We start from the raw sequence: 56,856 nt of genomic DNA on the forward strand, positions 1-56,856 counted from the left end.
TGGGGCTGGTCCCCACGTAACCGCGCTCCCAGAGCAGCTCCCGGGTGGACTCGATCAGCCGCTCCGAAGTGCTCATGACCCGACTGTACATACTGGTAGTTACAGAAGTCGAGCCCCACGGAACAGCCCTCAGGGAGCAGCCGCAACACGCGCGCCTACTCCCGGCGAGGTACGCGCACTGCCGCTGGCCGTACGACGACCCGGACCCCCTCCCGGCGGGACTCTCGAGGCATCACGCAGACCCACTGAGGAGATGACCCGAGATGAACACCCTGGCGAACTGGGACGGTGGCGGACCCGGCCCGTGGATCCTGTTCTTCCCGCTGATCTGGGCGGCCGTCGTCGTGGGCGTCGTCACGCTCCTGCGCCGCACGGTGTGGCGGGGCCGCCGCGGTCCGTGGAGTGCGGCCGCCGCCCCTCGGCCCGCCGGCGACTCGCCCCTCGCCGTCCTCGGCCGTCGCTTCGCCTCCGGTGAGATCGACGAGGACGAGTACTGGCGTCGGCTGTCCGTCCTGGACGAGCAGTTCGGCCGCACGGGCAAGGGCGGTGCGGCATGAGCACCGCGACGGCCACCACGGCCACGCGCAACGCCGCGCGGGTCGTCGACGCCGTGAAGGTCTACGGCGTCGGCGACACCGCCGTGCGGGCCCTGGACGGGGTGAACGTGGCCTTTCCGGCCGGTCGGTTCACCGCGATCATGGGCCCGTCGGGCTCGGGCAAGTCCACCCTGATGCACTGCGCCGCCGGGCTGGACACCCTCACCTCGGGCACCGCGTACATCGGCGACACCGAACTGCGCACGCTCGACGACCGTCGCCTCACCCTTCTGCGCCGCGACCGGGTCGGGTTCGTCTTCCAGGCGTACAACCTGGTGCCGACCCTGACCGTCGAGGAGAACATCCGGCTGCCGCGGGACCTGGCGGGCCGGCGGGGCGAGTCGGAGTGGATCGACGCCCTCGTGGACGTCGTCGGGCTGCGCGACCGGCTCCACCACCGGCCCGCCGAACTCTCCGGCGGCCAGCAGCAACGCGTCGCCGTGGCACGGGCGTTCGCCGGGAGACCGGACGTCGTCTTCGCCGACGAGCCCACCGGCAACCTCGACTCCCGCGCCGGGGGAGAGGTGCTCGGGCTCCTCGCCCGCACCGTACGCCGGACCGGTCGCACGGTCGTCATGGTCACCCACGACCCGGTCGCGGCGGCCCACGCCGACGAGGTCGTCTTCCTCGCCGACGGACGGCTCGTGGACCGGATGGAGTCCCCGACCGCCGACCGCGTCCTGGACCGCATGAAAGCCTTCGAGGTGCCGTCATGAACGCGTCCCTGCGCCTCAGCCTCTCGTCCCTGCGCGCCCACCGGCGCCGCTTCGCCGGAACCTTCCTCGCCGTCTTCCTCGGCGTGGCCTTCCTGGCCGGAACGCTGGTCATGGGGGACACCCTGCGCGCCGGCTTCGACTCGATGTTCGGCAACGCGACCGCGGGCACCGACGCCGTCGTGCGCGGCGCCGACACCATCACCACCCCCGGCGAGAGCCAGGGCGTGCGACAGCCCGTCCCCACGGACCTGGCCGGCACCGTCGAGGCCGTCCCCGGCGTCGCGGCCGTCGCCCCCGACATCCAGGGCGCGGGACAACTCGTCGGCAGTGACGGCAAACCGATCGGCGGCCAGGGCCCGCCCACCCTCGCCGGCAACTGGATCCCGGACACGCAGCTCAACCCCTACCGGCTCGCGGAGGGCCGCGCACCGGCCCGGTCCGGCGAGGTCGTCGTCAACCGGGGCACCGCCGACAAGGGCGGCCTGAGGGTCGGCGACACCACCACGCTGCGCACCCCAGACCCCGTGCGCGTGACGATCGTCGGACTCGCGACCTTCGGCGGCGAGGACGGCATGGCCCAGGTGACCTTCACCGGTATGACCCGCGCCGACGCCGAGAAGTACCTCACCGCCAGGCCCGGCCGGGCGACGAGCATCGTCGTGCGCGCCGACCCGGGAGTGAGCCAGGCGGAACTCGTCGACCGGCTGACTCCCGTACTGCCCGAGGGCGTCGAGGCCATCACCGGTCAGGAGTCCGCGCAGGAGAACACCGACATGATCGCCAGCCAGTTCCTGACGATCTTCACCACGTTCCTGCTGGTGTTCTCCGGTGTGGCCCTGCTGGTCGCGACCTTCTCCATCCACAACACGTTCGCGATCGTCGTGGCCCAACGCGCGCGGGAGAACGCCCTGTTGCGCGCCCTCGGCGCCTCCCGCCGCCAGGTCACCGAGGCCACGCTCGTCGAGGCCGCCGCGGTCGCCGTGACCGCTTCGGCCGCCGGACTCGCCGGCGGCATCGGTATCGCCGCCGGTCTCCAGGCCCTGTTCCCGGCCATCGGATTCCCCTTCCCCGAGGGCGACCTGGTGATCGGCGCCCTGTCGCTGACCGTCCCCCTCGTGGTCGGCGTCCTGGTCTGCCTGGGGTCCGCGTTGCTGCCCGCCGTGCGCGCCGGCCGCACCGCCCCACTGGCCGCGCTGCGCGAGACGGCCGTGGACTCCTCGGGCGCCTCCCGTCCGCGCGCCGTCACCGGCGCGGGCCTGCTCGCCCTCGCCGTCGCGGCGACCCTCACCGGCGTCCTGGTCACGCCGTCCGTGTGGCTGGCGGGAGGCGGGGCCGTCCTGGCCCTGATCGCCTTCGTCGTGCTCGGTCCGGTCGCAGCCGGCACGGCCGTACGCGTCCTCGGCAGCCCTCTGGACCGGCTGCGGGGCGTCACCGGGGGCCTCGCCCGCCGCAACGCCCTGCGCAGCCCGAAGCGGACGGCGGCCACCGCCGGCGCCCTGATGATCGGCGTCGCCGTGGTCTCCCTCTTCACCGTGTTCGGGGCCTCCCTCAAGGCGACCATGGACCAGACCGTCTCCCGTTCCTTCGCGGGCGACCTAGCCGTCAGCACCCCTTCGTTCGGCGCGGGCGGCAGCGGACTCAGCCCCCGGCTCGCACCGGCCCTCGGCAAGCTGCCCGAGGTGGACACGGCCGTCGGACTCGGCCGCGGAGTCGCGGAAGTCGACGGGAAGGGGCGGGCGTTGACCGTCACCGACCCGGTGGCACTGCGCCGCACCTTCGACCTCGGCACCGTCCGGGGCGACCTGGGGGCCCTCGGGACCGACGGCATCGCGATCACCCGGCAGGAGGCCGACCGCAGGCATCTGACCACCGGTGACACCACCCGGCTCGCCTTCGCCGACGGCGACGAGAGGACGTTCACCGTGCGTGCCGTCTACGGCCGCTCCGAACTCGCCGGCGACTACGTCATCACCCGCGCGGCCTGGGCCCCGCACCGCACCCAGGACGCCGACACGCTGCTCGCGGTCTCCTTCGCGGACGGCGTGAGCGCGGCCGAGGGCAAGGCCGCCGTGGAGAAGGTCGCGGCCCTCTACGGCAACCCCGAGGTGCAGACCCGCGACGAGTACGCGCAGTCCTCGGCCGGCGGCATCGACATGATGCTCACCCTGGTCTACGCCCTGCTCGCCCTCGCGGTCCTCATCGCCCTGCTGGGTATCGCCAACACGCTGACCCTGGCGATCCACGAACGCACCCGCGAGCTCGGCCTGCTCCGCGCCGTCGGTCAGACCCGGAACCAGCTGCGGGCCATGGTCCGCTGGGAGTCGGTCCTGGTCGCCGCGTTCGGCACGGTGGGCGGCCTGGCCCTCGGCGCCTTCCTCGGCTGGGTGCTCGTCCGGGCCTCCGACGGGTCGAGCGACAGCGCCTTCGCCTTCGCGCTGCCGCCCGCGCGACTCGCCGTGGTGGCCCTGGTGGGCATCGCCGCCGGAGTCCTCGCCGGGCTGCGTCCGGCCCGGCGCGCGGCACACCTGGACGTGCTGCGGGCCATCGCCACCCAGTGACGTACACCCGGACGGCGTACGCCTCAGGGACCGGTCACCGTGGCCCGGGGCGACGGACGCCCCCAAGGTGACGTCACCGCCCGGTCAGCCGACGACGGCCGACCGGGCGGGGGCATGTGCGGGCCGCAGGTCGTCGACGGAGACGACCTCCGTGAACCGCGGCGGGACCTGCTCCCTGGGCGTACGACGCGGCGGCCGCGCCGACAGCTCCCGCGTGGCGACGGGGGCCGGCAGCGTGAACCACACGACCTTGCCGGACTCGCCGTCCGGCCGGGCACCCCAGCTCTCGCTCACCGCCGCCACCATGGCCAGGCCGCGCCCGCAGGTGGCGAGCTTCTCGTCGTCGACGACCCCCACGACCGGCAGGCGCGGGTCGTGGTCACGCACGGAGACGGTGAGCCGGTCGAGCAGCAGCTCCATCTCCACGACGCACATCTTGTCGGGCTGCGCGTGCAGGTGGACGTTGGTCAACAGCTCCGTCACACCGAGCGCGGCGCGGTCTATGAGTGGATCCATATGCCAGTAGCGCAACTGCGCCGATACGATTCTGCGGACCTGGCCGATCCGCGACGGCAGGGCCTGAAGCTCGACCGTGCAGTGCCTGTTCGGGTTGGTGATCACGGCTGCGACTCCCCGACTTAGGTCCGGAAGAACACGGGATTCGGATCGAGCAGGGCGTCTGCGCAAGGCGGCCGCCTGCTGTCGTGGCCGGCGGGCTGGTTCGCAGCGTTATCGCCGGTAAACCCAGAGTGACGTGAGACCAGAGTGACGCAGTGGCCGCAGGGCCGCAACTCGCGTCGGCCAGGCCACCCGTTCGGCCTCGGGCGCGGTACGTCGGGGCCGGCTCAGCCGCCGCGCCCCGCCGCCCTGCGCACGGCCTCGATGAAGCGGCGCGCCGCGGGCGGCCCCGGTTCGCCGGGCGCCGGGTCGTGGTCGCCGAGCGTCAGCAGATACCGCTTGCCGTTGAGGTCGGCCAGTGCCCGGTCCTCCGGCGCGAACCAGGGCCTGGAGGCGCGGACCGCCTGCACGGGCGCGCTGTCGATCTCGCTGCCGTAGCTGGTCAGCAACTCCAGCCTGCCGTCGCTGATCCGGACCTGGCCGGCTCGGGTGAGCGAACGCAGCCGCTTGCCGATGCGCACGCCCGTAGCCGTGAACTCCGGCTCCGCCATGCCTCCCCGCCCCCTTGTGTGCCTGGGCGAGCCGAACCGTGCACCCGCGTGGGTCGTGATCCAGCCCGCGTCGTGATCGAACCCGTCCTCGGTCCAGTGTGCGCCCCCGTCCGGGTCCCGCGTCCGGACCGGCGTCATCACCCCGCCCGGACCTTCGCCCGACCCGGTGCAGTCTGCCCGCGCACGGCGTCGAGCACCAGTGCGCACGACGCCTCGGCGCTACCCGTCCGGAGCATTCGCGGGAATGCGCCCCCGCGCCCCCAAAGCCGCCCCCCAGGGCCGCCTTTGAGGCTCTCAAAGGTGTGTTTATGCAGGTGAGAAGCGTGTGGCTGGTGCTTATGATCGGTGTGTCGGCCGCGCGGACCACCGTCGGCGCGAAGCCTGAAGGAGCCCCGCCGTGACCACCCCCCAGCACAGCAGGACCGGCGCCACCCTCGACGTCGACCGCAGCGACACCGCCTACCGCGACTGGCTGAAAGAAGCCGTCCGCAAGGTCCAGGCCGACGCCAACCGCTCGGCCGACACCCATCTGCTGCGCTTCCCGCTCCCCGAGAAGTGGGGCATCGACCTGTATCTCAAGGACGAGTCGACCCACCCCACCGGCAGCCTCAAGCACCGACTCGCCCGCTCGCTCTTCCTCTACGGCCTGTGCAACGGCTGGATCCGGCCGGGCCGCCCGGTGATCGAGGCGTCCAGCGGTTCGACGGCCGTCTCCGAGGCGTACTTCGCCAAGCTGATCGGCGTGCCCTTCATCGCGGTCATGCCGCGCACGACGAGCGCCGAGAAGATCCGCCTGATCGAGTTCCACGGCGGCCAGTGCCACTTCGTCGACGACTCCCGCACGATGTACGAGGAGTCCGCCCGCCTCGCGGCGGACAGCGGCGGTCACTACATGGACCAGTTCACCTACGCCGAACGGGCCACGGACTGGCGCGGGAACAACAACATCGCCGAATCCATCTTCCGCCAACTGGAGTGGGAGCGGTTCCCGGAGCCCGCCTGGATCGTGGCCACGGCCGGCACCGGCGGCACCTCCGCGACCCTCGCCCGGTACGTCCACTACACGCGGCGCAACACCCGCATCTGCGTCGCCGACCCGGAGAACTCGTGCTTCTTCGAGGGCTGGACCACCGGCGATCCGGACGTCACCTGCGACTGCGGCTCACGCATCGAGGGCATCGGCCGGCCGCGCATGGAACCCAGCTTCGTGCCCGGCGCCGTCGACCGGATGATGAAGGTCCCGGACGCGGCCAGCGTCGCCGCCGTACGCGCCCTGGAACGGGCCATCGGCCGCAAGGCGGGCGGCTCGACCGGCACCGGACTGTGGAGCGCGCTGAAGATCGTCGCCGAGATGGTGGCCGACGGACACCGCGGCAGCGTCGTCACCCTGCTGTGCGACCCGGGCGACCGCTACCTCGACAAGTACTACTCCGACACCTGGCTCGCCGAGCAGGGCCTGGACATCGCCCCGTACACCGCCGCGATCGAATCGCTGCTGGCCACGGGCGTGTGGCCGGCCTGACCTCCGGCACGCGCCGCCCGAGCGGACGGTCCGGAGCCCTTACGGGGTGAGCCGGCGGTCCAGTTTCGTCACCGCGTCCCGGAACGACCGCCCCAGACCGGCCCGCGCCAGCCGCAGGAACGTCCGGAACGCCGCGTTGCCGTCGGCGGCGAACGTCCACTGCACCCGCGTCCCCGCCCCGGCCGGCGCCAGCCGCCACTCCTCGACCAGCGCCCGGACGCCCGGCGCGTTGGTCACGTCCACGCGGTAGGCGTACAGCTCCGGCTCCTTCGCCACGAGCACCGTCTCGCGGAAACGCGTGCCGCCCCTGAGCCGTACGTCGCGCCCCGCACCGTCGTCCAGGGGCTGGACGGACCTCACGGCCGGGAACCACTCCGCCCAGCCGGACACGTCCTCGGCGAGAGCGCGGAAGACCAGCTCAGGGGGAGCGGACACCTCCCGAGCGAAAACCAGCCGTACCGGAGCGGTCTCGACGAACGCGAGTCCTTCGGGGCGCAATCGGTGAGCCATGCGCGCAACCTCCTCAGGGCGAGGAAACGGGTGCGTCACCCTAGCCGCAGGCCCTTCAGATGTCTGTACCCTCACCGGGCTCGCCCGCGACCACCAGCCGCCGCAGGTGCTCGGAGACCTCCGCGCGCGCCGCCTCCGGCAGCCCCGCGTCCGTCACCAGCGTGTCGACCTGCTCCAGCGCCGCGAACGAACTCAGGCCCACCACACCCCACTTGGTGTGGTCCGCGACCACCACCACCCGGCGCGCCGACTGCACCAGGCGCCGGTTGGTCTCGGCCTCCGCGAGGTTCGGCGTCGACAGACCGGCCTCGGCCGATATCCCGTGCACACCGAGGAACAGCACGTCGAAGTGGAGCGCCGCGATGGCCTGGTCGGCGACCGGACCCACCAGCGAGTCGGACGGCGTGCGCACCCCGCCGGTCAGCACGACCGTGGCCGCGCCCTGGCGGGGGCCCGAGGTGCGCTGCGCCACGTGGAAGACGTCGGCCACGCGCACCGAGTTGGTCACCACGGTCAGATCCGGCACGTCCACCAGATGATGCGCCAGCGCGTACGTCGTCGTACCGCCCGACAGCGCGATCGCGCTGCCCGGGGCGACGAGTTCCGCCGCCGCCTTCGCGATGTCCTCCTTGGCGGTCAGCTCCAGGCCCGACTTCGCCTCGAAGCCCGGCTCGTGGGTGCTCGCCTCCACGACCGGCACCGCACCGCCGTGCACCTTCTCCAGGACACCCTGCCGCGCCAGCGCGTCGAGGTCGCGGCGCACCGTCATGTCCGACACGCCGAGCTTGCGGGTCAGCTCGTTGACCCGTACGCCGCCCCGGCGGCGTACCTCGTCCAGGATCAGGGCGCGGCGCTGCTCCGCGAGGAGGTTCTGATTCTCACTCACGTACGCTCCGGTCCTTTCCCTCAGCCCGTCCGACAGGCCCGCTCACCTGCTCCGACGAGGCCATTCTCGCCGATTCCGGTGCGGGGGCGTCCCATCCTCGCACGGCTTGCTCACAGCTGGTCCACCACCCCGACGCGTGCATGCCACTCACGTGTGGCGTGGGCGTTCCCCGCCCGCTCCGGGGAGGTTCCGTGACGGGAGGTGTATCAGCCCTTCGAAGTGGCGATCCTTATGTCCGCGCGGACACATGTCGAAGGCGTGTCACGGGGGAAGTGCGAACAGTGGAACGTGCCTCAGCGGACAGAACGGCCCTGGAACTCCTGGTCCACGGCGTGGGTGGCGCCACGCCCGAGAAGATGCTCAACGATCCGCGCACGGTGCGGATCACCGGCGACGACACCGCGGCCGTGTTCCGGCGCGCCGACGACGTCACCGCGGACACCGGCCCCGCCGACGACCGCGGCCGCGACGCCCCGGTTCCCGAGGCCTATGTGTGGTCCAACCTCACCTCCGGCAACGGCACCCGCGCCCTGTGGCTCCTGCTGCTGCCGTTCATGGTCGTCAACCTCGCCCACTGGATGCGCCCCGCCGCACGGGAGGGCGTTCGCGCGGTGCGGCTGTACGGGCTGCTCGTGCGGCTCGCGGCACTGAGCCTGACGGTGCTGCTCGTCGCCGCGGCCTGCGAGGTCGCCCTCGACCTGACCGCCTGGCAGTGCGCGGGCACGACCGCGTGCGCCGAGCGTCACTCCTGGCTGGGCTTCCTCTCCCCGGCGGTCTCCGACGGCGGCTGGTGGAGCCTGCCGGGCCGCCGGCTCGCCCTCGCCGCCCTGGTCCCGACCGCCCTCGTCGGTCTCCTGTGGTACCTGTCCCACCGCACCTGGCGGGCGTACGAGTCCCAGGAGCCCCTCGACCGCGCCTTCGAACCCGAGAACGGCCCCGGTCACACCGCACTCGGCCGGCCCGGCTTCTGGTACGGGCGCCGGCTGGTGGCGCGCCTGCGCGCGGCCCACACCGCGGCGGGACTGCTGACGGTGGCCGCGGCCGTCGGCACGGCGGCCGTGCGCCAGGACCGCCGACCCGGCGGCCCCGCCCTCCTCGACTGGCTCGGCCGGTTGCTGGAGGCGTCCCTGGTGGCGGGCGCGCTCGCCACGGTGTGGGTGGTGTGCCGCCGGGGCCGCAGCGAGCACCGCCTCGACCGCCGCGTCGACGCGCACCTCGTCCACCGGCTGCCCCTGGCCGCCCTCGTCCTGCTCGCCCTCACCCTGGTGTACGCCGGGTGGCAGCGCCCCGGCTGGCACTCCGAGGGCCGGCTCCCCGGCGACGCGACCTTCGGCGCTCTCGCCCTCGCCCAGGGCGCCCTGGTGATCACCCTCGCGGTCGTCGCCCGCGTCCTGCACCACTGCCCACGCGAGCGCTCCGCGCCGGCGGACCCGAGCGGCGCCACTGCCGTCGAGCGGGTTCAACTCGTCCAGCAGGAGCGCTGCGCCCTGCGCGGGCTCGGGGGGCCCGCGGTCGCGATGCTGGCCTGCGCGCTCGGCGGAGTGATGTCCGGCGGGGTGTCGCAACGAGTCTCGGACTGGCTGGACGGCACGGGGACCTTCCTCGACGGACCGCCCGTGCTCCTGACCTGGCAGGCGTCCGTCATCCCCGTGCTGCTCGTCGTCCTGCTGGCGCTGTGCGCACTGCTCGGACGGCAGACCTGGCTGCTCACCCGGGCCGAGCAGGACGCGGTGGGCCGCGCGTACGGGGTCGGACCCGGCGACCCGGCCCGCACCCGTCGCATCGCCCGAGCCCGCGCGATGGCCACGCTCACCGACCGTGGCCCGCTCCTCGTCGCCGTCGTCTCCACCGCGACGCTGCTCCTGGGCGCGGGCGCGCTCGTCGGCGCCTTCGGCACCGGGAAGACCCCGGTCCGTGCCACGGACGGTGCCCAGGCCTTCGTCCACGGCGCCGCCCAGACCGCTCAGGCCATGGGCTCCTGGCTCATAGGGCTCGGCTTCGTCCTCTTCGTCACCTGGGGCCGCCGCGCCTACAAGGACGCCTCCGCGCGGCGCACGATCGGCATCCTCTGGGACGTCGGCACCTTCTGGCCGCGGGCCGCGCACCCCTTCGCCCCGCCCTGCTACGCGGAACGCGCGGTCCCCGACCTGACCTGGCGGATGGCCGGTTGGACGCGCGCCACGGGCGGACGTCTGGTGATCTCCGGTCACTCCCAGGGCAGCGTCCTCGCGGCCGCCGCGGCCTGGCAGCTGAAACCCTCCGACCGCAAGCGGGTCGCCCTGCTCACCTACGGCTCCCCGATCGAGCGCCTCTACGGCCGCTGGTTCCCGGCCCACTTCGGCCCGGCCGCGCTCGCCGCCCTGCACGAGGACATCGCCTGCTGGCGCAACCTGTACCGGCTCACCGACCCCATCGGCGGCCCGGTCCGGCTGTCCGGGGACGACTGCGGCCCCCAGGTGGACCGCGAGCCCCTCGCGGACCCGCTGGCGTACGGCCGCACCGAGGAACACCCGCTGCCCGCGCCCGTCCTTGGCCACTCCGAATACCAGGCCGACCCGGCGTTCGCAGAGGAACGCGAGATGCTGCTGGGACGGCTGCGACCGGAGCTGCCCCAGCAGCGCACCTGAGCGGATCAGGGCAGCTCGGGCAGGTCCTCCGCGTACAGCAAGGTCAGGTCGTCGGTGCTCGGCTCGGCCACCTGGGCGACCCGGCTGGCATGCCGCTCCACCATCGCCTCGAACGTCTGGCGCGCGGTACGCCCGTTGCCGAAGGCGGGTCCCTTGGGGAGCTCCGTGAAGTACTTCAGCAGGGCGTCCGCGGTGCCCGGAGCGGGCCGGTACTCGTGCTCCTCGGCCTGCTGTTCCACGATCCGCAGCAGCTCTTCGGGGCCGTAGTCGCCGAAGGTGATGGTCCGTGAGAAGCGGGACGCCACCCCGGGGTTGACCGAGAGGAAGCGCTCCATCTCCGCCGTGTAGCCCGCCACGATCACCACTACGGAGTCCCGGTGGTCCTCCATCAGCTTCACCAGGGTGTCGATGGCCTCCTTGCCGAAGTCGCGGCCCGCGTCCTCCGGCGACAGCGCGTACGCCTCGTCGATGAACAGCACGCCGCCGTGGGCCCGTTGGAAGGCCTCCTGGGTGCGGATCGCCGTCGAGCCGATGTGCTCGCCGACCAGGTCGACGCGGGACACCTCGACGAGATGGCCCTTCTCCAGCACGTCCAGGGCGGCGAGGATCTCGCCGTAGAGACGGGCGACGGTGGTCTTACCGGTGCCGGGGGAGCCGGTGAAGACCAGATGGCGCTTGACGGACGCCGCCTTGAGCCCGGCCTGCTGACGGCGCCGCCCCACCTCGATCATGTCGATGAGGGCCCGCACCTCGCGTTTGACGCTCTCCAGGCCCACCAGCGTGTCCAACTCGCCGAGCACGTCCTTCGAGGTCCGTACCGACGTCTCCATCTCACCGGCCGCCCGCTGCGGCTCCGGTGCGGTGACCCGCTGCTCGGGGACCGTACCCAGCAGACCCGGCGACTGGGCGGTGGTCTGCACCACCGTCGCCGGCGCCGCCGCGGCCCCGGGTGTCCGCGCGCCCGCGCTCTCGTCGCTGGTGCAGTCCTCGACCAGGGGACCGGAGCCCGAGCCCGCGTCGCCCCCGGCGTCGGCGAACTCGTAACCGCCGCGCGCGCAGCGCTCCGTACGGCATTTGCGCAGCGTCGTGCGGCTGCCGTCTATCACGTGGAAGCCGTAGCCGCCGCTGTTCGTCACCCGGCAGTTGAGGAAGGTGCCGCGGCCACCGGCCGACACATAGAACCCGGCCTCGGCGGGGGAGTCGACGGTGCAGCGCTCGACGGTGGGGTCGGCGCCCTTGGTGACGATCACGCCGGTCTGGGTGCTGTCCACGGTGCAGTTGTTGAGGGTGCCACCGCTGCCGTGGTCGCGGAACCACGCGCCGGTCGCCGCGTCCCGGATCCGGCAGTCGTCGAGCTGGGCGGTCGCCCCGTCGCTCACCGACACGGCCGTGTTGCGCACCTGGGACAGGTCGCTGTCCACGACGTCCGCGCGGGAGCCCCGGTCGAGGACGAACAGGGCGTCGGGCACGTCGTGCACCCGGCAGGAGTCGAGGACCGCGGTGGCGCCGTCGCTGACCCAGACGGCCGGGTAGTCGCCGGTGCTGTCGAAGATCTCGCACTGGTTGGCGTCCACGCGCGTGCCCGGGTCCCACACCGACAGCCCGTTGCGGCCGAACTGACGCACCGTCGTGCGGGTCAGGGTCAGTACGGAACGGGAGCGCAGGTCGACCGCGTTCTCCGGGATGTCGTGGATACGGCAGTCGGCCAGGGTGAGCACGGCGTCCGTGTCGAGCGTGACGCCGTCGGAGGTGGTGCGGTGCACATCGCAGTCGGTGAGGTGCGCGGTGGCCCGGGCGGTGATCTGGACGCCGCTGCCCCTGACCTCGTAGATCTCGCAGCCCACCGCCTCCAGGGAGGAGTTGTCACCGGTCGCGCTCAGACCCGCGCCCGACGTGTGGTGCACCCGGCAGCGCTCCAGCCGGGGGTGGGCCCCGCCGCGCACCGAGACGCCGGCCTGCCCCGCCGCGACGACCTCGCACTCCTCGAAGACGCCACCGCCGCCGTCGACCACGGCGATGCCGATGCCCGCCGGGTTGTCGACGGTGCACCGCCGCACCGTCGGGCGGGCACTGCCCCGCACCTCGATGCCCGCCGCCGACCGCGTGACGATCCGTACGTCCAGCAGCTCCGGTGTGCCGTCCTCGACGAGCACCGCGGGCGCGGCCGCGTCCTGGCCCTCCACGTGCAGGTCCTGTACCACCGCCGAGGCGCGCACGGTCAACGGCACCCCGTCCAGGGGCGCGAGGCGCACGGAACCGGGGGAGCCCTCGGGTCCGCGCAGCGTCACCGACCGCTCAACGACCAGGTTCTCCCGATAGGTTCCGGGAGCGATGGTGAGCACGTCACCCTCGGCCGCGGCCTCCAGGGCGGCGGCGAGCGATGCGTACTCACCCGTGCGGCGCCGCCACCTCGATGTGCCGGTGTGCGTCACCTGGACCGTGCCCTGTGCCATGGCGTTGATGTGCCCCCACCTCGTGGTACGCGGGTTGATGCCGAATGGTTCGGCCGGACCACCGTAGCGTGCGCGCGGGTGGTGGGTTGACCAGAGACGGAAGGCCGTCAGCTGCCGGTGCCGGTGCGGCCCCAGTCCGGGCCCGCGCGGTCCCAGGCCTGGTCCCAACGGGCGTACCGGCGACGGACCAGGCGCCAGACGATCAGCCGCCGAACGCCCTCGACGGTGCCCGCGGTGAGCAGGGCCGCGCCGAAGCCGGCGAGCACGGCGTGCGTCGTCGCCGTGGCGGAGTCCAGCGGGCGGGCCACCAGCGCGCCGTGTTCGTCCGTCCATATCCCGAAGTGGTCGCCGCCGTGCGGGGCCTTGAGGCCCGCGAGGACCGTCCCGTGCCGTGCCGTGCCGTCAGGCGCCGTCCAGTCCGCGACGACCCGGGTGCGGGCCTCCCGGCCGGTGGCCGTCTCCGGGTCGACCTCCAGCGGCGAACCGTCCACCTTCCGCACCACGGTGGCCGTGACCTCGTGGCGGGACTGCCGCTGCTCGTGGACCGACTGCTGGAGGACATCCTGTGCCACGGCGCCGACGAGGGAACCCACCACGGGCGCGACGAGGAGGATCAGCAACAAGGCCGACAAAGCCACCCACGCCTCGACCAGATCCGTCGTACGACGCAGTGGGTTGTGTCGCCAGCGCCAGATTCCGCCGATCGCTCGCACCGCCCGCACCCCCTTCCCGCTCCGTGATAACCCCCGTTGGAGCCGTTCACGCGCGAGCCCGGGGAAAGAGAGAGCGAAATCACCAGAGCCCGGGACCTCTCATGAACTTCTCACGCAATCCCAACGCTCCGGAGCCGGGCGGGGGTTCCCACGGATCGCCCGGCCTCCGACCCAGGCCGGAACTATGCGATGACGCGCACCGGATCACCGACTCTGATCGTGCCGTGACCGAGAGGCACCAGGTTCTGTCCGAAGATCAGCTTGCCCCCGAGGCGCCGATGCCGGCCCAGGGTGTGGAGGGGTTCCTTGCCTCGTGTCGCGGTGCCCTGGTCGGTGGTGGTCACGACGCAGCGGCCGCACGGCTTGGCCACCCGGAACCCGACCTCGCCGACGACGATGCGCGACCAGTCGTCCTCCGCCCACGGATCGGTGCCCGCCAGAACCAGGTTCGGCCGGAAACGGTTCATCGGCAGCGGGCCCTCCGCGGCGTGCTCGCCCTGGGCGATCAGCGAGTTGAGGGCGTCCAGGGACGCGGTCGTGGCGGCCAGCAGCGGATATCCGTCGGCGAAGGTGACGGTCTCGCCGGGCTTCGCGTACCCGGGGTCCACGGGCCGACGGGTCGCGGGGTCGTCCATGTGCACCAGCCGCACGTCGGCGCCGAGGTGGGCGCTGCACCAGGCGTGCGCGGTGTCGTCGGCGAGGACCCCCTCCACCTTGTCACGGAAGATCTCCATCGACACCGTGCCCACCGGCTCGGGCACCGGCACGGTCAGCGGTTCCAGACCGGGCGCGGACAGACGCACACCGCCGCCGGGCAGAAGCTCGGCGGCGGCCAGCGCGAGGCGCGGCTGCTGACGTTGTGTGACGACCTTTCCCCCGTCGTCGATCAGCGCCCAGCGTCGGTCCCCGGCCAGCCCCCAGGGCTCCACGACGGCCTCCCGGGGTGCCTGACCCCGGAACGCCTTGACCGGATGGACGTGAATCGACAGCAGCTGCACATGCCCCATGGGGTCATCCTGCCAGGTGGCACCGACGACCCCGTGGGCTCAGTACCCCCGGTACTGCTGGTTGTACGGGTCCTGGTACTGGGGCGCGGCGGGCCGGGGAGCGGCCGGGCGCATGGCGTCGTAGCCCGTGCCGGGGCCCGCCGGACGCGGCTGCTGCTGCGCCTGGGGTCCGGGGTAGCCGCGCGGTGCGCCGGCCTGCGGCGGGATGTACGCCGCCGGAGCCTGCTGCAACGGCGCGGGCTGCTGCGCCTGCGGGTAGCCGTAGCCGTAGGACTGCGAGGGGCCCGCCGGGAGAGCGGGCAGCGCCGACGGCAACGCGGGCAGGTTGCTGCTGCCCATGTCGTACGCGGCGGGGACCCGGATCGGGGCGATCTGCGGGGTGCCCCGCTCGGCCACGAGCGAGTCGTAGATCGGAGTGTCCGGGAAGGAGGCGTAGTAGCCGCCGCCATAGGTGGAGCGGGGGGAGGTCATGGCACATAAGTTAAGCCCACGATGTGCTGGTTGGGGAGACCGATAAGAGGGTTGATTTCCGTGTCCGCAGTGACCTCGGACCCCCAATGCGAGCGAACTTGGGAAAAAAGGACGGCGCGCGTCCTTCCGATCATGTAAAGGCCGAGTTCCGAGCGGGTTACCGGCGGTTGGTCAGGGCTGATCCTGCGCTCCCGATGGGAGTTCCCCGTCCCGCGGAATAGGTTGGCCGGAAAGACAACCCGAGGGGTGCCGAGGCGTGCGGCCCGGTGCACTGACACGCGATGGGGGCGTACATGTCAATGTCGAAGGGGTCCAATGCTCCGGTGCCGACCACGGCACTGCGGGTCGAACTGGGCTGGCGCTCGGGAACAGGCGTTCCGGACGCGGACGCGTCGGCGCTGCTGCTGGTGGGCGGAAAGGTCCGTTCCGACGCGGACTTCGTCTTCTACAACCAGCCGGCCCACTCCTCCGGAGCCGTCCGGCACGAGGGCAAGCGCGACGCCGGGGGCCGGGTGACCGACAGCCTGCTCGTCGACCTCGCGCGCGTGGAGCCCGCGATCGAGACCATCGTCCTGGCGGCCTCGACGGACGGCGGCTCGTTCGGCAAGGTGCCGGACCTCTACATCGAGGTACGGGACGCGGCGCAGGGCACCGTCGTGGCACGGTTCGACAGCGCGGGCGCGACGGTGGAGACGGCCTTCGTCCTGGGGGAGTTCTACCGCCGCCAGGGCGCCTGGAAGTTCCGGGCCGTCGGCCAGGGCTACGACAGCGGTCTCGAGGGCCTGGCCACCGACTTCGGGATCGCCGTGGACGAGCCGCAGCAGGCGGCCGCCCCGGCCCCGCCGGCCCGTCAGGTCGCTCCGCCGCCGCCGTCCCAGCAGCCGACCATGCCCGCCTTTCCGGCCACGGTGCCCCCGCCCGTCCACCAGGCCCCGCCGCCCCCGCCGCCGGCACCGCCCGTCGCACCGGTCCGGCTGACCAAGGTGACGCTGACCAAGGCCGCCCCGTCGGTGTCCCTGAGCAAGCAGGGCGGCACCTCGGGCGCCCTGAGCGTGAACCTGAACTGGGAGGTGCGCAAGCAGTTCTCGGGCTGGGGCAGCAAGCGCGGCCGCGCGGTCGCCATGCACAACGACCTCGACCTCGACCTGTGCGCCCTGTTCGAGCTCGCCGACGGCCGCAAGGGCGTGGTCCAGGCCCTCGGCAACGCCTTCGGCGCCCTGCACCAACCGCCCTACATCCACCTCGACGGCGACGACCGCACCGGTGCCCTGGCGAGCGGTGAGAACCTCACCGTGAACCTCGACCACAAGAACGACTTCCGGCGCATCCTCGTCTTCGTGACCATCTACGAGGGCGCCCGTTCCTTCGCCGACCTGCACGCCACCGTCACGCTGCAACCGCAGTTCGGCGCCGCGATCGACTTCTCCCTGGACGAGTGCACGGTGCCCTCGACCGTGTGCGCGCTCGCGCTGATCACCAACAACGGGGGCGACCTCGTCGTCCAGCGCGAGGCCCGCTACCTGGTGCCCGAGCGCGGGGTGAGCCCCCAGCGGACCGTCGACTACACCTACGGGTGGGGCATGAACTGGACACCGGGCCGCAAATAGAGGCTGCCCCTAGGCCGGGGGCCCCTGTTCACAGGGGACCCCGTACGAGGCTCAGCCCTCGTCCGCGACGGCGTCCGGACGGGCGTAGGTGCGGCCCTTCCAGGCCGCACCGCGTCCCCGGTAGTGCTGGACCGCGGAGTCGACCGTCATCAGCAGATAGAGGAACGCGGTGAACGGCAGCAGGGGAGCGAGCCACAGCGGCTGGCGGTAGTAGCGCAGCATCGGGACGTACGTCCCCGCCATCACCAGCCACGCCAGACCGCCGAACACAGCGGCGGCCCCACTGCCTGCGGCGAGCCCGCCGAGCAGGGCGAGCGGAGGCACCAGGTACACCAGCGCCAGACCGAGCACCGTGCCGGTCAGCAGGAGCGGACTGTGCCGCAGCTGCGCGTAGGCGCTGCGCGAGACCATCCGCCACAGATCGTGCAGCCTCGGATACGGGCGCACGCTGTCCACCCGGTCGGCCAGGCCCAGCCAGACGTGACCGCCCGCACCCTTCACGGCCCGCGCGAGCGCCACGTCGTCGATGACGGCGTGCCGGATGGCGTCCGGGATCCGCGCCCGCTCGGCCGCGTCGGTGCGCAGCAGGACACAACCGCCCGCGGCGGCCGCCGTCCGCGCCCCACGTCGGCCGATCCGCCGGAAGGGGTAGAGCTGCGCGAAGAAGTAGACGAAGGCGGGTACCACCAGCCGCTCCCACAGGCTCTCCACCCGCAGCCGTGCCATCTGGGAGACGACGTCGAACCCTCCGGTGCGGGCCGCGGCCACCAGCTCCCGCAGGCTGTCGGGCCCGTGCGCGATGTCGGCATCCGTAAGGAGGAGGTACTCGGGCTCACGCGCGCGTGCCAGGTCGATGCCGTGACGTACCGCCCACAGCTTCCCGGTCCAGCCCGCGGGAGGTTCGCCCGGCGAGTCCACGGTCAGCGGAAGCCCGCCCCGCTGCCGGGCGAGCGCGCGCGCCAGTTCCCCCGTGCCGTCGGAACTGCCGTCGTCGACGAGGAAGATCTCCGCCCGCCCCGGGTAGTCCTGCGCGAGCAGGGAGGGCAGGCTCGCGGGCAGCACCGCCGCCTCGTCGCGCGCGGGGACGACGACGCAGACGGACGGCCACTCCCGTGGCTCCACCCGGGCCGGCAGCCTGACGTCCGTGCGCCAGAAGAAGCCCTGACAGAGCAACAGCCACACCCAGGCGGCCAGAGTCACGGCGGCGATCCACACGATGGCGCTCACGCGCGCAGTCTGCCCCACGCCACCGGGCCGCAAGAGCACATCGTCTATGGTGGCCGGGTGAAGATCGCGCTCATGGACTCCGGAATCGGTCTGCTGGCGGCCACCGTCGCGGTACGCCGCCTGCGACCCGACGCCGATCTCGTGCTCTCCCTCGACCCCGACGGCATGCCCTGGGGGCCACGCACCCCGCAGGACCTCACCGAGCGTGCCGTGGCCGTCGCCGAGGCCGCCGCCGCGCACCGGCCCGAGGCCCTCATCGTCGGCTGCAACACGGCGACCGTGCACGCCCTGCCCGCGCTGCGCTCCCTCCTCGAACCCGGCATCCCGGTCATCGGCACCGTCCCGGCGATCAAGCCGGCCGCGGCCGGCGGCGGCCCCGTCGCGATCTGGGCCACGCCCGCCACCACCGGCAGCCCCTATCAGCGCAACCTCATCCGGGACTTCGCCGGGGACGTCACGGTCGCCGAGGTGCCCTGCTGGGGACTGGCGGAGGCGGTCGAGCACGCGGACGAGGCGGCGATCGACGCCGCGGTCACCGCGGCCGCCGCCCTCACCCCCGAGGAAGTAACGACCGTCGTCCTGGGCTGCACCCATTACGAACTGGTCGCCGACCGCATCCGTGCCGCCGTACAGCGCCCCGACCGGCCGCCGCTCGTCCTGCACGGCTCGGCCGGAGCCGTGGCCGCGCAGGCACTGCGCCGTATCGGCGCGCGCCCCGCACCCGAGGCGGCGGCACTCGGCACCGTGACGGTTCTCCTCAGCGGCCGTCCCGGCGCTCTCCCCGCGCCCGCCCTGGCCTACGCGGAAGGCCGACTGCTGGAGGCCGTCAGCTCCGCCCGGTGACCGACGGGCCCGGACCGGCCCCTCGGGGTCGCCCGCCGCCCAGGCGGAGCAGTCACCCTGCGCTACGTGCTACCGGCGCAGCGAAACCTGAGTAACCTCATGAATATGAGGGACCACCCCCACGACGAGAGCATCCCGCTTCCCGACGTCCCGCATGCAGACGCCCCGCATCCCGACGTCTGGACCGGACGCGCCACCAACCGGTTCCAGTGGGTGCTGGCGCTCGTCGGCGCCGCCTGCATGGCGCTCGGCGTCGAGCTCGCCGTCGAATCCGCGTGGACGTCCGGCATCGCCCCGCTCGCCATGTCCGTCGTCGGCTGTATCGCCGCCGGGTTGCTGGTTCTCTTCGGCACCCTCGCCTTCGTCCACGTCGACCTCAAGCTCGACAAGGAGTCGCTCGAAGTGCGCTGCGGGCACATCGGGCTGCCGCGTCGGCGGATCCCGCTGGCCCATGTCGCCGGGGCCGACTTCGTACCGCTCGTCACGCCGCGCCACTGGGGCGGCTGGGGCTATCGCTGGCGGCCGGAGAAGGGCACGGCCGTCGTGGTCCGCCGCGGCGAGGGTGTGCTGCTGCGGCTCTGGGACGGTCACACGTTCACCATCACCGTGGACGACGCGGAGTCGGCGGTGCGCGTCATCAGGGACCGGCTGCGGGCGGGCGCCCCGGGCCCCACGCCCTGAGGGCCGCACCGGGAAAGCACTGAGGTCAGGCGGCCGGGCGGTCGTCGTGGCGCAGGTCCCGGTCGAACTCCGGCAGGGCCTCGGGCGCCGCCGGTTCCTCGGTGAGCGGCCGGGCCGTGGCCAGGCCGGCCAGCAGCCCTGCACCGACCGACACCGTGGTGAAGCTCAGCGCGTTGCCGATCGCGGCGACGGCGGCCAGAGCCGTGAGCGCGGCACCCGCGGTGAGGACGACCGGCGTGGGGCGCGGCGCCCGCCACAGGGCGAACAGCACCCAGCAGAAGGCCGCGGCGAGCAGCAGCACACCGACGACACCCTGCTCCGCCGCCAGTTGCAGCGGCGCCGAGTGCGGCTTGCCGTCGGACAGCGTCGACTGCGCCGCCGTGCCGCTCAGTTCCCCGAAGCGCCCGGGGCCCACGCCGAGGCCGGCCTCCCGGTGGGCCATGCCCAGGGCGTCGCGCCACAGGTCGACCCTGTGCGCAGTCAGCCAGTCCGTCACAGACGCGGCGAGGCCGCCGGACAGCACGTTCCCGGCGACCGCCCAGATCAGGCCCGTCACCAGGGCGGCGGCCACGGCCAGGGCCGCGAGCCACGGCCCCCGGCGGCGCATCCGGCCGGCCGCCAGGGAGCACAGCAGCACCGCGCAACAGGTCACCACGGCCGTGGTCGAGCCCAGGAGGGCCCCGGTGACCGTGATGCCTCCGGCGAGCAGCCACAGCCCGAGCCGCACCACCGGCACGGGGGTCGCCCAGGCGGCGCAGCACGCGGCACCGGCCGACAGGGTCAGCACCGCGGCGGTGGCGCCGGCGTGACCCAGCGGCGCGACGATCTCGGGGCCCGGAGCGAGCCGGGGCCGGGCCACCGACAGGGTCAGCCCCGCCAGCGCCCCGGCACAGGGCCCGGCGACCGGCAGCAACACCCCGAGGATCCGCCCCGCCGCGTAGCCGGCGGCCACCGCCAGCACCGCGAGCAGGACACCCTCGGGGCGTCCGTCGTGCACGGCGGCGGTGACCAGGGACCAGATGGCGCAGGCCCCGAGCACGGCCACGCCCGCCGCGTCAGAAACGTTTCGTCTTTCCCCGTCCGCGTCCGCGTCGACCGCGGACGTCATCCCCGTGGAACCCACCCGTCCCCCCGAACCCGGTCGCCCCCCGACCGTGACGGCCCTGAACCGTGACGGCCCTGAACCGTGACGGACCCCGGCCGCCCGCGCGCGACCTGGGGCACTGGCACACCGTAACGGCTGATGGGCGGTTTGTGGATGAGTTGCGCCGGGTTGTGCGGCAGGCGGAGACCGCCCCGCGGACTGCGCTGTCGGCCAAAAGGTCACTCGCCGTACACTCCCGGAGTGACCGTCACCGCAACTTCCGTGGGCCAGCCGGACCAGCTGGAGCCCCAGGCCGCGCGGGCCTCGCGCGGCGCGCGGCTCCTGCGCCTCGTCCCGGCCGCCGCAGCAGCGCTCTCCGGAGTGCTGCTCTACGTCAGTTTCCCGCCGCGCACCCTGTGGTGGCTGGCGCTGCCGGCCTTCGCCGTCCTCGGCTGGGTGCTGCGCGGGCGCAGCTGGAAGGCGGCCCTCGGTCTCGGCTACCTCTTCGGACTGGGTTTCCTGCTGCCGCTCCTGGTGTGGACCGGCGTCGAGGTCGGCCCCGGGCCCTGGCTCGCCCTGGTGGTCATCGAGGCGGTCTTCGTCGCACTGGTCGGCGTGGGCGTCGCGGCCGTGTCCAAGCTGCCGGCCTGGCCGCTGTGGGCGGCGGCGCTCTGGATCGCCGGCGAGGCGGCACGCGCGCGCGTGCCCTTCCGCGGCTTCCCCTGGGGCAAGATCGCCTTCGGCCAGGCGGACGGCGTCTTCCTGCCCCTCGCCGCGCTCGGCGGCACCCCCGTACTCGGCTTCGCCGTCGTCCTGTGCGGTTTCGGCCTGTACGAGGTCGTGCGCCTCGTCCTGGAGCGGCGGCGCTCGGGTGAGGTGCGGCGGTCGGCGGCCGCCCTGGCCCTGCTCAGCGTGGCCGTCCCGGTCGTCGGTGCCGTGGCCGCCCGCTCGCTGGTCAGCGACAAGGCGCAGGACGGCACGGCGACGGTCGCCGTCATCCAGGGCAACGTCCCCCGCCTCGGTCTGGAGTTCAACGCCCAGCGCCGGGCCGTGCTCGACTACCACGCGCGCGAGACGGAGCGCCTGGCCGCCGAGGTCAAGGCGGGCAAGGTCGCCCAGCCCGACTTCGTCCTGTGGCCCGAGAACTCCTCCGACATCGACCCCTTCGCCTACGCCGACGCCGCCGCGGTCATCGACAAGGCGGCCAAGGCGATCAACGCGCCCATCTCGGTCGGCGGCGTGGTCGAGCGGGACGGCAAGCTCTACAACGAGCAGATCCTGTGGGACCCGGTGAAGGGACCCACCCAGACGTACGACAAGCGGCAGGTCCAGCCGTTCGGCGAGTACCTCCCGCTGCGCTCGTTCATCGGGGCCATCAACGAGAACTGGACCTCCATGGTCGGCCAGGACTTCAGCCGGGGCAGCAAGCCGGGTGTGTTCGACATGGACGGGACGAAGGTCGGCCTCGCCACCTGCTACGAGGCGGCCTTCGACTGGGCCGTGCGCGACACGGTCACCCACGGCGCCCAGCTGATCTCCGTGCCCAGCAACAACGCCACCTTCGACCGCAGCGAGATGACCTACCAGCAGCTGGCCATGTCACGGGTCCGCGCCGTCGAGCACAGCCGTACCGTCACGGTCCCCGTGACCAGTGGCGTCAGCGCGATCATCATGCCGGACGGGAAGATCACCCAGAAGACCGGCATGTTCGTCGCGGACTCCCTGGTGCAGAAGGTGCCCCTGCGCTCCTCCGAGACGCCGGCGACGAAGCTCGGCATCCTGCCCGAGATCGCCCTGGTGCTCGTCGCCGTGGGCGGCCTGGGATGGGCGATCGGGGCCGGGATGCGGACCCGACGGAGCGCCACCGACTGAACAGGCGGCCCGGCTAGGGTCGCCGTATGCCGACTCCTGACTTCATCACCGAGATCCGGGCCTCTGCGGGCCACCAACTGCTCTGGCTCCCCGGCGTGAGCGCCGTCGTCTTCGACGACGAGGGGCGGGTGCTGCTCGGCCAGCGCGCTGACAACCACGAGTGGTGCGTGATCTCGGGCATCCCGGAACCGGGCGAGCAGCCCGCGGACTGCGCGGTACGGGAGGTGTACGAGGAGGCGGGCGTGCACTGCGTCCCCGAACGCGTCGTCCTGGTCCGCGCCGGCCGGCAGGTGAAGTTTCCGAACGGCGACGAATGCCAGTTCATGGACGTCACCTTCCGCTGCCGGGCCGTGGGCGGCGAGGCGCGCGTCAACGACGACGAGTCCGTCGAGGTGGGCTGGTTCGCGCTGGACGCGCTGCCGCCGATGCGGGACCGCCAGCTGTTCCGTATCAAGCAGGCGCTCACCGACGAACCCACGTGGTTCGAGACCATGCCTTCCGCGTGAAGTATGGGCGGTGACCACATGGGGCGGTGACCAGGCTCTGCCTACGCTCGTCGCATGACTTCGCCCCAGGTCGCCGCCCCCGGTCCCGCCACCCCCTCGCTCGACCTCGGCGGCCGTACCGCCCTCGTCACCGGCGCGGCCGGCGGCATCGGACGGGCCTGCGCGCTGCGGCTCGCGGCCGCCGGGGCCAAGGTCCGCGCCGTCGACCGGGACGCGGCAGGACTGGAGACGCTCGCCGGGAGCGCGGCCGGTCTGCCCGGCTCGGTCGAACCGTACGTCCTGGACCTCACCGACCTGGACGCCGCCGAACTCGCGGCCGCCGGGACCGACGTCCTGATCAACAACGCCGGGCTGCAACGGGTGGCCCCACTGGAGGAGTTCCCGCCGGACGTCTTCCACACGGTGCTGACCGTGATGCTGGAGGCACCGTTCCGGCTCATCCGCGGCGCCCTGCCCCACATGTACGGGCAGGGCTGGGGCCGCATCGTCAACGTGTCCTCCGTGCACGGACTGCGCGCCTCCGCCTACAAGTCGGCGTACGTCGCCGCCAAACACGGACTCGAGGGCCTCTCCAAGACCGCCGCCCTCGAAGGCGCGCCCCACGGTGTGACCTCCAACTGTGTCAACCCCGCCTATGTGCGCACCCCGCTCGTGCAGCGGCAGCTCGCCGACCAGGCGCGGACGCACGGAGTGCCCGAGGAACGCGTGCTGGCCGACGTGCTGCTGCGGGACAGCGCCGTCAAACGGCTCATCGAACCGGAGGAGGTCGCCGAGGCCGTGGCGTACCTGTGCGGCCCGCAGGCGTCCTTCGTGACGGGTACCTCGCTGGTCCTCGACGGCGGCTGGACCGCGCACTGAGCGCACCGAGCACGCTGCCCTCCCGTGCCGGCGGAGTTGTCCACAGGGCTGACGGGGCGGCCCGGCGATGAGGAATCCTGTGAGCATGTCCCGCGATCACCTGAAGGGCGCCACGGCAGCCCTCGGTCCCACCTACGACGCCGACGCGCCGTTCCTCGAGCTGCTCGCCCGGGGCGCGGCCGCCGAGGCGTACGACCGGCCCGTGCTGCTCGCCCGCGCCGAGGGAGGGTCCGGCGAGCGGATCGCGGCACTCGAACACGCCAAGCTGCTCGCGCTGCGGGTCCGCTCCGAGCTGGAGGGCCGCCGCCGACGGGAGGCCGAGCTGTCCGCCCTCTTCGAGACGGCCCACGACCTCGCGGGCCCACGCGACGTGGACGCCGTGCTCCAGGCGATCGTGCAACGGGCCCGCTCGCTGCTCGGCACCGACATCGCCTACCTCAGCCTGCACGACCCGGCCAGGGGCGACACGTACATGCGGGTCACCGAGGGTTCGGTCGCCGCCCGCTTCCAACAGTTGCGCCTCGGAATGGGGGAGGGGCTCGGCGGCCTGGTCGCCCAGACGGCCCGTCCCTACGTCACCGACGACTACTTCCGCGACGACCGCTTCCGGCACACGACGACCATCGACGCGGGCGTTCGCGACGAGGGACTGGTCGCGATCCTCGGGGTCCCGCTGATGCTGGGACCGCACGTCATCGGGGTGCTGTTCGCCGCCGACCGGCGCGCCCGGGTCTTCGAACGGGAGCAGATCGCCCTGCTCGGATCCTTCGCCGCGCTCGCGGCGGCCGCCATCGACACCGCCAACCTGCTCACCGAGACGCGCTCGGCCCTGGCCGGCCTGGAGCACGCCAACGAGATCATCCGGGACCGCAGCGCGGTCATCGAGCGTGCCTCCGACGTCCACGACCGGCTGGCCGAACTCGTCCTGCGCGGCGGCGGGGTGCACGACGTGGCCGCAGCGGTCTCCCAAGTGCTCGACGGCACCGTGGAGTTTGTGGAGACCGCACCGGCCGCCGCCGTGGAGGCCTCCCGCGCGGAAGGTCACGCCGTACGCCACGAGCGCGACTGGGTCGCGGCGGTCGCGGCCGGCGGCGAACTGCTCGGCGCCCTGGTGCTGCGCGGCCACCCCGGCCTCGACCCGGTCGACCAGCGCACCCTGGAGCGGGCCGCGATGGTCACCTCCCTGCTGCTCCTGGCCAGACGCTCGGCCGCCGAGGCCGAACAGCGCGTGCGCGGCGAGCTCCTGGACGACCTGCTCGAAGCCCGCGACCGTGACCCGCGGCTGCTGCGCGAGCGCGCCACGCGGTTGCACGCCGACCTCGACGCGACCCATGTCGTGCTCGCGGCCCGCCTCGACGCCGCCGCTCCCGACGCCGACCAGGAGGCGGCCGCGCGCCGCCGCCTGTGGTCCGCCGCCTCCCACCTCGCCGCCACCCGGCACGGCCTGGCCGCCGCCCGCGACGGCGGCACCGTCCTGCTGCTGCCGCTCGAACACGGCGACACCGCGACGGAGTTGGCCCGCCGTACCGCGCTGCACCTCGGCACCGCCGTGCACGAAGCGGTCACCGTCGGCGCGTCCGCCCCGGTGCGCGGCCTCGCCGCCGACCCGGACGCAGTGGTCGCCGCGTACGCGGAGGGCCGCCGCTGTCTCGACGCCCTGCGGCTGCTGGGCCGTTCCGGCGACGGGGCGGCCGCCGAGGACTTCGGCTTCCTGGGGCTCCTCCTCGCCGGCGACCGGGACGTGGCGGGCTTCGTGGAGCGCACCATAGGCCGCGTCGTCGCCTATGACGAACGACGCGGCACCGACCTGCTGCGCACCCTGGACGCCTACTTCGCGTCGGGCATGAGCCCGGCCCGCACCAAGGACGAACTCCACGTCCACGTCAACACAGTTGCCCAGCGACTCGAACGCGTCGGCCGCCTCCTGGGCGACGACTGGCAGAGCCCGGCCCGCGCACTGGAGATCCAACTTGCCCTGAGACTGCACCGGTTGGCGAGTCCGGCGCCGCACTGACCGGCCCCCGTACGCGCGCGGACGGCGTACGGGGGCGGCTGTGCGGCGGCCACGCGGACGGGATCAGACGGCGCGCGCGTCCGTCGCCGGGGTCTGCGGGTGCTCCGCGCCCACGCCCGGATCGCCGTCGGTCAGCTTGCCGTCGGCCGGACCGCCGTCGGTCAGATCGCCGTCGGTCAGGTCACGGTGACGGGTCTCCTTGGCGACTCCCACGGCGACGACCGTCAACAGGGCCGCGGCGATGACGTAGAGGGCGATCGGGGTGGAGCTGTCGTAGTCGGCCAGCAGCGCGGTGGCGATCAACGGCGCCGGCGCGCCCGCCGCGACCGAGGCGAACTGGGCGCCGATGGAAGCGCCGGAGTAGCGCATCCGGGTCGCGAACATCTCGGAGAAGAAGGCGGCCTGGGGCGCGTACATCGCCCCGTGCAGTACCAGACCCACCGTCACGGCGAGGACGAGGCTGCCGAAGGTGCCGGTGTCGACGAGCGAGAAGAACGGGAACATCCAGAGCCCGATCCCGACCGCGCCCAGCAGATACACCGGCCGTCGCCCGACCCGGTCGGACAGCGCACCCCAGGCCGGGATCACCGCGAAGTGCACGGCGGAGGCGATGAGTACGGCGTTGAGCGCGGTCTGCTTGGAGACACCGGCCGAGGTGGTCGCGTACACGAGGATGAACGCGGTGATGACGTAGTAGGAGATGTTCTCCGCCATCCGCGCACCCATCGCGACCAGCACGTCACGCCAGTGGTGCCGCAGCACCGACACCAGCGGCAGCTGTTCCGCCTCCGCCGACCGCACCGCCTTCCGGGCCTCGGCCTGCGCCAACGCCTGGCGGAACACGGGGGATTCATCGACAGACAGACGTATCCACAAACCGACGACCACGAGCACCCCGGAGAGCAGGAAGGGGATCCGCCAGCCCCAGGAGGCGAAGGCGGCGTCCGAGAGCACGGCCGTGAGCAGGGACAGCACACCGGTCGCGAGCAACTGCCCCGCGGGGGCACCCGTCTGCGGCCACGAGGCCCAGAAACCGCGCCGCCGCGCGTCCCCGTGCTCGGACACCAGCAGAACGGCTCCGCCCCACTCGCCGCCGAGCGCGAAACCCTGGACCAGCCGCAGCACGGTCAGCAGCACCGGGGCGGCGCTCCCGACGGTCGCATGCGTCGGCAGCAGCCCGATCGCGAAGGTCGCCCCGCCCATCAGCAGCAGGCTCAGCACCAGCAGCTTCTTGCGCCCGAGCCGGTCCCCGTAGTGCCCGAAGACCAGCGCGCCGAGCGGCCGCGCGGCGAATCCGACGGCGTAGGTCAGGAACGACAGGAGTGTGCCGACGAGCGGGTCGGAGTCCGGAAAGAACAGCTTGTTGAAGACGAGAGCGGCGGCCGAGCCGTAGAGGAAGAAGTCGTACCACTCGATGGTGGTGCCGATGAGACTGGCGGCGACGATGCGTTTGAGGCTGGCGGGGGTTCCCGGGGATGGCGGAGCGGTCGCGGGGGAGGACATCGGTACCACTTCCAAGCGGTTGGCGGGGACGTTCCGTGTCGCCATACCGTAGGAATGCGCAGGTCAGGGTCACATGTGGTGGGACACCATAGTTCTGCGTGCGGAGGTGCGTGCGACCACCATGACGGCGTCGCCGGGGCCTCCGCGAGAGCTCCAACCGAGCCCGCGAGACGATGTCCTGGTTGTCGGGCTGGTCCCGGCGCGACCGCTTGAATCATGGTGCTTCAAGCACCGTCCGCCGTTCGAAGCACCACGGTTGCCTGCCGTGCTGGACGGTTGGGCAATGCGGGCTGCTGGGCCCCTGCCGGGGCAGGACACCCAACATGCAGGCGAGCGTACCTGGTGGAATAGTGATAAATCGGGTGGGGCATCGGGGCGCATTCACGCCGGGCCGCAGGCAGTGCCGCGGCTTCGGATCTCCAGTCTCTTCGTCTGTCAGAAGCAGGGAGAAACCCATGCGTAAGAAGATCCTCGTGTCCGTACTGACGTCGGCGATGGCCTTCAGCGGATGGACCGCGGTCACTTTCTCGAATGCCGACGCGACGGTGAAGGCCGCGCCCAAAGCCACCTGCACGGTGTCCGAAGGACCTGGTGGTCGCTTCGGGGTGTCGGGCAAGGGATTCAAGGCGGGCGACGAAATCACCGTGCGGAATTCCAAGGGCACGGTGGTTCGCGTGACCCAGGCGATCACAGGAGGGTTCTTCGAGGTCACCGGGCTGCCGAACGACAACTACCGCGCCACCGGAAAGACCGCCACCGCGTCCTGCCTGAAGTTCGTGTCGGACGAGGATGCCGCCATCAAGTGCACGGTCACCAAGGGCCCGGGAAAGACCTACGGCGTATCCGGCAGGGGGTTCCCGGAGGCCGAGACGGTCACGTTGAAGAATTCCAAGGGCGCCGTCGTGGACACGACCGTCACGATCAAGGACGGCTTCTTCGAGTTCACCGGCGTCCCCAACGGCACGTACACCGTCACGTCGAAGTTCGCGCATGTGACCTGCCCCAAGGCCGCTTAGGGCTACGGGGCAACGCCCCGGCCGGTACGTCCAGGGCCCGTCTTCCGGATCAGCCAGTCCGGAAGACGGGCCCTGGACGTACCGGCACTCGTGCGAGGTGCGGGTGCGGGTGCGGGTGCGGGTGTGGCTGGGGTCCGGTGGTTGGAGGGCAGGTTCCGCTGCTTCACCGGGCCCCGGCCATGGGGCCTGGTGCCCGTGAAGGTGGTGGTTACACGGTTTGTCGGAAGGGATGTGGTGCGGCGGGACATGGCTGTGGCCCCCAGGGTGTCCCCGGGGGCCCACAGGTTGGCTGCTGTCGGCCGGGTTACCAGCGATACCAGCGGCCCTTACGGCCGCCGGTGTCCGCGCCGCGCATGACGAAGCCCAGCAGCCAGACGACCAGCACGATGACTGCGATCCACCACAGTGCCTTGAGCGCGAAACCCGCGCCGAAGAGGATCAGAGCCAGCAGAAGAACGAGAAGCAGGGGAACCATAGTTATCAACCTCCGTTGCTCCTGATGCCCGGCGAATCGAAGAGCACACGGCTGATCTACCTGGTTTCTTCACCGCTCTTGCGGGCACTGGACCCGGATTCTCCACCAGCGTTCACCAGATCGGACGCGGGATCCTCACCGAGGCCGACACCGGCAACTCCGCCAGGAAGCAGTAGCCGACACAGCCGACAGAAGCGATAGCCGACAGAACCTCCACCAGCGTCCTGCGCGGCACCTGGACCCGGAGGAACTCCTCCACGGTGGTAACACGCACCGCAACGTCCAACGGCTTCGTCAGGGACTGTTAGGCCGTTTGGCCGGAGGAGTGAGTGCCTTTGCAGGTGATCGGGCACCCATGTCCTGCCCGGCACCCGGGCACCTTCGAGCTACTCATCAGACCCCCGTCGGGAGCCTCGCATGGAACCAGCCGCTGTCTCGAGAAACTGTCCGTTCGACTATGCCGAGGCGCTCGAGTTCGATCCGGTGCTCAAGCACTTGATGACGGAAGAGCCCGTCTCCCGCATCCGGCTGCCCCACGGCGACGGCGAAGCCTGGCTTGTCACAGGCTACGACGATGTGCGCACGGTGACCACCGATCGGCGTTTCAGCCGAAGCGCCGTCATCGGCCGGAACTTTCCGCGCATGACCCCTGAACCCATCGTTCAGGACGAGGCCATCAACGTGATGGACCCGCCGGGCAGTAGCCGCCTGCGCAGCCTGATCTCCAAAGGCTTCGCACCCCGCCACATGGAACGCATGCGGGTCCGCACCCAGCATGTCGTGGACGAGCTGCTGGACCGGATGGAGGAGCACGGTTCTCCCGCAGACCTCACCGAGCACCTGGCGGACCCCCTGCCCCTGGCCACCATCTGCGAGGTCCTCGACATCCCCGAGGCCGATCGCGCCCAACTGCGGTCCCACGCCCGGACCATGATGGACACCGGCATCGACAACCGGGGCAACGCCGTCCAGGCCAAGGCCGATCTGCGTGCCTACTTCGAGAAGTTGACGGCACACCGGCGCGAGAACCCCGGCGAGGACCTGATCAGCACTCTGGCCACGGCTCGTGACGGAGACGAGATTCTCAACGACCGGGAACTGGCCGTCATGGCCATGGTCCTGCTCATCACCGGCCAGGACACCACCACCTACCAGATCGGGAACATCGCCTACGCCTTGCTCACCCGTCCCAAGGAGCTCGCCATGCTGCGCTCCGATCCCGGGATGCTCCCGCAGGCCATCGAGGAACTGCTGCGCTTCATCCCCTTCCGCAAAGGCGTCGGCATCCCCCGCGTCGCCACCGAGGACGTGGAACTGAGCGGGGTGACGATCCCGGCCGGGGACATCGTGCACGTCTCCTATCTGACGGCCAATCGTGACGGCCGGAAGTTCGACCGTCCTGATGAGCTGGATCTGGAACGCACCGGCCCGTCCCACATGACCTTCGGCTGGGGTGGGCATCACTGTCTCGGCGCTCCGCTCGCCACCACGGAACTGCAAGTCGCGCTCGGAACCGTTCTGAAGCGCTTCCCCGACCTGAAGCTCGCGAAGCCGGCCGAAGAAGTGCGCTGGAACAAGACGTCGATCTGGCGCTATCCGCTCGCGCTGCCCGTCGTCTGGTGACCGCGGCGCCCCAGGCAACGCGCCGAGTCCATGCGTCCGAGGCTCCCTCGTAGGCCTTTGGATGGCTGCCGCTCGCAGCACTGCGCCCCGCCGGGTCCAGCGGCGGGGCGCAGTGCTCGGCTCCGGGTGTGGATCGCCCGCCTGTCGGCGAGCAAGGGTGGTTTAAGGGTCACGTAGTTCCCCATTCCGAATTCTCCTGATCGGTGCTCGGCCGGCCACCTGCCACCTGCCGCCAGCCACCTGCCCTCGCCGGACGAAAAACCGAGCCGCCCCTCCACCGGACTGGGCCTGGGCCTGGGCCTGGGGAATTACGTGAAGTCATCCCTGGGGAAATATGCGAACGGCCGCACCGCCTCGTCGTGGCCGAGAACAAGGCCCGTCACCGACGGCGTCGGCCGGGAGGTCGGCCTGCAATGCTCCGGTCCGTCCCGTTGTGCTGCTCGCTCGACATGCGACGCTCACCCTCCCGTCGTAGCGTGAGTCGGACGGCTGATCAAGCCGTGGCGGATCACTTTCCGCCCCAACGGGGAGAGCTTGAGTCTTCGACATCTGCCCCGACCGCGCCCGTGCCAGGGGTATCGCAACCGGCGCCGGAGCCCACCACAGGTCAGTTCGCACCGTTTTCGCGCGGACTGATCCGGGTGGCTGCCGCCGGAAGACGAACAGCCCGCATCCGGCCAGGGCCCGGCTATGTGGACCACGTCCGCGGGAGGCATTCCATGGCGGTTCTCTGTAAGCCGGCAATCCAGGTACCCGAGTACGTCATCACCAACGAAGAAACCCTCGAGCTGGCGCAACGGTTGCACGGCGACCATCCGCAGCTCGATCTGATCCTCAGGCTGATCGAGCACACCGGGGTGCAGAAGCGGCATCTGATCCAGCCGATCGAGAAGGTGCTGCAGCACCCGGGCTTCGACGCCCGCAGCACCACCTACGAGGCGCACACCAAGGCCCGCGTTCCGGCCGTGGTACGCCAAGCACTCGACCACGCGGAACTGGAGCCGCAGCAGATCGACATGATCATCTATGTCTCCTGCACCGGCTTCATGATGCCCCCGCCGACCGCATGGCTCATCGGCGAGATGGGCTTCCGGCCGGAGACACGACAGATGCCGATCGCCCAACTCGGCTGCGCAGCAGGCGGCGCAGCCATCAACCGGGCGCACGACTTCTGCACGGCGTACCCCGACGCCAACGCGCTCGTCGTCGCCTGCGAGTTCTGCTCGCTGTGTTACCAGCCCACCGATCTGGGCGTGGGGTCGCTGCTGTCCAACGGCCTGTTCGGCGACGGAATCGCCGCGGCCGTGATCCGGGGCAACGGTGGCACCGGAGTCCGCCTGGAACGCAACGGCTCGTACATCATCCCGAGCACCGAGGACTGGATCTCCTACGCGGTCCGGTCCACAGGTTTCCACTTCCAGCTCGACAAGCGCGTGCCCGGGACCATGGAGCCACTCGCCCCGGCGCTGCAGGCCGTCGCGGAACAGCACCAATGGAATGCCAGCAAGATGGACTTCTACATCATCCACGCGGGCGGTCCACGCATCCTGGACGACCTGAGCCTCTTCCTCGACGTGCCGCCCGAGGCGTTCCGCTTCAGCCGCGCCACGCTCACCGAGTACGGAAACATAGCCAGCGCGGTGGTACTCGACGCCTTGGCCCGCATGTTCGCCGAAGGATCAGCCCTTGAGGGCCACCGCGGCCTGATGGCCGGCTTCGGGCCCGGCATCACGGCCGAGATCGCCCTGGGCACCTGGACTTCGGAGTTCGAATCCTGACGCTTCGCCGTGCCGTCTCAACGATCAGCTGTCCTCCGCGCGGTCGCCACCCGCGCGGAGGACAGCGTCATTGCGGCAACGCTCCGCGAGGCCCTGCCGGGCAGACGAGGGTCGAGCCCGACCCGCCACATCAAGGGCGGCGACGTCGTCCTCGAAGACGGTGAATAGGCCCGTGGGCGTCTGGCGGTGACGTGCCGTGGGTACGGTCGTTACGCAGGCCATGACGATGATCTCGCGCGTTTTCGCGGTGACCGCCGTGGGCGGCGCTCTGCTGGCGGCCACCGCACCGGCTCACGCCACCGACGTCCTCAACCTGGTCAATGCCAAGCGCATCCCGGTGTCCGTCCTGTCGGAGGGCAACACCAGCGCGGACAACATCCAGGTCTCCAGCGTCGAGCAGGACGGCGTCGGGTCATGGGTCGGTGCGGACGGTGTGGTCAGGGAGGCGAGCCGCCCGTACGAGGAGGATGCCGTCGAGGCGCTGCTTGCCACCCTGATCGGGCACGACTACGAGGAGTAGACCTCCCTCCTCCCCGAGAGGCTCGGGAACGCGCTGGTCGAGGGATCCCGAAACCGCGACCAGCGCTGATCAGCGGCTGTGGGCCTTGAGGTCGTGCTCGCGGTGCAGCGGCACGGTCACCACTCCCGGTCGCCGTGGTCAGGTGTGGGAGAGGGCGAAGGAGACGAGGAAGCCGCTGACGGTGATCAGTCCGATGGCCAGGTGGGCGTCGTCGAACGCTTCCGGGATCATCGTGTCGGCGACCATGGCGAGGATGGCCCCGGCCGCCACCGCGGTCACCGCGGCGATCACGGCGGGGGAGAAGGAACCGACCACCGTGTAACCGAGGACGGCCGACACCGTGCCGGCCGCCGCGATCGCCGCCCACACACCGAAGACGTATCCCTTGGTGCGGCCGGCCTTCTTCATCCCGGCCGAACTGGACAGCCCCTCGGGGACGTTGCTGATGAACACCGCGGCCACCGTCACCAGACCGACCGCGCCGCCGTCGAGGAGGCTGACGCCGATGACCGCGGATTCCGGCACCCCGTCGAGCAGGGCGCCGAGGGCGAGCGCCGTCCCGGACCCGCCCTGCTCGGCCTCCGAGGGCTGCGCCTGCGCTCGGGCGTGACCGGAGCGCTTGCGGTGGCGGGCGGGCACCCCGGCGGGCCAGCCACACATTGCCTCCGGTGTAGGCGATGGCGCCGATGAGGGTGCCGATGACCGCGGGAGCAAGCCCCGCCTCCTCGTACGCCTCACCGACCAGTTCGAAGGACACCGCCGAGATCAGCACCCCGGCCCCGAAGGCCATCACCGTCGCGATCACCTTCTGCGGCACCCGCAGCCCGAACCCCAGCCCGGCACCGAGCAGCAGTGCCGAGCCCGCCACGAGTCCCCACAGTCCCGCTTCCGCCACTTCAGCCATGCCGACCCCTCTACCCGCTGTGGATGTGGATCAACGGGCGGCCGGCGTGCCCTACGCCCTGAGAGATCACTGGCGGCCAAGGACATGGCTCTTTGCCGGTGTTGGTGCCGTAGGCAGGGGTGACCGAATCGCGTGAGGCGATATCCCGGCGAACGGGGGTAGCCGCCAGAGACACGGCGGTTGGACGCCCATCCTTCAAGGAGAACCATGTTCGCACTCACGTCCCGTCGTCTGCGCGGCACCGCCCGTCGGGTGTTCGGCTGGCAGCAGTTGCGTCCGGCCCAACTGAGTGCGATGAAGGCCGTGATGAAGGGGCGTGACGTACTGGCCGTCATGCCGACCGGCGCGGGCAAGTCGGCCGTGTACCAGGTGCCTGCGGTCCTGCTCGGCGGTCCGGTCGTAGTCGTCTCGCCGCTGATCGCGCTTCAGCGGGACCAGATGCAAAGCCTGCTCGGATCCGGTGCGCTGCGCGCCGCCGCCATCAACTCCGCGCAGCGCCGCAGCGACAACGAGACGGCGTGGGCCCGCATCAGCGCCTCTTCGGTCGACGTGGTCTTCCTCGCTCCGGAACAACTCGCCAAGCCGGACGTCACGGACCGGCTCGCCGCCGTCCGGCCCCGGCTGCTGGTGGTGGACGAGGCACACTGCGTGTCGTCCTGGGGGCACGATTTCCGGCCGGACTACCTGCGGCTGCGCCACGCGCGCGAGCGGCTCGGCAACCCGCCGGTGCTCGCCCTGACCGCGAACGCGGCGGCCCCGGTGCGACGGGACATCGCCGAACGTCTCGGCATGAACGACCCGGTGGAGATAGTGGCCGGCTTCGACCGTCCCAACATCCACCTGGACGTGTCGACCTTTCAGGACGCAGCCGCCAAGGAGCGGTTCGTCGTGGAGCGGGCCGCCGTCGAGGAGAAGCCGGGAATCGTGTACGCGGGAACGCGGCGGGCCGCGGACAGCTATGCCGAGCAGTTGAGCGACCTCGGACTGTCCGCCGCGAGCTACCACGCGGGCCGGCCCGCCGCCGAGCGCGGCCAGACCCAGGACCGCTTCAGCTCCGGTGAACTCGACGTGGTCGTGGCGACCTCGGCGTTCGGGATGGGCATCGACAAGGCGAACGTACGGTTCGTGCTGCACGCCTCCGTCCCCGGCTCGCTCGACGCCTACTACCAGGAGATCGGCCGGGCCGGCCGCGACGGGGCACCGGCCAGGGCGATCCTCGCCTACCGTCCGCAGGATCTGGGCCTGCAACGCTTCTTCGCCGCCGGTGCTCCCGACGCCGACGCGTTGCGCCGCGTCGCCGAGCGGCTGCGCGGCGAGGAGGGCGCCGTGGGCGCGACCAGGCTCCGGGCCGACTGCGAACTCGGCGCGACGGCGCTGTCCGCCGTGCTGAACCTGCTGGAGGAGGCCGGGGCCGTCCGTACCGGACGGGACGGCAGCCGCTTCACCGGCGCGGCCGGCGTCGTCGGCGCCTCCGCGGATGACGACGTCGACGCCGCCGTGCAGAGCGCCCTCGCCGTCCACGCCACGCACCGCAAGCTCGAACAGTCCCGGGTCGACATGATGCGCGGGTACGCCGAGACGACCGACTGCCGACGGCGGTTCCTCCTTGGGTACTTCGGCGAGTCCGTCCCCGTCCCGTGCGGGGCGTGCGGCAACTGCACGGGCCCGGTGGCCGAGCCTGCGAACGCGCTGAGGCGCGAGCGGTCCGAGGCCGCCGGACGGCCGTACAAGGCGGCCACGCGGCAGCGCCGGTGGACCCGGGCCGGTGCGCGTGCGGGCGGCTCCGCGGGTGCCGTCCGGGCGGTGGAGACCGTCGCACGGCCCGCGGCGGACGACCACCCCTACCAGCCCGGCGTCCTCGTACGCCATGACCGGTGGGGTCAGGGAGAGGTCATGAGCGAGGGCGACGGCAAGATCACCATTTTGTTCGAGTCGGTCGGCTATCGCACCCTGTCGCTGGCCGTGGTGACGGACAAGCAGCTGCTCGCCGCGTTGCCCGACTCACCACGCTGACGCCGGACCCGCATGGTGCTGCCTGATGGCGTCACCGCGTGCGTGGCGCCACCGTGAGGAGCGCCCGACGTCGGTCGACCCGTCCGCCGGGGGCGTGTCGGTCCGGTCGTGGCGCGGGTCGCTGAAGTCCAGGTCGGACCACGGTCCGAGTCGGCGTGTGACCAAGCACGCCGGTACCGCTACCGCCCGGGTGCGCCTCGCCTGGAAGCGCGATCGTCTCGCCATCACCGTCGCCGACGATGGCAGGGGCGCCCGTACGACGTCCGCCCCACCCGCGGGACCGAGCGCGTCCACGGCGGTGGACCGGCCGCCCGGTTACGGTCTGATCGGGATGCGTGAACGGGCCACCCCGGCCGGCGGAGACCTCTCGGCGGGCAGGCACCCGGAGGGCGGCTTCCTCGTCTCCGCCCAACTGCCCCTCCCGCCCGCGAAGGACACGACGCGCAGGACCGACGGAGCGACGACCGTCCAGGGGCGCACGGCCGACGGAACGACAGGCGCCGGCCGAACGGGCGGCGGAGAGGCCGGGGATGCGCCGTGACGCTCCGGGTACTGCTCGCCGACGATCAGGCCCTGCTGCGCGAGGCCTTCCGCATACTTCTCGACAGCGCCGACGACATCACCGTGGTCGGTGAGGCCGCCGACGGCCGGGAGGCGGTGAGACTCACCCGTGAGCTGCGCCCGGACGTGGTGATCATGGACATCCGTATGCCCGAGGTGGACGGTCTCACCGCCACGTCGGAGATCTGCGCGGACCCGGAACTGCGTGCCAGCCGCATCCTGGTCCTCACCACGTACGAGACCGAGGAGTACGTCGCTCAGGCGCTGCGCGCGGGGGCCGGCGGCTTCATCGGCGGCTGCACGCGGCCGGCCGGATGCACCCCGATGCGTTCCCAGCATCCGTCCAGCCGACCTCCTGGCACACTCTCGTTCGGTTCATGTCCTAGAAGGGCTCGGCCGCCTGGAGCAGCCGTTGGGGCAGGTAGGGGGACTCGACGCGGACGTTCCAGCCTCTGCGGCGGGCGTGGCAGGCCAGGGCCAGGGCGTCGAGGTCGAACCGGGCGTCCGGGTCGTCGGCACGGTCGGCGACCCGGTAGTGGTCGCGGTGGGCTTCGAGAGCGTCGGCCAGGGCCAGGTTGAAGCTTTCCTCGTCTCCCTCCACGAGCTGCGACAGGAGGGCTCCAGGCGGCGGGAAGAAGCCCCAGTCCCCGGCCTTGCCGATGTCCCGCAGCGCCCGTTCCATCGCCGGCTCCGGGTCGGCGCCCTTCAGGTAGTCGTGGAGGGCCACGCGGTACGACGCGAACGCGGAGCGGTCCTCGGAGGTGAAGGTGGGACCGGTCAGGACCAGGGGAGCGAGGTCTTCGCGTACGCCGGTGATCAGGGCGAAGGCGGTGGCGGTCTGCCAGTTGCCCGCGCTCGTGTCCTCGCCACGGGTGGCCGGGTAGCCGAGGGTACGGCCGTCGACCGTCACCCGGGCCTCGGTGCCCGGTTCGGCGAGGGCGATGCGGAACAGGGCCGCGCCCAGCTGGGAGGCCAGGCGCAGGTTCTCGAGCTGGGCGTCCGTGACGTCACCGGAGTCCGAGGCACGCCACTTGAACAGGAGCTCCTGATAGCGCAGGGCGCTCCCGAGCTGCCGGACGGCGAGGGACTGCCCGTCCACCGGCGTGAGGGCCTCCCGGGTGTACTGGTCGAACAGGGCCTCGCTCTCCGGGGCCGGGGCCCTTTCGAGCGCCGGCCGCCCTACCGTCAGCGGCCCGGCGGCCAGCGCGGCGACCGCCTCCGGGCGCCGGCGGCGGCCGAAGCCCTCGACGCGCGGGCCGCGGTTCTCGAAGCCGGTGACCAGGGCGCGCGGCAGGTAGTCGGTCTCGAGGGCCGGTGCCCAGCCCAGGGTCCGGTACGCGAGCGCGGCCAGGGCGACCGGCAGCAGCGGGAGGAGGCTGCCGGGCGAGGCGCCGGGGCCGGGCAGGGCGCTGTGGGGCAGCAGGAGGGCGGTCAGTCCGGAGTCGAAGCCCGCCCGGTCCTCGGCGGCCAGGGCGCGCAGGGTCGTGAGCGCCACACTGTGCGGCCGGCCGAGGAGGCTTTCGCCCGTCTGCTCCTGGCGGCTGCGGATACGGGACAGCGCGGCGTCGAGGGCGGCGAGCTTGTGCTGGGTGCTCGGGGGGTGGTCCGCGTCGTCGTCTCCCGTGTCGTCGAGAACCTGTGCCATGAAGCCCTTGATCAGCTCGGCGGCGGGCGTTCCGTCCGTGCCGGCGCCGAACTTCTGGCGGGCGAAGTGGAAGGCCTCTCCGTGCCATTTGGCCTTGTCCGAGAGGACGGCGAGACAGAACGCGTCGATCCATTCGCCCGGGGTGACGCTCTCCTCGGCCGCGTCCTCGTCCTCGGCGTCGTACCCCATGCCGAAGTTCACGTAGTTGAGCGTGACGTGGAAGGAGCAGTGCGGGAAGTACGCCGCGAAGGCCACCGCGCCCGCCGCGGCCTCGGTGGCATCCTTGAGCGCCGCCTTCGCCTCCGGGGTGTCGAGGTCAGGTGTCTCGACAGACAGGGCACCGAGGTAGTCGAGAAACTCCTCGGCGATCGACGTCCACTCGTACGTGGCCATACGACCGGCCTTCGACATCGACGGGACCTGCCCCCCGATCCGGTTCGCGAAGTCCTCGCGCGCCGCCGAAACCACTGCCCCGCCCACCTGGTGACGCTCTATCCGCACTACGCCGCTCCTTGATCACTTGTCTGGAGGCCAGCCTAGGCGCAGGCTCTGACACCCATGCCGAGGGTGCGGTGGACCGCAGACGCGTCCTGTCGACGGCCGGCTGCGCCTTCGTGCCCGGAGCGCTCGGCCGCGTCGGGAGCCCCTGGACGCGGCCGACGCGCGATTGTCGGTGGCCGGTGTCACGCTGAAACGACACAGGACCTGCGAAGGGAACAGCCGTGATCACGACCGACCTCACTCCCGGCTCCCCCTGCTGGCTCGACCTCGGGGCACCCGACGTCCGCGCCGCCGCGGCCTTCTACGGCTCGGTGCTCGGCTGGGACTACGAGTCCATGGGCGGGGGCGAGGGCGAGGGCGGGGACATGGAAGGCGGGATGTTCCAGAAGGACGGCAAGACCGTCGCCGGTCTGGGCAAGCTGTCCGAGGAGGGCGCTCGCTCGGCCTGGATGATCTACTACCGCGTCACCGACGCGGATGCCACCACCCAGGCGGTGGAGGGCGCGGGCGGTACGGTCCGGGTGCCCCCGAGGGATCTCGGTGAGTGGGGGCGGATGGCGCAGTACACCGACCCGTCGGGCGGCCAGTTCGCGGTCTGGCAGCCAGGGAAGAACGCGGGCTTCGAGCTGGCGGACGTGCCGGGATCGCTCTCCTGGACGGAGCTGTACACGAGCGACGCCGCGGCCGCGAAGGAGTTCTACGGCGCGGTCTTCGGCTGGCAGTTCAGCGACACGGAAATGCCGGGCGGCGGAGGCACGTACACCCTCATCACGCCGGCCGGGCTTCCCGAGGAGCGTATGCAGGGCGGCCTGATGCAGGTCCGCGAGGAGGACCTCGCCCTGGCGGGCGGGCAGGCGTACTGGCACCCGGTGTTCGCCGTCGCCGACTGTGACGCCGCCGTTGCCGCGGTCACCGGGGACGGCGGCAGCGTGCAGATGGGACCGACGGACGCGGAGGGCGTCGGCCGGCTCGCCGTCTGCCTCGACCGGTCCGACGCCGACTTCGTGGTGCTCACCCCGTCCTCCCCGAGCTGAACGCGCCCGCTCCCGTCATCCGCTCCCGCCATCCGCTCCCGCCATCCGCTCCCGCCATCCGCTCCCGCCATCCGCTCCCGCTCTCCGCGCCCGCTCGTCGCGGGTCGCGGCGGGACGGGGCACCTGTATGCCGCCGGACCCGGTGTGCTGCTCTCCGGGCGGGTGGTGAGGGCGACACCGGGTTCTGCACCGAGCGCTGCGACGGCTGCTGGACGGCTCCGCCGAAAATATTCCTTGACACGAATATTCGCCTTCAGGAATACTCGTGCTCATGGACGCCATGGACCCACTCCTCGCCGCACTGGCCGACCCGGTCCGCCGGCGGCTCGTGAGCCTGCTGGCCGAGCGGCCCCGCCCGGTGGGCGTTCTCGCTCAGCTCGCCGACGCGCGCCAACCGCAGACGACCAAGCACCTTCAGACCCTTGAGCGGGCCGGCATCGTGACCTCGCAGCGCACCGGTCAGCGCCGGATCTACGCGCTCCGGCCGGGCCCCCTGCGCGAGCTGGCGGCCGCGCTGAGTCGACTCGCCGATGCCGCGGACCAGGTCGGCGGCCCGCACACGACGTACGACCGCTACGGGCTCAGCGTCCACACGGAGCGGCTCGCCGCGCGGGAGCCGGGGTGGGCCGACGACCGCTCCTTCACGTTCCACCGGTCACTGCCGGGACGCCCCGAGCTCGTCTGGCGCCACCTGACGGAGACCGCCCTGCTCGCGCGCTGGTGGACCCCCGACGAGCTCCGCGTCTGCGAACTCGTCTTCGAGGCACGGCCCGGTGGGCGGATCGTCCAGGAGTACCGCGACGCCGAGGACACCGGAGAGTCCGACCCGGTCGCCGGGCGCGCGGAGGGCGTCGTCGTCGACGTGAGCCCTGATGAGCGCCTCGCCTACCGGCTCTCCCCGCTGCTTCCCGACGGCCGCCCGGCTTTCACCGCTCACATCGACATGGACCTGCGGCGCACCGGCGCGGGCACGGACCTCGACGTCCGCTGGCGAATGACCGACAGCACCGTCGAGTCGGCGGACTTCGTCGCGGGCATCGAGATCGGCTTCGGCCAGAGTCTCGACAAGCTCGCGGGAACCCTCACCAACAGCGCAGACCGCACGGCCCGCACCGACACGAGGAGCGCGACATGACAGAGCAGATCGCCGGCCGTCGAGTTGTCACCAACATGGCCCTCTCCCTCGACGGCCGCTACGCCGCACCGGACAACCCCGTGGACATGGGCTGGGTGATGCCGTACGCCGTGACGGACGTCGCCCGCGACCACCTGACCAGCCTCTGGGAGCCGGCCACGACGGCCCTGCTCGGGCGGGTCAACGCCGAGGGATTCCTCGGCTTCTGGCCCACCGTCATCGGTATGGAGGGCGCCGACCCGCGCGACGAGGGCTTCGCGAAGTGGCTCGTCGACTCCGACAAGGTGGTTCTCTCCTCGACCCTCGACAAGGCGCCGTGGGAGCGCACGACGCTCGTCGACAAGCCGGCCGCCGAGGTCGTCGCGGACCTCAGGGCCACCGAGGGCGGCGACATTCTCGTGCTCTCCAGCGCGAGCGTGGTCAAGGCGCTGCTGGCGGCCGACGAGGTCGACCGGCTGGCGCTCACGGTCTTTCCGGTGTTCCTCGGCGGCGGGCCACGCCTCTTCGACGACGGCCTGCCCGCGCATCGGTGGACGCTCGTCAGCCAGACGGCGGGCGAGCACGGCACGCTGGCCCTCGTCTACGACCGGGTCCGCTGAGTTCCCTCGGCGCCGGCGCCGGGGCGGACGCCCCAGTCGAGGCGGAGCACGGCGAGGTCGTCGGAGTGGCGTCCGGCGTTCAGCTCGTGGGTCTCCTTGATGAGGAGGTCGACATGAGCGGCCGGGTCTGCCGACGGCAGGGTTCCGATCAGCGTGAGCAGTCCCTCGACGCCGAGCCGTTCGTTCGTCGCCCCGTTGTGCCCCTCGGTGAGGCCGTCGGTGTAGAGGGTCAGGGCCCCCGTGGCCGGGAGCGGGATGACGGTGGAGGGCCAGCTGCGCAGCCCGGGAACGATACCCAGGGCGATGCCGTGCGCGGCGCTCAGTTCCCGGGTTCCCTCGGCCGTGGTGAGGAGGGGCTCGTGATGGCCGGCGAGGTGGAGGGTGGCGGTCGCGGTGTCCTGGTCGAGGGTGAGGAGGGTGCACGTGGCGAACAGCTGCTGGTCGCCGCGTTCGGCGATCAGGATGCGTTCCATCAGGTGCAGCAGGTCCTCGCCGCGGTGCCCGCCGAGCACGAGGGAACGCCAGGCGATGCGCAGGCAGACACCGAGCGCGGCGGCGTCGGGGCCGTGTCCGCTGACGTCACCGACGACGGCGTGCAGCAGTCCGTCGTCTCCCTCCACCACGTCGAGGAAGTCCCCGCCGAGCAGGGCCATCGCGGCGCCGGGCAGGTAGCGGGAGGTCACTCGCACGGTGGAGGTGTCGAGCATCGGCTGGGGCAGCAGGCCGCGTTCCAGGCGGGCGTTCTCCTCCGCCCGCAGCCGGGAGGCCTGGGCTTCGGAACTCGCGCGCTCGGTCTGGCTGCGGTAGACGGCGTAGCGCACCGTCCGGTGCAGCAGGTCCGCTTCGACCTTGCCCTTGACGAGGTAGTCCTGGGCTCCGGCGGCCATGGCGTCGGTGCCCGCCTGGGCCTCGGACAGCCCGGTCAGGACGATGACGGCGGTGTGCGGGGCCAGGGCCCGCACGGCGGCGACCGCGTCGATGCCCGACACGTCGGGGAGGTGCAGGTCGAGGAGGACGCAGTCGATCGGGGCGCCGGCCAGTTCGGTGCGGGCCTCGGCCAGGGTGGTGCGGGTCGTCAGCTCGAACCGCAGCCCCGTGTCGTACAGGAGCTCCTCGACGAGCAGGGCGTCGCCCTGGTCGTCCTCGATCAGAAGGATGCGGTACATCGGCTCGTCGGGCGCCGTTTCGGGACCGGTTGTCATCGCTGTGGTCATCGTGTCTGCTCGGTGCCGGCGCGGTCGGCCTCCGGCAGGGTGGACGGGCCGGGGTTCGCCGGCGGCTCGGGTGCCAGGGTGAAGGAGATGCGGGTGCCGTCCTGGTACGCGGTGTCGACGCCGATGGTGCCGCCGTGGAATTCGACGATCTTCTTGCACATCGCGAGGCCGATGCCGCTGCCGGAGTAGGCGTCCTTGGTGTGCAGCCGTTGGAAGATCACGAAGACCTTGTCGGCGTATTCCGGAGCGATCCCGATGCCGTTGTCGGTGACGGTGAACCGCCACAGTTCGTCTTCCCGGACCGCCGTCACATGGATTTTCGGCGCTTCGCCGGGGCGGCGGAACTTGACGGCGTTGCCGATCAGGTTCTGCCAGAGCATGCCCATCTGGGTGGGGTCGGCGACCAGGGTCGGCAGCGGATCGTGGGTGACCGTCGCTCCGGCCTCCTCGATGCCGACGCTCAGCGCGGACAGGGTCCGCTCCAGCACCGTGTCCAGGTCGACGCTCTGGTGGGTGTTGTGCATCCGTCCGACCCGGGAGAAGTCGAGCAGGTCGTTGATGAGGACCTGCATACGGTTCGCGCCGTCGACCGCGAAGTCGATGTACTGGTCGGCCCGGGTGTCGAGTTGCCCTCCGTAGCGCCGCTGGAGGAGCTGGGTGAAGCTGGAGACCTTGCGCAGCGGCTCCTGAAGATCGTGGGAGGCGACGTACGCGAACTGCTCCAGCTCCGCGTTGGAGCGCTGAAGGTCCGCGGCCTGCGCGTCGAGACGCTGACGCGCCTCTTCGCTGAAGGCCAGTTCCCGTACGAGACGGCGGCGCATGAACTCGATCTCACCGCTGAGGCGCCGCAGGTCGGCGGGGCCGGTCGGGGAGATGGGGTGGTCGAAGTCGCCGTCGGCGATGGTGCGGGCGTCCGCGCCGAGCTGATCCAGCGGCCGGGTGATGCCGCGGCGCAGTCCTTCGAAGACGAAAGCGGTGAGGACGACGACGAGCACCGCGGCGGCGCCGAAGACCACGTTCCGCAGGGCCATCGTGGCCATCAGGTCGTCCCTCGCCCGGACGCGCTCCGCGCGCAGCCGCTCCTGCTGCGCGCTCAGGGCGGCACGTACGTCGTCGAAGGCCTTCTTGCCCTCCGCTGCCCGTTCGGTGGCCAGCGGTGAGGGTGAGCCGGCCGGCGAGGCGGCGATCGGCCGCGCGATCCTCTCCTGCCACGTGGCCAACGCGTCCTGCACGGCCTTCAGGTCGTCCAGGCCGGCCCGGTCGCCGACGAGCAGCTCGGTGAGTTGCGCGATGCTCGACTTCTGCTCGGCCAGGCCCTCCTGGTAAGGAGTGATGAAGTCCGCAGTGCCGGTGATCCCGTAGCCGCGGATCCCGGTCTCCTGGTCGAGAAGGGCCGACTCCAGCCGGATCGCCGTGGTCAGCGCGGGAGACCGCACGTCCACGAGGTCCCTGCTGATCGACTCGGTCCGCGCCAGGACCCATGCTCCCGTGACACCGAGAAGTGCCAGAACCGCCAGGGACGCGGCCGCGCCCACGCGAAGCCACCGCCGGGTCGTCCACGTGGAAAGCCACCGCGTACGCGGTGGTCTCTCACTGCCGGTCATTCTGTGGAACTCCTCGCTGCGAACATTTGCCCGAAGGCAACGGTCAGGACACTCTAGACGGCGACAACGCTTGTTGTCGCGAACTCCTCGCGGACCATAGAGTGCCAGGTATGCCAGGCAAGAACTTCGATCTGCGGACCAGTCCGCAGGAGACGTCCGTCATCGCGGACGCCGCGGTCGGCAACCTTGCCCAGCGCCTTGCCCACCGGCTGCTGGACAGGCCTCAGCAACCGGCACCGGACGATCCGGCACAGGCCCTGGCCCTGCTCCACCTGCTGGACCAGCTCCAACAGGCCGCCGAACGGCTCCAGCGGGAAGCAGCCGTGGCTGCCGCCCGCGCGGGAGCGGGCTACCCGCAGCTCGGCGCCGCCTGCGGCCTGACCCGCCAAGGCGCCCGGCGCCGCTGGCCGGGGCTCTTTCACCACTCTGACGAGACACCCACGGAGCATCCGATGATGACCACCCCCGCCCGCCCGTTCGACGTCCTGCTCGTCGAGGACGACGTCGCCGACGCGATGCTCATCGAGGAGGCCCTCTCCGAGCGTGGAGCGCGCAACCTGGTCCAGGTCACCGACGGAGTCGCCGCTCTGGAGCACCTGCGTACCCCGGGCAACCCGCGGCCCGACCTCATCGTCCTCGACCTGAACATGCCGCGCATGAACGGCCGCGAGCTGCTGAAGGTCCTCAAGAACGACGAGGACCTGCAGACCATCCCCGTGGTCGTCCTCACCACGTCCACGGCCCCCGGCGATGTGACCGACGCATACAGCAGCCACGCCAACGCCTACGTGACCAAGCCCGTCAACCTGGACGAGTTCGAGCAGGCCGTCCAGAGCATCGACGCCTTCTACCTCGACACCGCCACCCGGCCCCGCCCCTGAACTCCCGCCCCCTGAACCCCCGCCCCCGAACCCCCGCCCCCGAACCCCGACCACGCCCGCCCACCGGAATTCGGGTGCGGGCGGTCGGCGCGGTGGTGTGTCATCGGGGGTATGGCGATGGTGCTGGGCAAGCCGGAAGCCGACGGGCTGAGCGAGGCCGTGGGCGCGCTGCGGGAGTGGCAGTGCGACGGGGCGCCGACGCAACTGCATCCGGGGGACCTGGGCTGGTTCTGGCGGTTCGGTGCGCAGGCGACGGCCGCGGCGGTCCGGACCTGGAGCCGGGACGGACGGATTCTCGCCGTCGGACTGCTGGACGAGCCCCGGCTGTTGCGGCTGACGATCGCCCCGGACGCTCGACGGGACGAGGAGCCGGCGCAGCAGCTGCTCGATGACCTGACCGAGCCCGAGCGCGGCGTACTGCCGGCGGGCAGGGTGTCCGTCGAGGCGCCGACGGGCGCACTGCTCCAGGATCTGCTGCTCGAGCACGGCTGGCACGCCGACGAACCGTGGACGCCGCTGAGCCGCGACCTCACGCGGCCGGTGAAGGATCCAGGCCTACGGATCGAGGTGACCGGGCCGGGGCCGGGGCAGGTCCCCGCGCGGACCGCCGTACAGCGGGCGGCGTTCGACAGGTCGACGTTCACGGACGAGCACTGGCACGCGATGGCGGCCGGATCGCCGTACGCCGACGCCCGGTGTCTGGTCGGGTACGACGCCCGGGACAACGCGGTGGCGGCGGTGACGGTGTGGTCGGCCGGTCCGGGAAGGCCCGGCCTGCTCGAGCCGATGGGCGTGCACCGGGAACATCGCGGTCACGGCCATGGCAGGGCGATCACCGTCGCCGCGGCGGCCGTACTTCGGGAACTCGGTTCGTCGAGCGCGATCGTCTGCACCCCGAGCGCGAACGTGGGCGCCGTCGCCACCTACAGGTCGGCCGGCTTCCGGCAACTGCCCGCGACCCGGGACCTGTACCGGGACGCCTGAGCCGCATCGCACGACCGTGGGCGGGGTGCCGGAACCGAGAGCGTCTCGCCGGTGGTTCATCCGCGTTCGGCACCGATTCCGTGGCCGCAGGGCAGTATGCCGACGCTGTCACTCGTCGCATCATGGACACATGGGAACGGGGACCGACAGCGATCCGGACGGCGTCACACGCGGTGAAGAGGACACGAGTACCAGCGTCGGAGCGGACCTGCTCGACTTCCGTTCCGGGCTGTTCCACGGCGAGGTGGTGGCCAAGAAGGTGGAACACCACTATCACCACGTCCCGGGCCCGCTGGCGTTGCAGTCACTCCCCGGCCCCGCAAGAGGATTCGTCGGACGCGACCGTGAACTACGGACACTGCTGGATTCGCTGGACCCCGACGAACCGGCCCGCGGTGCCGTCCTGGTGTCCTCGGTCACCGGGATGGGTGGCGTCGGCAAGACCGCGCTCGCCCTGCAAGCCGCGCACATGGCTCAACACCGCGGGTTCTTCCCTGCCGGAGTGGTCTTCCTCGACCTGCACGGTTACGACGACGTCCCGGTGGCCCCGGAGCAGGCGCTGGAACAGCTTCTGCTGGCACTCGGTGTCTCTCAAGACCACGTGCCGGCGAGCGCCGACGCACGAGCCGGGCTGTACCGGTCGGTGCTGGCCGAGGTTGCCGAGAAACAAGGTGCACTCCTGGTCGTCGTGGACAACGCCTCCCATTCCTCCCAGGTGAGACCGCTCCTGCCGGGCCGTCCGGGGCACCGTGTCCTGGTCACCTCCCGCGATGTCCTGGCACAACTCGGCGCGCAGATGCTGCGGTTGGGGGTGCTTTCTCCGGAGCATGCGGTGGAGGCGTTGGCTACGGCACTCGGATCGGCGGACCCGACCGACGCGCGCATCGCAGGGGATCCCGACCAGGCGCGCCGACTGAGCGGCTTGTGCGGACACCTTCCGCTCGCCCTGCACATCGCCGCCGCGCTCCTCGTCAACGACCCCTGCAAGCCGGTCGCGGAGCTCGCGGACGAGCTCGCCGACAGGGCGACCCGCATCGACTGCCTGGACGACGGTGAGCGAGCGATGAGGGCGGCCTTCGACACGTCGTATCGACGCCTGGGAGACGACCCGGCACGGTTGTTCCGCCTGATCGCCCTCGCGCCCGGATCCGAGGCGGGGCCGGAAGCGCTCACCGCGCTCGGCGGGGCGTCGCCCGCCCCGCGGTCGCTCGATGTCCTCGTTCGGGCCCACCTGATCGAGACCGGCAGCAGCCGTGGTCGCTGGCGTATGCACGACCTGGTGCGCGCATACGGTGTTTTCAGGACCCGGGCAGATGCCACCCTCGCCGCCGACGGGCAGGCGGCGCGAGCCCGGTTGCTCGGCCGGTTCCGGCAGCGCGTCGCCGACAGCCACGCGTATCTCCAAACGGTTCCCGAGCGGCCCCGAGCCGGTGGATTCACCGACCGGGGCGAGGCGCTGCGCTGGCTGGACACGGAACGCGAAGGGCTGGTCGCGGCCTCTCAGTGGGCCGCCGATCCGGAGCACGCCGAGAGCGGAGTGCGCTTCGCGCTCAGTCTGAGCCACTACCTGGCCTGGAGGCACCACTTCGACGACGCCGCAGAGGTGTACCAGCACGCAGCCAAGGGCGCCCGCCTGCTCGGCGACCGGAGCTTCGAGGGAATGGCGTACGACAATCTCGGGATAGCCCTTCGCTACCTGAGACGAGGGGAAGAGGCGATCGGCGCGCACCGGCGCGCTCTGGAACTCTTCCGCGCGCTCGGAGCGCTGCGCGAAGAGGGCACCGCGCGGTACAACCTGGGCAACGCCCTGCTCGAAGCCCGCCATTTCGACCAGGCCCTGGAGGCGTTCCAGGAGGCGGACAGCCTGCTGCGTGCCTCGGGAGCCGTTCGCACCGCGGCCATGACGCAGAACGGACTGGGCGTCCTGCTGTTCAGGACGGGGCACTTCGCCGAGGCCCTGACACATCTCGACGCGGCCCGGGTCGCGTACCGCTCGCTCGGGGACACGATCATGGAGGCCATCTCCACCAACAACCGGGCGCGTGTCCTGCGGGGTCTGGGACAGCTCGACGCCTCGCTCCACGACCACACGCTGTGCGTGAGGTTCTTCCAGACGCTGGGCCATACCGAGCGCGCGGCCAGCGCGCGCAATGACCTCGCACTCACTCTCCATGCCATGGGCAGGTTCCCGGAAGCGATCGAGCACCACACCGAGGCGCTGGTCTCCCTGAGGCAACAGCAGGAGCAGTACCGCGAGGCCGTGATCCTCAACGATCTGGGGAACACGCTGCGGTCGGCAGGGCGTCACCAAGACGCCGTCCGGTGCCATGAACAGGCTCTGACGCTGTTGCGCGACGTCTTCTTCGACGCCTATGGACAAGCCTGCTCGCTCGACCTCTACGCCGCCGCCGTACTCGCCGTCGGCGGGGCCGAAGAGGCGGTGCGGGCCTGGCGGGAGTCGGTTGTCCTGTACCGGCGGGCCGGTTCCGACGATGCTGCCCGGGCGGCGATGCGACGGATCACGGCTCTGGGCGTTCCGGTCGAGTCCGTCGGCTCGGAGGCAGGCGATGACTGAGCTGGCCCGGACCGCCTCGGTCGTCTTCCTTCAGCCCATCACCTTGTGCAACCTCGACTGCTCGTACTGCTATCTCCCCGACCGATCCGCTCGCAGGCGCATGTCCGTGGAGGTGGCCGATGCCGTGGCGCGTGCGGTGACCGATTGGTCGTCCGCGCATCCGGTGCGTGTCGTCTGGCACGGTGGGGAGCCGCTCGCGCTCGGCGTGCCACGCTTCACCGAACTGCTCGGACGGTTCCGGAACGGCCACGGCCGCGTCACTCACGCCGTGCAGACCAACGCCACACTCATCGACGACGCATGGTGCGAGGTGTTCACCCGCCGACGGATCGACGTGACGGTCAGTCTCGACGGCCCGAGGCAGGCGAACCGAGCTCGGACCACCCGCGCCGGGCGGGAGAGCTTCGACCTCGCTCTTCGTGGTATCGCGGTACTGCGACGCCATGACATTCCTTTCGGGGCGATCGCAGTGGTCGAGGACCCCGATCCCGCCGTCGCGGCGGAGTTGTACGACTGGTTCGTGGCACTCGGGTGCCGGTCCCTCGGCATCAACATCGTGGAACGCAAGGGTGTCCACACCGGGAGCCAGGTGGACGACGGGCGGGTCACCGCCTTCTGGTCCGCTCTCGCCACCCGCTGGAGAGCCGACCGGCGTCTGCGGATAAGGGAGTTCGATCACGCGCTCCGCTATGTCTCGGCGACACTGACCGAAACGGCCGCGCGACGAACGCAGGCCCACCGCGACCCCATGCCCATGATCGGCTGGGACGGCGAAGTCACGTTGCTGGGACCGGACCTGGTGGGATTCTCCTCCCGGCGCCACGGCCCGTTCACCGTGGGCAACGTCACGGACTCCGACCTCACCGACCTGGTACGACGCGCGCCGCAAGCCGCCTGGGTGGCCGAGAGCATTCAGGGTATGGCAGCGTGCCGGGCGACGTGCGACCACTTCGCCTACTGCCTCGGCGGGCAGCCGGCGAACAAATACTTCGAGACGGGACGGTTCGACGTCACGGAGACCGCGTACTGCCGGAACAGCAAGAAGCGACTCATGGAAGGACTGCTTCGTAGTGTCGGACACACCTGAAATCGGCGAAAGCCTGTCACAGCGCATCGAATCTCACCGGGCCGCCCTGTCGTCCTTGCTGGCTCAAACCGGCTTGCTGGCTCAAACCGGCCTCGAGTCGTCCGCCGCCCCGGCCGCGGGTGCGGCTCCACGGGCGGACGTGCTGGTCTCCGCCGCCGAGGACCCCTGGCACGACGGACGCGGGAACGACGACAAGGACGAGGAGGAGGAGAAGGAGAAGGACGAGACCGAGTAGCCGCTTCACTGCCGTCGCGGCAGGCCCGGGACGGCGACGGAAACTTTCGGTACGTGGCGGAGAAATTGACAGGAAGCGGCGCGCCGCGCCTACTCGATCGTGATCGTCCCGCTCCGCCTGAACCGACCGGACCGGCTCCGTCGGAACCTCCGGCGGGTCACACCAGTGAAAGGACTCGATGAGGGTGTCGAGCAGGCCCGAGAAGACCGAGACCGTCGACAACCCGGTGATTCCGGGCTTCCATCCGGATCCGTCCGTGTGCCGGGTAGGGGAGGACTACTACCTGGCCTGCTCCAGCTTCGAGTACTTCCCGGGAGTACCGATCTTCCACAGCCGGGACCTGGTGCACTGGACGCAGCTCGGGAACGCCCTCGACCGGCCGAGTCAGCTGCGCCTGCCGCTCGACACCCCGTCCTCGGGCGGCGTCTACGCCCCCACGCTCCGCCACCACGACGGCCGCTTCTGGCTGATCGTCACGAATGTGAGCGCCGACGGCAATCTGCTGGTCACGGCCACCGACCCGGCCGGTCCCTGGTCCGACCCCGTCCGGCTGCCCAAAGTGCACGGCATCGACCCGGACCTCGCCTGGGACGAGGACGGCAACTGCTGGTGCACCACCGCCGGAGTCGGGCAGATCCGCATCGATCCCCACACCGGGGAGACGTTCGGCCCGCAGCGCCGGCTCTGGTCCGGCAGCCCCGGCGCCAAGGCCCCGGAAGCACCGCACCTCTACCGGATCGGCGACTACTGGTACCTGCTCATCGCCGAAGGCGGCACCGAGCGCTGCCACAGCGTCTCGATCGCCCGCGGCCGCACACCCACGGGCCCGTTCGAGCCGTGCCCGGCCAACCCGATCCTGACCCACCGGGGCACCGACCATCCCATCCAGAACACCGGCCATGCGGACCTGGTGCAGGCGCCCGACGGCTCGTGGTGGATGGTGCTGCTCGGCGTACGGCCGGGCGGTGGCTCCCCGGGGTGGCATGTACTCGGCCGGGAGACGTATCTGGTGCCGGTCGACTGGGTGGACGACTGGCCGGTCGTCGGTGAACTGTCCACCTCGATGCCCGCACCTCCCTGGCCGTTGCTGCCGCAGCCTGAGTTGCCGGACCGGGACGACTTCGAGTTGAGTGAACTCGCCCCGTTCTGGGTCTCGTTGCGGCACCGACCGCCGGAGGTGTGCACGACGAAGGAGAAGCCCGGCTGGCTCACCCTGCGGGCCCGCGGCGGATCGCTCGACGACACCGACGTGACGTTCGTCGGCCGGCGCCAGCAACACATGTCGTGCCGGGTGCGCGTCCTGGCCGACGTCGCGGACGGCCGCGGGGGCCTCGCCGTCCGCCTCGACGAGCAGCATCACTACGACATCGAGGCCTCGTCCGGTGAGGTGCGGGTGCGGGCCCGCATCGGTCCGTCGGACACCGTGGTGGCGTCCCGGTCGACACCCCCCGGTCCCGTGGTCCTCCGCATCGAGGTGGCCGCCGTGCACGCCGTGCACGATGCCCGCACCGGCCCGGACATCGTCACGTTCGGCATCGAGGAGCCGGACGGCACCTTCGTCGAACTGGCCTCACTGGACGGGAAGTACCTCTCCACGGAGGTCGCCGGCGGCTTCACCGGCCGAGTGATCGGCATGTTCGCCGGCGACGGCGCCGTCCACTTCGACTGGTTCGCGTACGAGCCGGTCGATCGCTGACCCGCCCCGGGTCCGAAGCCCCTCAGACGAGGAGTTCGCGCAGGAGCAGGTCCGCGTCCAGAGGGACGGACAGGGCTCGTCCGGCGAGGCCGGCGGGGACCTCGGGGTGTTCGGGGTTGACCCGGACGAGTCGGGCCCGAGGCGTTCGGCGCACCAGGTTCTCCATGGGGCGCCGGATCACGCCGGGGGTGTTGAACCCGGCGCCGATCTCCACGACGAGCAGGTTCCCGTCGTCGGGGTTCCGTTCGAGCCAGCGGGCCAGGTGCCGGCCGGCGGGCAGATGGGCGTCGTCGACGAACTCGGGGCCGACCCGGACGTTGGGGAAGACCTCCCCGCCGCAGTGGGGGCAGCGCGGCAGGGCCTCCTCGTCGCGCACGCGACCGCTCTCCCGGTCGTACGCCGCGAGGACCGCGTCGAGGAACGGCTTGCTGGACCAGGTCTCCCGCGTGCAGGGCACGGTGCACTGGAGACGGCCGTAGTCGCCCTGGGGGGTGAAGACGCGGTCCGCCGCGAAGCCGTTGCGGACGAACAGCGCGTCGACGTTCGACGTCATCACCCGGTGGTCGCGGTCGCCGACCAGTTCCCGCAGCCGCTGGTAGAGCGGGTTCGGACCGCTGCTGTAGCGAATGTCGTCGATGTGGACGGCCCAGTAGCCCCACATCATGTCCCTCGGCAGAGGCACCCCGAGCAGGTAGCGCGAGCGCAGGCCGAGGCGGTGCAGTGCGGGAAGCAGTTGCCCGAAGCGCTCGGCGTCGCCGTAGTCGTAGCCGGCGGCCGCGCTGAGGCCGGCACCGGCCGCGACCAGGATCCGGTCCGCCTCTCCCAGCCAGGCGCGGAACGTGTCGGCCGCCTCTGCTGCGGAGCGAGGGAGCTTGCTCGTGGTGCTCACGACTGCGGGGTCCTTCCCATCCGTGGCCTTGTTCGAGGCCTGTTCGTGGTTCTGTTCGTCGCCTTGTTCGTTGCCTTGTCTTTTTCCGTCACTCAAGGCGCCCCTGTCTGCGGGACACCTTCAACGTACGAGGAAGGCGAGATGTCATCGGGATACACTTCTGACTGATGATGGCCAAAAACCGACAGGGTTCCTCGCGAGAGATTCCCGAGGTCCCCTTCGCCGCGCCGGCCGGGACGCCCGCCGGCGTCGAGGTCATGTCGCTGGCCGACCTGCGGGGGCGGGTACCGGAGCGCATCCTCACCCGGCCGCAGCGTCCCGACTTCCACCATCTGCTCGCCCTGACGTCGGGAGACCTCCGGCACACGGTGGACTTCGCCGGTCATGTCCTGCGGCCGGGCTCCTGGTTGTGGGTGCGCCCCGGGCAGGTGCAGCAGTGGGGCGACCTGACCATGGCCGAGGGCACTTTGATCCTCTTCCGGCAGGAGTTCCTCGACGCGGCCACCGCGACGGCGGCCCGCATCGACGACCCGCACGCACCCGTCGTCAGCACCCCCGTCGCCGAGGACGCCGAGGCGCTCGACCTCGCGGTGGAGCACCTGAGCCGTGAGTTCCGCGCCCTCGGCCACCTGCCCCTGGATGTGCATCTGGCCGCCCTCCGCCATCTCCTGGCGGTCCTCGTGCTGCGTCTGGCCCACCTCACGGTCCCGGTCGGCAGCCTCGCCCCGGAGCCGGACGAGACCTACCTGCGCTTCCGGGACGCTGTCGAGCGGCACTTCACGCGCACCCGCCGCGTGGAGGACTACGCCCACATGCTCGGCTACTCCGCGCGCACGCTCGCCCGGGCCACCCTGACCGCTGCCGGGCTCAGCGCCAAGGAGTTCGTGGACCGCCGGGTCGTCCTGGAGGCCAAGCGGCTGCTCGCGCACAGCGACCGGACCGCGGCCCAGGTGTCGGACCAGTTGGGCTTCGCCCATCCGTCCCAGTTCAGCAAGTACTTCCTGCACCGGGTCGGTCGGTCCCCGATCGACTTCCGCACCGTCGTCCGCGGTCGTGCCGAGGACCACGGGCCGGGATGAGCGGAGAAGGGTCCCGTCGGGCTCGGCGCCCTACCGGGGTGCGTCGGAAGGCCGGGTCCGCGGGGCGAGGGCGCGGCGGTAGGCGCTCTCGTCGGCGTCCTCGTAGACGGTGAACACGACTCGATCGAACCTGCCGGGGCGCTCGTCGAACCAGTCGGCGACCGTTCGCAGGGCTACGAGGGCGGCCTCGTCCTTGGGGTAACCGAAGACGCCGGTGCTCACCGCGCATAGGGCGACGGTGCGGATCGTCCCGACCTCGGCAGCCAGGTCCAGACAGGCGCGGTAGGACGAGGCCAGCGCCCGCGCGTCACCGGCGCGGGGCCGGCCGTCGACGATCGGGCCGACGGTGTGCAGGACGTGGCGGGCGGGGAGATGGTAGCCGCGAGTGATCTTGGCGCCGCCGGTCGGTTCGGAGACACCCTGCAAGGTGACGACGGTCTGGCAGTCGTCGCGCAGGCGGGGCCCGGCTGCGTGGTGGACGGCGTTGTCGATGCAGGCGTGCAGGGGATGGAAGCAGCCCAGCAGGGCGCTGTTGGCGGCGTTGACGACGGCGTCCGCCGCGAGGGTGGTGATGTCGCCCCGCCACAGCGCGGTGTGCCGGGCCGCCGGAAAGGCGGTGCCGGGGAACTCCTCCTCGATCGTGGGCAGATGACCCGCCGGGACACCCGGCCGCAGCCGGCGTTCCGTCCCGAGTACCCGGTCCACGGCCTCCTCGGCGCCCTCGGGCAGGGGCCCGGGAGCACGGACGGTCAGCACGGCACGCAGGAGCCGGCGCGCCGTGGCCGCGTCGGCGTGCCGGAGATCCCGCGGGGAGCCGACTCGCAGGCCCAGTTGCGACATGGCCCGGTCGGTGCCGAGCAGGCGCAGCGCCGTGCGCACGTGCTCGTCCAGCTGATCGGCCGGGGCGGGGGCCGCGGACGGTAGGAAGGGTTCGTCCAGGGCGACGGCCTTGCGGTAGGCGGCCAGCGGCAACGCCGAGGGGCGGCCCTCGATCCTGGCATGGTCGGTCCAGGCGTCCGTCCGGGCGTCCGTCCGGGCGGGATCGCTGAACCGCGGCCGAGAAGTGGTCATGGAACGGCTCCGGCTGGTGCGGTGGATCGGTGAACGGGACGGGCGGCGGGGGAGTGCCCGGCCCCGGCATGGGCGCGACGCTGCGCCCCGGCCGGCAGTCGGTGCGGACCCCGTCAGAACAGACCGTTGGCGTGGGGGAGTTCGGCCGGGACGGGGGCGATGACGTCCCAGTGCTCGACGATCTTGCCGTCGGCCACGCGGAAGAGGTCGTAGTAGGCGACCGGCACCCCGAACTCGCCCTCGGACTGCACCAGGACGAGATCTCCCTCGGCGATGACCCGGTGGACCTCGGTGTAGACGAGGTTCCTGCCCTGCTCGGCCCATCGCGCGGCGGCCGCGCCGAAGCCGTCGAGCCCGTCGGCGGCCTCCGGGTTGTGCTGGTGGTACGTCTCGGTGGAGACGTAGTCGGTCAGGACCGAGTAGTCGGCGCCGACGAGCACCTTCGCCGCGAACTCCGTCACCAGGGCGCGGTTGGCCTCGGTCCGGTCGGCGTCGGTGGTCTCGGCGGGACCGTCGGTCTGGGAGCGGCCCGAGACGGTGTCCTTGACGTACGGGGTCAGGGCGTCCCAGTGCTCGGCGAGCCTGCCGTCGGCGACCCGGAAGACGTCGAAGCCGACGAGCGGGTCCGGGCCGAAGCCGTGGTAGGTGCCGTGCAGGGCGACCAGGTCGCCGTCGGCGACGACCCGGGCGTTCTCGTAGCGGAAGTCGGCGCCGAGACCGGCGACCAGCCCGCGCAGCGCCTGCGGGCCGTCGGCCGCGAGGGAGCTGTGCTGTGTGTAGTCGGCGGCGACCCAGCGGTCCACGGCGGAGGGGTCCTTGTCGCCGAACAGCTCGGTGGCGGCCTGGAGGACCGTGTTCTTGTTGTCGCTCATGACTGTCTTCCTTGTCGGCGGTGGCGCGGGGTGATGTGTTCAAACTAGGCCGACACGGAAGGGTTGCCGTCGCCTTTTGGCGACCTGTGATGGTCAAAAAGTGACATCACTGCGGTACGCGGCGCCGGTGACGTCGCGGGAGGTGCCTCGCGCCGGTCAGCCCCGGATCGCGCGGACGACGTCGGCGAGCGGGGTGGCGGGGCGGCCGGTGAGGCGGGGCACGGCCTCGCCGACCCCGTCGAGCTCACCGGCGGCGACGGCGGTGTAGGTCGACACCCAGGCGTCGAGCTGCCAGCGCGGCGCGCCGTAGGAGGCGCGGGAGGCGTACGCCTCCTCGACCGTCTCGGGCAGATAGGTGACGGTGCGGCCCTGCGTCTCGGACAGGATCACCGCGGCCTCGGCGAAGCTCAGGGAGTCGGGACCGGTCAGGTCGTACACGCTGCCGGCGTGCTCGGCCGGGCGGGTCAGCACGGCGGTGGCGGCGTCGGCGACGTCGTCCTGCGAGACGAACGCGGCACGTCCGTGCCCGGCCGGACCACGGATGACGCCGTCCTCACCGGCCAGGTCGGGGACGAACTCCGCGTAGAGGTTGTCGCGCAGGAACGTGTACGACAGGCCGCGCGCACGGATGTGTTCCTCGGTGTGGAAGTGGTCGCGGGCGAGGGTGAAGGTGGCGTCCGGCGCGGCGCCGAAGAAGGAGAGGTACACGAGGTGCTCGACCCCCGCCTCCGCCGCGGCGTCCACGAAGGTCTTGTGCTGGACGAGCCGGTCGGGGCTCTCCGAGGCGGACACCATGAACACGGTCCGCGCACCGTCCAGACCGCGCAGGACGGCGTCGTGGTCGCCGTAACCGCCCTGGACGGGTGTGGCGCCGGGCAGTTCCGGTGCCCGCTCGGGGCTGCGGACCAGCATCCGCTGGGCCACTCCCCGCGCGGCCAGGCGACGGGCGACGCGACCGCCGAGTCGGCCCGTGGCTCCGGTGACCACCAGGGTCGGTCGGGGTGATCCGGTCATGCTGACATCACTTCCGTCGGGTCGGTGCGGGTGGTTGACGCCGGTGTATTGAAACCGGAGTCGAGCCCGTCGACGAGCAGGCACACGCCGTGGGCGCGTCGCGCCGGAACAGTATGACGCCGACTACGGTCACCCGTTGAAGCTCACCTCCCGCTGAAATGCCGTCAACGGCCCCGCCCTCCATTGCGGGCGCGGGACCGCCGAAAGGCCTTCCGAGTGCCGGGCACTAGATGAAATTCACGACGACGGAGATGATCTGGACAATGGTCCAGACCGTCACCTTGAAACTCTCGATGGCGATGAGCGTGCGCCAGTACCGGTCTTCGGACTTCATCGGATTTCCGCTCGGCATGTGACTCTCCTCTTCATTCCCCACCCCGATGTGCCGGGGATCCTGGTCAAAGGAGAAGGGATTTGACGGGGTGTCC

General features: G+C 71.6%; 47 protein-coding genes and 3 pseudogenes (1 of these 50 cut by a window edge). 29 read left to right on the top strand and 21 right to left on the bottom strand.

The features are described 5' to 3' along the window. On the bottom strand, window positions 1–76 hold the 5' portion of the coding sequence (locus OG933_RS38300) for a TetR/AcrR family transcriptional regulator (protein WP_405631585.1). Its footprint begins 491 nt before the window's first position; 76 of the gene's 567 nt are visible here — the first part of the coding sequence; the start codon lies at window positions 74–76; its stop codon lies beyond the left edge, outside the window. 187 nt (window positions 77–263) lie between these two features. On the opposite strand from OG933_RS38300, the gene OG933_RS38305 reads away from it, so the two are divergent. From OG933_RS38305 to OG933_RS38315, 3 genes are read left to right on the top strand one after another with little or no spacing between them, the layout of a single operon-like run. Then, window positions 264–557, top strand: a complete 294-nt coding sequence (locus tag OG933_RS38305; protein ID WP_405631588.1) for an SHOCT domain-containing protein — start codon at window positions 264–266, stop codon at window positions 555–557. Next, the gene (locus tag OG933_RS38310) at window positions 554–1,312 is read left to right on the top strand and encodes an ABC transporter ATP-binding protein (protein ID WP_405631590.1); all 759 of its coding nucleotides are present in this window, start codon (window positions 554–556) and stop codon (window positions 1,310–1,312) included. Before OG933_RS38305 ends, OG933_RS38310 begins: the two co-directional genes overlap by 4 nt. Further along, window positions 1,309–3,870 carry an ABC transporter permease gene (locus OG933_RS38315; protein WP_405631591.1) on the top strand — a complete coding sequence of 854 codons (2,562 nt, stop codon included), beginning with the start codon at window positions 1,309–1,311 and terminating at the stop codon, window positions 3,868–3,870. Before OG933_RS38310 ends, OG933_RS38315 begins: the two co-directional genes overlap by 4 nt. A gap of 84 nt (window positions 3,871–3,954) precedes the next feature. Here the strand turns inward: OG933_RS38315 and OG933_RS38320 are convergent, their stop codons facing one another. Both OG933_RS38320 and OG933_RS38325 read right to left on the bottom strand, forming a co-directional pair. After that, window positions 3,955–4,491: an ATP-binding protein gene (locus tag OG933_RS38320; RefSeq protein WP_362521299.1), complete on the bottom strand. Its 537-nt coding sequence runs from the start codon at window positions 4,489–4,491 to the stop codon at window positions 3,955–3,957. Between the two features lie 224 nt (window positions 4,492–4,715). After that, window positions 4,716–5,039, bottom strand: a complete 324-nt coding sequence (locus tag OG933_RS38325) for a hypothetical protein (RefSeq protein WP_054240675.1) — start codon at window positions 5,037–5,039, stop codon at window positions 4,716–4,718. A gap of 397 nt (window positions 5,040–5,436) precedes the next feature. Here OG933_RS38325 and OG933_RS38330 point away from each other — a divergent pair, with 397 nt between their 5' ends. After that, entirely contained in the window at window positions 5,437–6,561 is a 1,125-nt protein-coding gene (locus tag OG933_RS38330) for a PLP-dependent cysteine synthase family protein (RefSeq protein WP_362521302.1), read from the top strand. A gap of 39 nt (window positions 6,562–6,600) precedes the next feature. Here the strand turns inward: OG933_RS38330 and OG933_RS38335 are convergent, their stop codons facing one another. Next, window positions 6,601–7,071 (bottom strand): SRPBCC family protein, encoded by a 471-nt coding sequence (locus OG933_RS38335; RefSeq protein WP_362521304.1) that lies wholly within the window; start codon window positions 7,069–7,071, stop codon window positions 6,601–6,603. Window positions 7,072–7,126: 55 nt separating this feature from the next. Then, window positions 7,127–7,957 carry a DeoR/GlpR family DNA-binding transcription regulator gene (locus tag OG933_RS38340; RefSeq protein WP_020125979.1) on the bottom strand — a complete coding sequence of 277 codons (831 nt, stop codon included), beginning with the start codon at window positions 7,955–7,957 and terminating at the stop codon, window positions 7,127–7,129. A gap of 281 nt (window positions 7,958–8,238) precedes the next feature. Between OG933_RS38340 and OG933_RS38345 the strand changes: the two genes are divergently transcribed. Beyond that, window positions 8,239–10,584 carry a hypothetical protein gene (locus OG933_RS38345; protein ID WP_405631593.1) on the top strand — a complete coding sequence of 782 codons (2,346 nt, stop codon included), beginning with the start codon at window positions 8,239–8,241 and terminating at the stop codon, window positions 10,582–10,584. 5 nt (window positions 10,585–10,589) lie between these two features. On the opposite strand, the gene OG933_RS38350 is transcribed toward OG933_RS38345, so the two are convergent. The 4 genes from OG933_RS38350 to OG933_RS38365 form a co-directional block, all read right to left on the bottom strand. After that, the gene (locus OG933_RS38350; protein WP_362521310.1) at window positions 10,590–13,037 is read right to left on the bottom strand and encodes a right-handed parallel beta-helix repeat-containing protein; all 2,448 of its coding nucleotides are present in this window, start codon (window positions 13,035–13,037) and stop codon (window positions 10,590–10,592) included. A gap of 107 nt (window positions 13,038–13,144) precedes the next feature. Further along, on the bottom strand, window positions 13,145–13,750 hold the full coding sequence (locus OG933_RS38355; RefSeq protein WP_362521313.1) for a hypothetical protein: 606 nt from the start codon (window positions 13,748–13,750) through the stop codon (window positions 13,145–13,147). 182 nt (window positions 13,751–13,932) lie between these two features. Further along, window positions 13,933–14,757 carry an MOSC domain-containing protein gene (locus OG933_RS38360; protein WP_405631595.1) on the bottom strand — a complete coding sequence of 275 codons (825 nt, stop codon included), beginning with the start codon at window positions 14,755–14,757 and terminating at the stop codon, window positions 13,933–13,935. Window positions 14,758–14,796: 39 nt separating this feature from the next. Then, window positions 14,797–15,228: a DUF6643 family protein gene (locus OG933_RS38365; protein ID WP_020125984.1), complete on the bottom strand. Its 432-nt coding sequence runs from the start codon at window positions 15,226–15,228 to the stop codon at window positions 14,797–14,799. Window positions 15,229–15,509: 281 nt separating this feature from the next. Between OG933_RS38365 and OG933_RS38370 the strand changes: the two genes are divergently transcribed. After that, complete coding sequence (locus OG933_RS38370; RefSeq protein WP_405631597.1) at window positions 15,510–16,835, top strand: TerD family protein; 1,326 nt, start codon at window positions 15,510–15,512, stop codon at window positions 16,833–16,835. A gap of 51 nt (window positions 16,836–16,886) precedes the next feature. Here OG933_RS38370 and OG933_RS38375 read toward each other — a convergent pair whose 3' ends face one another. Further along, entirely contained in the window at window positions 16,887–18,080 is a 1,194-nt protein-coding gene (locus OG933_RS38375) for a glycosyltransferase (protein WP_405633633.1), read from the bottom strand. A 39-nt stretch (window positions 18,081–18,119) separates the two neighbouring features. Between OG933_RS38375 and OG933_RS38380 the strand changes: the two genes are divergently transcribed. Together OG933_RS38380 and OG933_RS38385 are read left to right on the top strand one after the other, a co-directional pair. Beyond that, window positions 18,120–18,905: a glutamate racemase gene (locus OG933_RS38380; protein WP_020125987.1), complete on the top strand. Its 786-nt coding sequence runs from the start codon at window positions 18,120–18,122 to the stop codon at window positions 18,903–18,905. 105 nt (window positions 18,906–19,010) lie between these two features. Next, a complete protein-coding gene (locus tag OG933_RS38385; protein ID WP_362521321.1) occupies window positions 19,011–19,586 on the top strand; it encodes a hypothetical protein in 576 nt (191 codons plus the stop codon). Window positions 19,587–19,611: 25 nt separating this feature from the next. On the opposite strand, the gene OG933_RS38390 is transcribed toward OG933_RS38385, so the two are convergent. After that, window positions 19,612–20,694 (bottom strand): O-antigen ligase family protein, encoded by a 1,083-nt coding sequence (locus OG933_RS38390; RefSeq protein ID WP_362521324.1) that lies wholly within the window; start codon window positions 20,692–20,694, stop codon window positions 19,612–19,614. 237 nt (window positions 20,695–20,931) lie between these two features. On the opposite strand from OG933_RS38390, the gene lnt reads away from it, so the two are divergent. From lnt to OG933_RS38410, 4 genes are all read left to right on the top strand, one after another. Further along, entirely contained in the window at window positions 20,932–22,542 is a 1,611-nt protein-coding gene (gene lnt, locus OG933_RS38395; RefSeq protein WP_405631600.1) for an apolipoprotein N-acyltransferase, read from the top strand. Between the two features lie 26 nt (window positions 22,543–22,568). Next, window positions 22,569–23,048 carry an NUDIX domain-containing protein gene (locus tag OG933_RS38400; protein ID WP_362521328.1) on the top strand — a complete coding sequence of 160 codons (480 nt, stop codon included), beginning with the start codon at window positions 22,569–22,571 and terminating at the stop codon, window positions 23,046–23,048. Between the two features lie 54 nt (window positions 23,049–23,102). Beyond that, window positions 23,103–23,906: a 3-hydroxybutyrate dehydrogenase gene (locus tag OG933_RS38405; protein ID WP_405631603.1), complete on the top strand. Its 804-nt coding sequence runs from the start codon at window positions 23,103–23,105 to the stop codon at window positions 23,904–23,906. Window positions 23,907–23,991: 85 nt separating this feature from the next. Next, on the top strand, window positions 23,992–25,920 hold the full coding sequence (locus tag OG933_RS38410; protein WP_405631606.1) for a helix-turn-helix domain-containing protein: 1,929 nt from the start codon (window positions 23,992–23,994) through the stop codon (window positions 25,918–25,920). Window positions 25,921–25,983: 63 nt separating this feature from the next. Here the strand turns inward: OG933_RS38410 and OG933_RS38415 are convergent, their stop codons facing one another. Continuing rightward, a complete protein-coding gene (locus OG933_RS38415; RefSeq protein WP_405631607.1) occupies window positions 25,984–27,423 on the bottom strand; it encodes an MFS transporter in 1,440 nt (479 codons plus the stop codon). A 455-nt stretch (window positions 27,424–27,878) separates the two neighbouring features. Between OG933_RS38415 and OG933_RS38420 the strand changes: the two genes are divergently transcribed. Further along, window positions 27,879–28,439: a hypothetical protein gene (locus OG933_RS38420; protein WP_405631608.1), complete on the top strand. Its 561-nt coding sequence runs from the start codon at window positions 27,879–27,881 to the stop codon at window positions 28,437–28,439. A 304-nt stretch (window positions 28,440–28,743) separates the two neighbouring features. On the opposite strand, the gene OG933_RS38425 is transcribed toward OG933_RS38420, so the two are convergent. Beyond that, entirely contained in the window at window positions 28,744–28,914 is a 171-nt protein-coding gene (locus OG933_RS38425; protein ID WP_142268924.1) for a hydrophobic protein, read from the bottom strand. 417 nt (window positions 28,915–29,331) lie between these two features. On the opposite strand from OG933_RS38425, the gene OG933_RS38430 reads away from it, so the two are divergent. From OG933_RS38430 to OG933_RS38440, 3 genes are all read left to right on the top strand, one after another. Then, window positions 29,332–30,537, top strand: coding sequence for a cytochrome P450 (locus tag OG933_RS38430; protein ID WP_362521344.1), 1,206 nt, complete (start codon window positions 29,332–29,334; stop codon window positions 30,535–30,537). A 719-nt stretch (window positions 30,538–31,256) separates the two neighbouring features. After that, window positions 31,257–32,315, top strand: a complete 1,059-nt coding sequence (locus OG933_RS38435; RefSeq protein ID WP_362521346.1) for a type III polyketide synthase — start codon at window positions 31,257–31,259, stop codon at window positions 32,313–32,315. Between the two features lie 220 nt (window positions 32,316–32,535). Further along, the gene (locus OG933_RS38440) at window positions 32,536–32,835 is read left to right on the top strand and encodes a hypothetical protein (RefSeq protein WP_405631612.1); all 300 of its coding nucleotides are present in this window, start codon (window positions 32,536–32,538) and stop codon (window positions 32,833–32,835) included. A gap of 138 nt (window positions 32,836–32,973) precedes the next feature. On the opposite strand, the pseudogene OG933_RS38445 reads toward OG933_RS38440, so the two are convergent. Next, window positions 32,974–33,739 (bottom strand): annotated as a pseudogene (locus tag OG933_RS38445) (ZIP family metal transporter). A gap of 207 nt (window positions 33,740–33,946) precedes the next feature. On the opposite strand from OG933_RS38445, the gene OG933_RS38450 reads away from it, so the two are divergent. The 3 genes and pseudogenes from OG933_RS38450 to OG933_RS38460 form a co-directional block, all read left to right on the top strand. Beyond that, window positions 33,947–35,752, top strand: coding sequence for a RecQ family ATP-dependent DNA helicase (locus OG933_RS38450; RefSeq protein ID WP_405631614.1), 1,806 nt, complete (start codon window positions 33,947–33,949; stop codon window positions 35,750–35,752). 157 nt (window positions 35,753–35,909) lie between these two features. Continuing rightward, window positions 35,910–36,293: pseudogene (locus tag OG933_RS38455) on the top strand (ATP-binding protein); the annotation flags it as partial. Further along, a pseudogene (locus OG933_RS38460) lies at window positions 36,290–36,607 on the top strand (response regulator transcription factor); the annotation flags it as partial. The pseudogenes OG933_RS38455 and OG933_RS38460, both read left to right, overlap by 4 nt. A gap of 88 nt (window positions 36,608–36,695) precedes the next feature. Here the strand turns inward: OG933_RS38460 and OG933_RS38465 are convergent. Then, the gene (locus OG933_RS38465; protein ID WP_405631617.1) at window positions 36,696–38,459 is read right to left on the bottom strand and encodes an Imm49 family immunity protein; all 1,764 of its coding nucleotides are present in this window, start codon (window positions 38,457–38,459) and stop codon (window positions 36,696–36,698) included. A gap of 221 nt (window positions 38,460–38,680) precedes the next feature. Between OG933_RS38465 and OG933_RS38470 the strand changes: the two genes are divergently transcribed. From OG933_RS38470 to OG933_RS38480, 3 genes are all read left to right on the top strand, one after another. Next, on the top strand, window positions 38,681–39,493 hold the full coding sequence (locus OG933_RS38470) for a VOC family protein (RefSeq protein ID WP_405631620.1): 813 nt from the start codon (window positions 38,681–38,683) through the stop codon (window positions 39,491–39,493). Between the two features lie 280 nt (window positions 39,494–39,773). Further along, complete coding sequence (locus OG933_RS38475) at window positions 39,774–40,628, top strand: metalloregulator ArsR/SmtB family transcription factor (RefSeq protein WP_405633635.1); 855 nt, start codon at window positions 39,774–39,776, stop codon at window positions 40,626–40,628. Continuing rightward, on the top strand, window positions 40,625–41,227 hold the full coding sequence (locus OG933_RS38480) for a dihydrofolate reductase family protein (protein WP_142268920.1): 603 nt from the start codon (window positions 40,625–40,627) through the stop codon (window positions 41,225–41,227). The genes OG933_RS38475 and OG933_RS38480 overlap by 4 nt, the downstream gene beginning before the upstream one ends. Here the strand turns inward: OG933_RS38480 and OG933_RS38485 are convergent. Both OG933_RS38485 and OG933_RS38490 read right to left on the bottom strand, forming a co-directional pair. Beyond that, window positions 41,209–42,429: a PP2C family protein-serine/threonine phosphatase gene (locus OG933_RS38485; protein WP_405631624.1), complete on the bottom strand. Its 1,221-nt coding sequence runs from the start codon at window positions 42,427–42,429 to the stop codon at window positions 41,209–41,211. The genes OG933_RS38480 and OG933_RS38485 overlap by 19 nt on opposite strands. A gap of 8 nt (window positions 42,430–42,437) precedes the next feature. Continuing rightward, entirely contained in the window at window positions 42,438–44,045 is a 1,608-nt protein-coding gene (locus OG933_RS38490) for an ATP-binding protein (RefSeq protein ID WP_362521369.1), read from the bottom strand. A 110-nt stretch (window positions 44,046–44,155) separates the two neighbouring features. Here OG933_RS38490 and OG933_RS38495 point away from each other — a divergent pair, with 110 nt between their 5' ends. The 6 genes from OG933_RS38495 (at window position 44,156) to OG933_RS38520 (ending at window position 51,503) form a co-directional block, all read left to right on the top strand. Next, window positions 44,156–44,926: a response regulator gene (locus tag OG933_RS38495; RefSeq protein WP_362521372.1), complete on the top strand. Its 771-nt coding sequence runs from the start codon at window positions 44,156–44,158 to the stop codon at window positions 44,924–44,926. 111 nt (window positions 44,927–45,037) lie between these two features. Then, window positions 45,038–45,910 carry a GNAT family N-acetyltransferase gene (locus OG933_RS38500; protein ID WP_405631626.1) on the top strand — a complete coding sequence of 291 codons (873 nt, stop codon included), beginning with the start codon at window positions 45,038–45,040 and terminating at the stop codon, window positions 45,908–45,910. Window positions 45,911–46,040: 130 nt separating this feature from the next. Beyond that, window positions 46,041–48,485 carry a tetratricopeptide repeat protein gene (locus tag OG933_RS38505; RefSeq protein WP_405631627.1) on the top strand — a complete coding sequence of 815 codons (2,445 nt, stop codon included), beginning with the start codon at window positions 46,041–46,043 and terminating at the stop codon, window positions 48,483–48,485. Further along, the gene (gene amcB / locus OG933_RS38510; protein ID WP_362521381.1) at window positions 48,478–49,572 is read left to right on the top strand and encodes a cyclophane-forming radical SAM peptide maturase AmcB; all 1,095 of its coding nucleotides are present in this window, start codon (window positions 48,478–48,480) and stop codon (window positions 49,570–49,572) included. Before OG933_RS38505 ends, amcB begins: the two co-directional genes overlap by 8 nt. 73 nt (window positions 49,573–49,645) lie before the next feature. Continuing rightward, window positions 49,646–49,807, top strand: a complete 162-nt coding sequence (locus OG933_RS38515; protein ID WP_362521384.1) for a hypothetical protein — start codon at window positions 49,646–49,648, stop codon at window positions 49,805–49,807. A gap of 178 nt (window positions 49,808–49,985) precedes the next feature. Next, complete coding sequence (locus OG933_RS38520) at window positions 49,986–51,503, top strand: glycoside hydrolase family 43 protein (RefSeq protein ID WP_405631629.1); 1,518 nt, start codon at window positions 49,986–49,988, stop codon at window positions 51,501–51,503. A gap of 22 nt (window positions 51,504–51,525) precedes the next feature. On the opposite strand, the gene OG933_RS38525 is transcribed toward OG933_RS38520, so the two are convergent. Continuing rightward, the gene (locus tag OG933_RS38525) at window positions 51,526–52,392 is read right to left on the bottom strand and encodes an NAD-dependent protein deacetylase of SIR2 family (RefSeq protein ID WP_362521391.1); all 867 of its coding nucleotides are present in this window, start codon (window positions 52,390–52,392) and stop codon (window positions 51,526–51,528) included. Between the two features lie 167 nt (window positions 52,393–52,559). Here OG933_RS38525 and OG933_RS38530 point away from each other — a divergent pair, with 167 nt between their 5' ends. Beyond that, on the top strand, window positions 52,560–53,471 hold the full coding sequence (locus OG933_RS38530) for a helix-turn-helix domain-containing protein (protein WP_405631632.1): 912 nt from the start codon (window positions 52,560–52,562) through the stop codon (window positions 53,469–53,471). A 30-nt stretch (window positions 53,472–53,501) separates the two neighbouring features. Here OG933_RS38530 and OG933_RS38535 read toward each other — a convergent pair whose 3' ends face one another. The 3 genes from OG933_RS38535 to OG933_RS38545 all read right to left on the bottom strand — a co-directional run bounded on the left by OG933_RS38535 (window position 53,502) and on the right by OG933_RS38545 (window position 56,428). Continuing rightward, window positions 53,502–54,542 (bottom strand): macro domain-containing protein, encoded by a 1,041-nt coding sequence (locus OG933_RS38535; protein WP_405631635.1) that lies wholly within the window; start codon window positions 54,540–54,542, stop codon window positions 53,502–53,504. A 113-nt stretch (window positions 54,543–54,655) separates the two neighbouring features. Continuing rightward, window positions 54,656–55,414, bottom strand: coding sequence for a nuclear transport factor 2 family protein (locus OG933_RS38540; RefSeq protein ID WP_362521400.1), 759 nt, complete (start codon window positions 55,412–55,414; stop codon window positions 54,656–54,658). A gap of 156 nt (window positions 55,415–55,570) precedes the next feature. Further along, window positions 55,571–56,428 (bottom strand): SDR family oxidoreductase, encoded by an 858-nt coding sequence (locus OG933_RS38545; RefSeq protein ID WP_405631637.1) that lies wholly within the window; start codon window positions 56,426–56,428, stop codon window positions 55,571–55,573. Window positions 56,429–56,856: the final 428 nt, after the last annotated feature.

The organism is Streptomyces sp. NBC_00016, assembly GCF_045040885.1.
GTDB lineage: Bacteria > Actinomycetota > Actinomycetes > Streptomycetales > Streptomycetaceae > Streptomyces > Streptomyces coriariae.

Excerpts from the sequence above, each read along its gene's own strand:
- OG933_RS38305 (WP_405631588.1), top strand. The coding sequence starts at position 264 with ATGAACACCCTGGCGAACTGGGACGGTGGCGGACCCGGCCCGTGGATC.
- OG933_RS38310 (WP_405631590.1), top strand. The coding sequence starts at position 554 with ATGAGCACCGCGACGGCCACCACGGCCACGCGCAACGCCGCGCGGGTC.
- OG933_RS38315 (WP_405631591.1), top strand. The coding sequence starts at position 1,309 with ATGAACGCGTCCCTGCGCCTCAGCCTCTCGTCCCTGCGCGCCCACCGG.
- OG933_RS38325 (WP_054240675.1), bottom strand. The coding sequence starts at position 5,039 with ATGGCGGAGCCGGAGTTCACGGCTACGGGCGTGCGCATCGGCAAGCGG.
- OG933_RS38335 (WP_362521304.1), bottom strand. The coding sequence starts at position 7,071 with ATGGCTCACCGATTGCGCCCCGAAGGACTCGCGTTCGTCGAGACCGCT.
- OG933_RS38350 (WP_362521310.1), bottom strand. The coding sequence starts at position 13,037 with ATGGCACAGGGCACGGTCCAGGTGACGCACACCGGCACATCGAGGTGG.
- OG933_RS38360 (WP_405631595.1), bottom strand. The coding sequence starts at position 14,757 with ATGGGGCATGTGCAGCTGCTGTCGATTCACGTCCATCCGGTCAAGGCG.
- OG933_RS38365 (WP_020125984.1), bottom strand. The coding sequence starts at position 15,228 with ATGACCTCCCCCCGCTCCACCTATGGCGGCGGCTACTACGCCTCCTTC.
- OG933_RS38370 (WP_405631597.1), top strand. The coding sequence starts at position 15,510 with ATGGGGGCGTACATGTCAATGTCGAAGGGGTCCAATGCTCCGGTGCCG.
- OG933_RS38385 (WP_362521321.1), top strand. The coding sequence starts at position 19,011 with ATGAGGGACCACCCCCACGACGAGAGCATCCCGCTTCCCGACGTCCCG.
- OG933_RS38390 (WP_362521324.1), bottom strand. The coding sequence starts at position 20,694 with ATGACGTCCGCGGTCGACGCGGACGCGGACGGGGAAAGACGAAACGTT.
- OG933_RS38400 (WP_362521328.1), top strand. The coding sequence starts at position 22,569 with ATGCCGACTCCTGACTTCATCACCGAGATCCGGGCCTCTGCGGGCCAC.
- OG933_RS38405 (WP_405631603.1), top strand. The coding sequence starts at position 23,103 with ATGACTTCGCCCCAGGTCGCCGCCCCCGGTCCCGCCACCCCCTCGCTC.
- OG933_RS38410 (WP_405631606.1), top strand. The coding sequence starts at position 23,992 with ATGTCCCGCGATCACCTGAAGGGCGCCACGGCAGCCCTCGGTCCCACC.
- OG933_RS38415 (WP_405631607.1), bottom strand. The coding sequence starts at position 27,423 with ATGTCCTCCCCCGCGACCGCTCCGCCATCCCCGGGAACCCCCGCCAGC.
- OG933_RS38420 (WP_405631608.1), top strand. The coding sequence starts at position 27,879 with ATGCGTAAGAAGATCCTCGTGTCCGTACTGACGTCGGCGATGGCCTTC.
- OG933_RS38425 (WP_142268924.1), bottom strand. The coding sequence starts at position 28,914 with ATGGTTCCCCTGCTTCTCGTTCTTCTGCTGGCTCTGATCCTCTTCGGC.
- OG933_RS38430 (WP_362521344.1), top strand. The coding sequence starts at position 29,332 with ATGGAACCAGCCGCTGTCTCGAGAAACTGTCCGTTCGACTATGCCGAG.
- OG933_RS38435 (WP_362521346.1), top strand. The coding sequence starts at position 31,257 with ATGGCGGTTCTCTGTAAGCCGGCAATCCAGGTACCCGAGTACGTCATC.
- OG933_RS38440 (WP_405631612.1), top strand. The coding sequence starts at position 32,536 with ATGACGATGATCTCGCGCGTTTTCGCGGTGACCGCCGTGGGCGGCGCT.
- OG933_RS38450 (WP_405631614.1), top strand. The coding sequence starts at position 33,947 with ATGTTCGCACTCACGTCCCGTCGTCTGCGCGGCACCGCCCGTCGGGTG.
- OG933_RS38475 (WP_405633635.1), top strand. The coding sequence starts at position 39,774 with ATGGACCCACTCCTCGCCGCACTGGCCGACCCGGTCCGCCGGCGGCTC.
- OG933_RS38480 (WP_142268920.1), top strand. The coding sequence starts at position 40,625 with ATGACAGAGCAGATCGCCGGCCGTCGAGTTGTCACCAACATGGCCCTC.
- OG933_RS38485 (WP_405631624.1), bottom strand. The coding sequence starts at position 42,429 with ATGACAACCGGTCCCGAAACGGCGCCCGACGAGCCGATGTACCGCATC.
- OG933_RS38490 (WP_362521369.1), bottom strand. The coding sequence starts at position 44,045 with ATGACCGGCAGTGAGAGACCACCGCGTACGCGGTGGCTTTCCACGTGG.
- OG933_RS38495 (WP_362521372.1), top strand. The coding sequence starts at position 44,156 with ATGCCAGGCAAGAACTTCGATCTGCGGACCAGTCCGCAGGAGACGTCC.
- OG933_RS38500 (WP_405631626.1), top strand. The coding sequence starts at position 45,038 with ATGGCGATGGTGCTGGGCAAGCCGGAAGCCGACGGGCTGAGCGAGGCC.
- OG933_RS38505 (WP_405631627.1), top strand. The coding sequence starts at position 46,041 with ATGGGAACGGGGACCGACAGCGATCCGGACGGCGTCACACGCGGTGAA.
- amcB (WP_362521381.1), top strand. The coding sequence starts at position 48,478 with ATGACTGAGCTGGCCCGGACCGCCTCGGTCGTCTTCCTTCAGCCCATC.
- OG933_RS38520 (WP_405631629.1), top strand. The coding sequence starts at position 49,986 with ATGAGGGTGTCGAGCAGGCCCGAGAAGACCGAGACCGTCGACAACCCG.
- OG933_RS38530 (WP_405631632.1), top strand. The coding sequence starts at position 52,560 with ATGATGGCCAAAAACCGACAGGGTTCCTCGCGAGAGATTCCCGAGGTC.
- OG933_RS38535 (WP_405631635.1), bottom strand. The coding sequence starts at position 54,542 with ATGACCACTTCTCGGCCGCGGTTCAGCGATCCCGCCCGGACGGACGCC.
- OG933_RS38540 (WP_362521400.1), bottom strand. The coding sequence starts at position 55,414 with ATGAGCGACAACAAGAACACGGTCCTCCAGGCCGCCACCGAGCTGTTC.
- OG933_RS38545 (WP_405631637.1), bottom strand. The coding sequence starts at position 56,428 with ATGACCGGATCACCCCGACCGACCCTGGTGGTCACCGGAGCCACGGGC.